The sequence below is a fragment of the uncultured Bifidobacterium sp. genome (assembly GCF_949292005.1).
In the GTDB taxonomy this organism is placed as follows: Bacteria; Actinomycetota; Actinomycetes; order Actinomycetales; family Bifidobacteriaceae; genus Bifidobacterium.
Window position 1 is genome coordinate 1 of record NZ_CASEXV010000025.1, and the last position, 57,671, is coordinate 57,671.

Annotated in this window: 45 protein-coding genes, 1 tRNA gene and 1 pseudogene (1 of these 47 running past the window's edge); 36 read left to right on the forward strand and 11 right to left on the reverse strand. The window is 60.8% G+C overall.

Going from position 1 to position 57,671, the window contains the following annotated elements:
* Positions 1–85: 85 nt before the first annotated feature.
* On the reverse strand, positions 86–1,762 hold the full coding sequence (gene ettA, locus Q1X90_RS01030; RefSeq protein WP_300765805.1) for an energy-dependent translational throttle protein EttA: 1,677 nt from the start codon (positions 1,760–1,762) through the stop codon (positions 86–88).
* A gap of 119 nt (positions 1,763–1,881) precedes the next feature.
* Complete coding sequence (locus Q1X90_RS01035; protein ID WP_300765806.1) at positions 1,882–2,412, reverse strand: glutathione peroxidase; 531 nt, start codon at positions 2,410–2,412, stop codon at positions 1,882–1,884.
* Positions 2,413–2,812: 400 nt separating this feature from the next.
* On the opposite strand from Q1X90_RS01035, the gene Q1X90_RS01040 reads away from it, so the two are divergent.
* Together Q1X90_RS01040 and Q1X90_RS01045 are read left to right on the forward strand one after the other, a co-directional pair.
* A complete protein-coding gene (locus tag Q1X90_RS01040; protein ID WP_300765890.1) occupies positions 2,813–3,649 on the forward strand; it encodes a sulfite exporter TauE/SafE family protein in 837 nt (278 codons plus the stop codon).
* 162 nt (positions 3,650–3,811) lie between these two features.
* Positions 3,812–5,587, forward strand: coding sequence for a DEAD/DEAH box helicase (locus Q1X90_RS01045; RefSeq protein WP_366944445.1), 1,776 nt, complete (start codon positions 3,812–3,814; stop codon positions 5,585–5,587).
* On the opposite strand, the gene msrB is transcribed toward Q1X90_RS01045, so the two are convergent.
* Positions 5,578–6,561, reverse strand: a complete 984-nt coding sequence (gene msrB / locus Q1X90_RS01050) for a peptide-methionine (R)-S-oxide reductase MsrB (RefSeq protein WP_300765807.1) — start codon at positions 6,559–6,561, stop codon at positions 5,578–5,580. The genes Q1X90_RS01045 and msrB overlap by 10 nt on opposite strands.
* Positions 6,562–6,664: 103 nt before the next feature.
* On the opposite strand from msrB, the gene Q1X90_RS01055 reads away from it, so the two are divergent.
* Together Q1X90_RS01055 and Q1X90_RS01060 are read left to right on the forward strand one after the other, a co-directional pair.
* On the forward strand, positions 6,665–10,369 hold the full coding sequence (locus tag Q1X90_RS01055) for a DEAD/DEAH box helicase (RefSeq protein ID WP_300765808.1): 3,705 nt from the start codon (positions 6,665–6,667) through the stop codon (positions 10,367–10,369).
* A gap of 934 nt (positions 10,370–11,303) precedes the next feature.
* Complete coding sequence (locus tag Q1X90_RS01060; protein ID WP_300765809.1) at positions 11,304–11,876, forward strand: GNAT family N-acetyltransferase; 573 nt, start codon at positions 11,304–11,306, stop codon at positions 11,874–11,876.
* 216 nt (positions 11,877–12,092) lie between these two features.
* Here Q1X90_RS01060 and Q1X90_RS01065 read toward each other — a convergent pair whose 3' ends face one another.
* The gene (locus Q1X90_RS01065; protein ID WP_300765810.1) at positions 12,093–12,563 is read right to left on the reverse strand and encodes a hypothetical protein; all 471 of its coding nucleotides are present in this window, start codon (positions 12,561–12,563) and stop codon (positions 12,093–12,095) included.
* A gap of 429 nt (positions 12,564–12,992) precedes the next feature.
* Here Q1X90_RS01065 and Q1X90_RS01070 point away from each other — a divergent pair, with 429 nt between their 5' ends.
* From Q1X90_RS01070 to Q1X90_RS01085, 4 genes are all read left to right on the forward strand, one after another.
* A complete protein-coding gene (locus Q1X90_RS01070) occupies positions 12,993–13,517 on the forward strand; it encodes a hypothetical protein (protein WP_300765811.1) in 525 nt (174 codons plus the stop codon).
* Between the two features lie 243 nt (positions 13,518–13,760).
* Positions 13,761–14,639 carry a serine hydrolase gene (locus Q1X90_RS01075; RefSeq protein ID WP_300765812.1) on the forward strand — a complete coding sequence of 293 codons (879 nt, stop codon included), beginning with the start codon at positions 13,761–13,763 and terminating at the stop codon, positions 14,637–14,639.
* 146 nt (positions 14,640–14,785) lie between these two features.
* A complete protein-coding gene (locus Q1X90_RS01080; RefSeq protein ID WP_300765813.1) occupies positions 14,786–15,391 on the forward strand; it encodes an NAD(P)H-dependent oxidoreductase in 606 nt (201 codons plus the stop codon).
* Positions 15,392–15,553: 162 nt separating this feature from the next.
* Positions 15,554–16,684 carry a DUF1524 domain-containing protein gene (locus Q1X90_RS01085; RefSeq protein WP_300765814.1) on the forward strand — a complete coding sequence of 377 codons (1,131 nt, stop codon included), beginning with the start codon at positions 15,554–15,556 and terminating at the stop codon, positions 16,682–16,684.
* A gap of 3 nt (positions 16,685–16,687) precedes the next feature.
* On the opposite strand, the gene Q1X90_RS01090 is transcribed toward Q1X90_RS01085, so the two are convergent.
* Entirely contained in the window at positions 16,688–18,832 is a 2,145-nt protein-coding gene (locus Q1X90_RS01090) for a glycosyltransferase family 39 protein (RefSeq protein ID WP_300765815.1), read from the reverse strand.
* Positions 18,829–19,785, reverse strand: a complete 957-nt coding sequence (locus tag Q1X90_RS01095) for a glycosyltransferase (protein WP_300765816.1) — start codon at positions 19,783–19,785, stop codon at positions 18,829–18,831. Before Q1X90_RS01095 ends, Q1X90_RS01090 begins: the two co-directional genes overlap by 4 nt.
* Before the next feature lie 265 nt (positions 19,786–20,050).
* Here Q1X90_RS01095 and Q1X90_RS01100 point away from each other — a divergent pair, with 265 nt between their 5' ends.
* Entirely contained in the window at positions 20,051–20,476 is a 426-nt protein-coding gene (locus Q1X90_RS01100) for a VOC family protein (protein ID WP_300765817.1), read from the forward strand.
* 72 nt (positions 20,477–20,548) lie between these two features.
* On the opposite strand, the gene Q1X90_RS01105 is transcribed toward Q1X90_RS01100, so the two are convergent.
* Positions 20,549–21,289, reverse strand: coding sequence for an MgtC/SapB family protein (locus Q1X90_RS01105; RefSeq protein ID WP_300765818.1), 741 nt, complete (start codon positions 21,287–21,289; stop codon positions 20,549–20,551).
* Positions 21,290–21,459: 170 nt separating this feature from the next.
* Between Q1X90_RS01105 and Q1X90_RS01110 the strand changes: the two genes are divergently transcribed.
* The 6 genes from Q1X90_RS01110 to Q1X90_RS01135 all read left to right on the forward strand — a co-directional run bounded on the left by Q1X90_RS01110 (position 21,460) and on the right by Q1X90_RS01135 (position 28,136).
* On the forward strand, positions 21,460–22,737 hold the full coding sequence (locus Q1X90_RS01110) for an extracellular solute-binding protein (RefSeq protein ID WP_300765819.1): 1,278 nt from the start codon (positions 21,460–21,462) through the stop codon (positions 22,735–22,737).
* A complete protein-coding gene (locus Q1X90_RS01115; RefSeq protein WP_300765820.1) occupies positions 22,734–24,347 on the forward strand; it encodes an ABC transporter permease subunit in 1,614 nt (537 codons plus the stop codon). Before Q1X90_RS01110 ends, Q1X90_RS01115 begins: the two co-directional genes overlap by 4 nt.
* Entirely contained in the window at positions 24,344–25,264 is a 921-nt protein-coding gene (locus Q1X90_RS01120; RefSeq protein WP_300765821.1) for a sugar ABC transporter permease, read from the forward strand. The genes Q1X90_RS01115 and Q1X90_RS01120 overlap by 4 nt, the downstream gene beginning before the upstream one ends.
* Before the next feature lie 70 nt (positions 25,265–25,334).
* Positions 25,335–26,180 (forward strand): phosphatase, encoded by an 846-nt coding sequence (locus Q1X90_RS01125; RefSeq protein WP_300765822.1) that lies wholly within the window; start codon positions 25,335–25,337, stop codon positions 26,178–26,180.
* Between the two features lie 49 nt (positions 26,181–26,229).
* Positions 26,230–27,075 carry a substrate-binding domain-containing protein gene (locus tag Q1X90_RS01130; RefSeq protein ID WP_300765823.1) on the forward strand — a complete coding sequence of 282 codons (846 nt, stop codon included), beginning with the start codon at positions 26,230–26,232 and terminating at the stop codon, positions 27,073–27,075.
* Complete coding sequence (locus Q1X90_RS01135; RefSeq protein WP_300765824.1) at positions 27,072–28,136, forward strand: LacI family DNA-binding transcriptional regulator; 1,065 nt, start codon at positions 27,072–27,074, stop codon at positions 28,134–28,136. Before Q1X90_RS01130 ends, Q1X90_RS01135 begins: the two co-directional genes overlap by 4 nt.
* 7 nt (positions 28,137–28,143) lie before the next feature.
* On the opposite strand, the gene Q1X90_RS01140 is transcribed toward Q1X90_RS01135, so the two are convergent.
* Positions 28,144–29,340: a hypothetical protein gene (locus Q1X90_RS01140; RefSeq protein WP_300765825.1), complete on the reverse strand. Its 1,197-nt coding sequence runs from the start codon at positions 29,338–29,340 to the stop codon at positions 28,144–28,146.
* A gap of 63 nt (positions 29,341–29,403) precedes the next feature.
* On the opposite strand from Q1X90_RS01140, the gene Q1X90_RS01145 reads away from it, so the two are divergent.
* The 4 genes from Q1X90_RS01145 to Q1X90_RS01160 all read left to right on the forward strand — a co-directional run bounded on the left by Q1X90_RS01145 (position 29,404) and on the right by Q1X90_RS01160 (position 35,294).
* Positions 29,404–29,937, forward strand: a complete 534-nt coding sequence (locus tag Q1X90_RS01145; protein ID WP_300765826.1) for an NAD(P)H-dependent oxidoreductase — start codon at positions 29,404–29,406, stop codon at positions 29,935–29,937.
* Positions 29,938–30,236: 299 nt separating this feature from the next.
* The gene (gene spxB, locus Q1X90_RS01150; RefSeq protein ID WP_300765827.1) at positions 30,237–31,979 is read left to right on the forward strand and encodes a pyruvate oxidase; all 1,743 of its coding nucleotides are present in this window, start codon (positions 30,237–30,239) and stop codon (positions 31,977–31,979) included.
* A gap of 359 nt (positions 31,980–32,338) precedes the next feature.
* On the forward strand, positions 32,339–33,745 hold the full coding sequence (locus Q1X90_RS01155; RefSeq protein WP_300765828.1) for an MFS transporter: 1,407 nt from the start codon (positions 32,339–32,341) through the stop codon (positions 33,743–33,745).
* 283 nt (positions 33,746–34,028) lie between these two features.
* On the forward strand, positions 34,029–35,294 hold the full coding sequence (locus Q1X90_RS01160; RefSeq protein WP_300765829.1) for a CE1758 family FMN-dependent luciferase-like monooxygenase: 1,266 nt from the start codon (positions 34,029–34,031) through the stop codon (positions 35,292–35,294).
* Between the two features lie 169 nt (positions 35,295–35,463).
* Here the strand turns inward: Q1X90_RS01160 and Q1X90_RS01165 are convergent, their stop codons facing one another.
* Positions 35,464–36,954, reverse strand: a complete 1,491-nt coding sequence (locus Q1X90_RS01165) for an FGGY family carbohydrate kinase (RefSeq protein ID WP_300765830.1) — start codon at positions 36,952–36,954, stop codon at positions 35,464–35,466.
* Positions 36,955–37,254: 300 nt separating this feature from the next.
* Here Q1X90_RS01165 and Q1X90_RS01170 point away from each other — a divergent pair, with 300 nt between their 5' ends.
* The 6 genes from Q1X90_RS01170 (at position 37,255) to prmC (ending at position 42,130) form a co-directional block, all read left to right on the forward strand.
* Positions 37,255–38,484 carry an ROK family protein gene (locus Q1X90_RS01170; protein ID WP_300765831.1) on the forward strand — a complete coding sequence of 410 codons (1,230 nt, stop codon included), beginning with the start codon at positions 37,255–37,257 and terminating at the stop codon, positions 38,482–38,484.
* Positions 38,485–38,635: 151 nt separating this feature from the next.
* Complete coding sequence (locus Q1X90_RS01175) at positions 38,636–39,370, forward strand: ECF transporter S component (RefSeq protein ID WP_300765832.1); 735 nt, start codon at positions 38,636–38,638, stop codon at positions 39,368–39,370.
* A 101-nt stretch (positions 39,371–39,471) separates the two neighbouring features.
* Positions 39,472–39,545 (forward strand) — tRNA-Ile (locus tag Q1X90_RS01180).
* A gap of 208 nt (positions 39,546–39,753) precedes the next feature.
* Complete coding sequence (gene rpmE / locus Q1X90_RS01185; RefSeq protein WP_026647570.1) at positions 39,754–39,966, forward strand: 50S ribosomal protein L31; 213 nt, start codon at positions 39,754–39,756, stop codon at positions 39,964–39,966.
* A gap of 156 nt (positions 39,967–40,122) precedes the next feature.
* Positions 40,123–41,211, forward strand: coding sequence for a peptide chain release factor 1 (gene prfA / locus Q1X90_RS01190; protein WP_300765833.1), 1,089 nt, complete (start codon positions 40,123–40,125; stop codon positions 41,209–41,211).
* Between the two features lie 10 nt (positions 41,212–41,221).
* On the forward strand, positions 41,222–42,130 hold the full coding sequence (gene prmC, locus Q1X90_RS01195; protein WP_300765834.1) for a peptide chain release factor N(5)-glutamine methyltransferase: 909 nt from the start codon (positions 41,222–41,224) through the stop codon (positions 42,128–42,130).
* Between the two features lie 28 nt (positions 42,131–42,158).
* Here prmC and Q1X90_RS01200 read toward each other — a convergent pair whose 3' ends face one another.
* Positions 42,159–42,824, reverse strand: a complete 666-nt coding sequence (locus Q1X90_RS01200; protein ID WP_300765835.1) for a sugar O-acetyltransferase — start codon at positions 42,822–42,824, stop codon at positions 42,159–42,161.
* A 129-nt stretch (positions 42,825–42,953) separates the two neighbouring features.
* On the opposite strand from Q1X90_RS01200, the gene Q1X90_RS01205 reads away from it, so the two are divergent.
* The 8 genes from Q1X90_RS01205 (at position 42,954) to Q1X90_RS01240 (ending at position 52,477) form a co-directional block, all read left to right on the forward strand.
* Positions 42,954–43,613 (forward strand): L-threonylcarbamoyladenylate synthase, encoded by a 660-nt coding sequence (locus Q1X90_RS01205; protein WP_300765836.1) that lies wholly within the window; start codon positions 42,954–42,956, stop codon positions 43,611–43,613.
* Entirely contained in the window at positions 43,610–44,869 is a 1,260-nt protein-coding gene (locus Q1X90_RS01210) for an MraY family glycosyltransferase (protein ID WP_300765837.1), read from the forward strand. Before Q1X90_RS01205 ends, Q1X90_RS01210 begins: the two co-directional genes overlap by 4 nt.
* Before the next feature lie 48 nt (positions 44,870–44,917).
* A complete protein-coding gene (guaB, locus tag Q1X90_RS01215; RefSeq protein WP_300765838.1) occupies positions 44,918–46,465 on the forward strand; it encodes an IMP dehydrogenase in 1,548 nt (515 codons plus the stop codon).
* Between the two features lie 94 nt (positions 46,466–46,559).
* A complete protein-coding gene (gene orn, locus Q1X90_RS01220) occupies positions 46,560–47,267 on the forward strand; it encodes an oligoribonuclease (RefSeq protein WP_300765839.1) in 708 nt (235 codons plus the stop codon).
* Positions 47,268–47,361: 94 nt separating this feature from the next.
* Positions 47,362–48,252, forward strand: coding sequence for a Cof-type HAD-IIB family hydrolase (locus Q1X90_RS01225; protein WP_300765840.1), 891 nt, complete (start codon positions 47,362–47,364; stop codon positions 48,250–48,252).
* Positions 48,249–49,646 (forward strand): PIF1 family DEAD/DEAH box helicase, encoded by a 1,398-nt coding sequence (locus Q1X90_RS01230; RefSeq protein WP_300765841.1) that lies wholly within the window; start codon positions 48,249–48,251, stop codon positions 49,644–49,646. Before Q1X90_RS01225 ends, Q1X90_RS01230 begins: the two co-directional genes overlap by 4 nt.
* A 114-nt stretch (positions 49,647–49,760) precedes the next feature.
* The gene (locus Q1X90_RS01235) at positions 49,761–51,575 is read left to right on the forward strand and encodes a proline--tRNA ligase (RefSeq protein ID WP_300765842.1); all 1,815 of its coding nucleotides are present in this window, start codon (positions 49,761–49,763) and stop codon (positions 51,573–51,575) included.
* Between the two features lie 371 nt (positions 51,576–51,946).
* Positions 51,947–52,477, forward strand: coding sequence for a single-stranded DNA-binding protein (locus Q1X90_RS01240; RefSeq protein WP_300765843.1), 531 nt, complete (start codon positions 51,947–51,949; stop codon positions 52,475–52,477).
* Positions 52,478–52,525: 48 nt separating this feature from the next.
* On the opposite strand, the gene Q1X90_RS01245 is transcribed toward Q1X90_RS01240, so the two are convergent.
* Positions 52,526–54,595, reverse strand: a complete 2,070-nt coding sequence (locus Q1X90_RS01245; protein ID WP_300765844.1) for a M13-type metalloendopeptidase — start codon at positions 54,593–54,595, stop codon at positions 52,526–52,528.
* Positions 54,596–54,912: 317 nt separating this feature from the next.
* Between Q1X90_RS01245 and Q1X90_RS01250 the strand changes: the two are divergent.
* The 3 genes and pseudogenes from Q1X90_RS01250 to Q1X90_RS01260 form a co-directional block, all read left to right on the forward strand.
* Positions 54,913–55,479 (forward strand): annotated as a pseudogene (locus Q1X90_RS01250) (DUF308 domain-containing protein); the annotation flags it as partial.
* A 54-nt stretch (positions 55,480–55,533) separates the two neighbouring features.
* A complete protein-coding gene (map, locus tag Q1X90_RS01255; protein WP_300765846.1) occupies positions 55,534–56,313 on the forward strand; it encodes a type I methionyl aminopeptidase in 780 nt (259 codons plus the stop codon).
* Between the two features lie 87 nt (positions 56,314–56,400).
* A protein-coding gene (locus Q1X90_RS01260) for a citrate synthase (protein WP_300765847.1) crosses the window boundary here: on the forward strand, positions 56,401–57,671 show its 5' portion. The gene runs 25 nt beyond the window's last position; 1,271 of the gene's 1,296 nt are visible here — the first part of the coding sequence; it begins with the start codon at positions 56,401–56,403; its stop codon lies beyond the right edge, outside the window.

Consider the following 57,671-nt stretch of genomic DNA (forward strand, 5'->3'; position numbering starts at 1 on the left):
ATTGGAATTATTGTAACGACGGCCATCGAACCATGACTGGACGGTGGCCGTCGGCGGGTTTTCGAATATGACGTGCGGCGATAGGTCAGCGCGTCAGCTTACGGTGCAGGCGATGGGGGCGCGCGGCCTCCTCGCCCAGTCGAGCCACTTTGTTCTCCTGATAGGCCTGGAAATTGCCCTCGAACCAGTACCAGTGCGCGGGATGCTCGTCATCCCCCTCCCATGCGAGGATGTGGGTGGCAATGCGGTCGAGGAACCAGCGGTCGTGGGAGATTACCACGGCGCATCCGGGAAACTCAAGAAGGGCGTTCTCCAAAGACTCCAGCGTTTCGACATCGAGGTCGTTCGTGGGCTCGTCCAGAAGCAGAAGGTTGCCTCCCTGCTTAAGCGTCAGAGCCAGATTGAGCCGATTGCGCTCGCCGCCGGACAGAACCCCTGTCATCTTCTGCTGATCCGATCCCTTAAATCCGAAGCTGGCGACATAGGCCCGCGTGGGCACCTCGACGCCGCCGACCTCCATGAAGTCGAGTCCATCCGACACGGCCTCCCAGAGGTTCTTGGTGGGATCCAGTCCCTCGCGGTTCTGGTCGACGTAGGAGATCTTGACGGTGTCGCCAATGGTCAGCTTGCCGGATGTCAGCGGCTCGAGTCCCACGATGGTCTTGAACAACGTGGACTTTCCCACACCGTTGGGACCGATCACGCCGACGATGCCGTTGCGGGGAAGGGTGAACGACAGATCGTCGATGAGCACCCGGTCGCCGAACGCCTTGTGGATGTGCTCCGCCTCCAGAACCTGGGAGCCCAGACGTGGCCCCGGCGGGATCTGAATCTCCGAGAAGTCGAGCTTCTTGGTGTTGCGGGCCTCGTTCTCCATCTGGTCGTAGCGTTCCAGACGCGCCTTATTCTTCGCCTGACGTGCTTTGGGGGAGCTGCGCACCCAGTCGAGCTCGTTTTTCAGGCGCTTGGCGAGCTTGACGTCCTTTGCGCCCTGTATCTCCATACGCTTGGCCTTGGTCTCCAGATAAGTGGAGTAGTTGCCCTTGTACGGATACAGGTGGCCACGGTCGACCTCGCAGATCCATTCCGCCACGTTGTCCATGAAGTAACGGTCGTGTGTGACGGCGATGACCGCGCCCTTGTATTGATGGAGGAACTGCTCGAGCCAGAGGATCGATTCGGCGTCCAGATGGTTCGTGGGCTCGTCGAGCAAAAGAAGATCGGGGGCTTCCAGTAGTAGACGGCACAAAGCCACGCGTCGCCGCTCGCCTCCGGAGCACACCGACACGGGGGTGTCCGGATCGGGGCACTGGAGCGCGTCCATCGCCTGCTCAAGCTGTGAGTCGATATCCCAGCCGTTGGCGGCGTCGATTTCGGTTTGGAGGGTTCCCATCTCATCCATCAGAGCGTCGTAGTCGGCGTCGGGATTCGCCATCTCCTCGCCGATTTTGTTGAAACGCTCCACTTTGGCCGACAACTCGCCGAACGCCATGCGTATGTTCTCGCCGACGGTTTTGTCGTCGTCAAGCGGAGGCTCCTGCTGGAGAATGCCCACGCTGTATCCGGGGGTGAGATCAGCCTCGCCGTTGGACACGGTGTCGAGTCCGGCCATGATGCGAAGAAGCGTGGACTTTCCCATGCCGTTGGGCCCCACCACGCCGATCTTCGCTCCAGGCAGGAAGCTCAGGGTCACGTCGTCGAGAATCACCCGATCGCCGTAGGCCTTGCGAGCCTTGATCATTTGGAAGATGAATTCAGCCACAGTCTTTCCGTCCTTCGGGAATGCGGTTGGTCACGTATCGTGTCCCATTATCCCCTATGGGTCTACATGGCCTCCGATTGTCTGCCATGTGGACGCGGGGATCTCGGGCCGCACCCTGCTCACAGCAGCGCCGCGATGGCACCCTCCATCTCCTCCGGGGTGGTCCGTGATCCGAAACGAGCGGCGACATGCCCGGTTCTGTCGATCAAGAACTTGGTGAAGTTCCAGGTGATTCGTCCGGTCGCGCCCCTCTGACTTTTCAGCCAGACATAGAGGGGATCGGCATCCTTTCCGTTCACTTTGATCTTCGCGAACTGGGGGAACGCCGTGTTGTAGTGGAGCGTGCAGAAGGAGTGGATGTCCTCGGCGCTGCCGGGGGCCTGCCCGGCGAACTGGTTGCAGGGGAAGTCGAGTATCGTGAAGCCGCGGTCCCGGTACCGCTCATACAGCGTCTCGAGTCCTTCGTACTGGGGGGTGAATCCGCATCCTGTCGCGGTGTTGACCACGAGAAGAACTTGGCCCCGCCATTGGTCCAGCTGCCGCTCCCCGCCGTCACGTCCTCGGACGACAAGGTCGTATATGTCCGTCGGATCCGATGGCCTTCCGCTCGTGTCCCCGATGGTCCGCTTTCCGTTGCCTTCACCGTTCATGTCATGTCCCTTCGCTGTTCACTGTGTCTTCCGGCTCGGCGCGTGTTTTCCGGCTCGGCGGGTTCTTTTCACGCCATGCTGGCCCGCGCTGCCGCATGCCCGCGTTGTTGCCGTTGCCTGCACTATGTCTCAGCCGTGGCTTATGCGCCGTGCGCGGAAAACACGTGGACCGCACGACTCCAACCCGCTGATCCGTAGTCGGCTGCCATGCGCAAGACCTCAACCGTGGGTTGGGATGCCCATCAGGGGAGCCATATCGATGACGGGACCGATGGCGGGGTGTATCCTCCGAAGTTGTTAGTCGAATGGACATGCCGGATGTTCCGGCTCTGGCCAGCCGCGGCCGGTGGTGTGCCGATGGGCGCTGGAGGGTGGTTCCGCAGTGGTGGGAATGTCGGGGATGACGCTTCTCCTGGTGCTCATGGCTGGTATCGGCGCGGGTTTCCTCGGTTATGCCGTTGGCGCATCCTCGTTGGTTTCGTATCCGGCGATGCTGGCGTTGAGCATCCCCCCGGTGCTCGCGAACGCGACCAATACGGTTGGCGTGATCGGAACGGGGATCGGTGGGGTTCTGGGGGCGCGCACCGAGCTTCGCGGGCAGCGATCGAGGGTCATCGTCTATGTTCTTATCGGGGCTGTTGGAGGCGTCGTGGGGTCGCTTCTTCTGCTTGGATTCGATCCGGAGGTTTTCGAGTACGCGGTCCCTCCGTTGATATTTCTGAGCGCGGTCATCATTGGGCTCAATCCGAGGGGGAGAAGCCAGTCAAGGCAGGCTGCGCGTGACGCACGGAAGCAGTTGGAGGGCTTGCGTCGGGACGGTTTTCCGGTATCCGACGGGGGAGAGGATGGCGTCGAAGGAGCGCTGCCGCTGTCCTCCGATTCATGGTGGGTGTGGTTGGCCATCGGGTGCGTGGCCATCTACAGCGGTTATTTCGGAGCGGGGGCCGGAACCCTTGTCCTCGCCGTTCTTGACGCGGGGCATGTGGGTTCCTTCCATAAGATCAACGCTCTGAAAACCGTGATCGGCGCTGGGGCCAACGTCACCGCCACCATGGTGTTCCTCGTTCGGGGCACCGTCGACTGGCCTGCTGCCATTGTCCTGGGAATTGGATGCTTCATCGGCAGCTACATCGCGCCTTCCATAACCCGCCGTGTCCCCGCGCGTGTCATGAGGGCGGCGGCGGTTGTCGGAGCCGTCGCGCTGGCGGCGGACCTCGCGATTCGCACCTACTGGTGACGTGACTGATATTTCCTCATCCACGCGCGGCGCCACGCCGGTGTCTCCGTCGCCGGGAATATCCTGAATGCCGCGTGGACGACTTTTCTGATACACTTGATTATTTGTTCACAGGCCAGCGCATTCGGCGCCATGGTCTGACATGTAATGTGAAAGGCTATCGTGCCGAATCTTTCTTATGATTCCCAGTCATCTTCCCATGCCGACGATGACGCTCAACCCGTCTCGTTCGCCGAACTCGGCGTTCCCAATCCGCTCGTGGCCGCGCTGGCCGACGACGGCAAAACAACCGCGTTCCCCATTCAGGCCGACACGCTTCCCGATTCCCTTGAGGGGAGGGACCTTCTTGGCCGAGGCCGCACTGGCTCGGGGAAGACACTGGCGTTCGCCATCCCCATGATCGCTCGATTGGGCGAGGGGGACCAGGGTGAATCCGCGATGGTGGAAGCCAGGAGGATCCATGGGGACTCCCGCGGCGGACGATCGCGCGCGTCATTGCCCCATCCTCGCGGTCTGGTTCTTGAGCCGACGCGTGAGTTGGCCAATCAGGTCGACGAGGTCATACGATCCCTGGCTCAGGTGTATGGCATGCACACGGCCACCGTCTACGGCGGCGTGAACCAGAGCCGGCAGGTCCGGGAGCTTCGAGCCGGAGCCGACATCGTCGTGGCGTGCCCGGGACGTTTGGAGGATCTTCTCCGTCAGGGGCTTCTCAGTCTCGAGTCGGTGGAGATCACCGTTCTGGATGAGGCCGATGAGATGGCGGACATGGGCTTCCTTCCCGCCGTCGAGCGCCTTCTGGCTCAGGTGGATCCCGAAGGCCAGCGCATGCTGTTCTCCGCGACGCTCGATCATGGTGTCGATCAGGTTGTGCGCAAGTTCCTGCATGACGCGAAGGTGCATGCAGTGGACTCGGCGGACGCGCAGGTGGACACCATGACGCATCATGTCTTCGCCGTGTCGCAGGGCAACAAGCATGAGGTCATCAGGCAGCTGGCGTCCGGATCGGGACGTCGGATCCTCTTCACCCGGACCAAATACCAGGCGAAGAACATGGCGCACAAACTGGTTCAGGCGGGCATTCCCGCGGTGGACCTTCAAGGGAATCTGTCCCAGAACCAGCGTGACCGACATCTCGCTGCCTTTACGGGAGGCGAGGTGCGTGTGCTGGTCGCCACCGATGTCGCGGCGCGTGGCATTGACGTGAGCGACGTGGAGCTTGTGGTGCAGACGGAGCCTCCGGAGGATCCCAAATCATTCCTTCATCGTTCGGGCCGCACGGCGCGTGCCGGTGAGTCGGGGGATGTGGTGACGCTTGTGCTTCCCCAGCAGCAGCGTGACGCCCGTCAGATGCTCCGTCGCGCCGGAATCCATGTGAACCCTGTGACGGTTACGCCCGGTTGCAAGGAGATTGAGGATCTCGTGGGCGATCCCGCCCCCATAGTCGAGGATTGGGAGCTCGCCGCCGCGCCTTCGGGACGCGGTTCGGGCCGGGGCCGTCGTGGCGGCGAGCAGCGCTCGCACCGTGGTCCGCGCAATCCGCGTGGTGGCTCCCGCTACTCCAGGGATGCCGGTGACGCCCGCGGAGGGCGTGGGGGACATGGCCGTGATCGCGATCGAGAGGATTTCCGCCGGGACGATGACGACCGTCGTGGTGGACGCAGTGAATCTGGGGACCGTCGCCACGATGGGGGCTCTTATCGTGGCGACGGTCGTCGACAGCGTGACGACCGCAGACAGCGTGACGATCGTAGGCAACGGGATGGTGAGGGGCGCGACGGTGCCCGCGGATATGGTCGTGGCAGAGGATCACGAGATGGCGGATCGGATCAGGATCGCCGGGGTGGCAGCCGTCGCTCCGGATCGTCCCGTCGTTCCGAGGGCTCCGGATCCACTCATGGAGGGCGTCGTTCGGGGGGATATCGCGGTCAGCGGTGATCTAGCAGGGCGATGTAGTCGGCGTAGCCCTGCTGTTCCATCTCCTCAAGCGGAATGAATCTCAACGAGGCCGAGTTCATGCAGTAGCGCAATCCGCCTTGGTCTTCCGGTCCGTCGTCGAAGACATGGCCAAGGTGGATTCCGCTGGCGGCCGCGCGCACTTCGATGCGTGGTCGCCCGGGAAGCGTCGTGTCGCGGTGCTCCGTCAACAGCGAGGAATCGATGGGACGCGTGAATGCAGGCCAGCCGCATCCGGAATCGTATTTGCTCGTTGACAGGAACAAGGGGGTCCCTCTTAGGACATCCACATAGATTCCCGGGGAGAACTCATGATCGTATACGTTGGTGAATGGATGTTCGGTGGCAGCGAGCTGTGTCACCGCGAACCGTTCGGGATCCAGCGCCCACGCTTTTTCCACCCATTTCTGGCGTTCGCGAACCTGGGACAATGCGACGGCGGGGATGTGGCAGTATCCTCCGGGATTCTTGTCCAAATAGTCCTGATGGTAGTCCTCCGCGGGAAAGAAATCGTGGAGAGGTTCCACGACGACCGCAGGCTCTCGTCCGGAGAGCACCCGCACCCGTGTCAGCACGTCTACGTAGACGTCCTGTTGGTCGTGGTTGGTGAAAAGCATCGCGCTGCGATACTGACGGCCCACATCATTGCCCTGCCGGTCGATGCTGAACGGATTGATAGCTTCGACCATCAGCAAAGCCAAAGTTCGAAGAGACACCCGGTCGGGATCGAAATCCACCCGGACGGTTTCGACGGCGTCCGTGGATCCCGAACAGACCTGCTCATAGCTGGGAGAATCGACTCGGGACTGCGCGTATCCGACCGTGGTCGTGGTGACGCCATCGATACGGTTGATATAGGCCTCGAATCCCCAGAAGCATCCTCCCGCGAGATATGCGGTTTGCCTGTGGGTCTCGTGCTGGTTGCGCTGGGAGTGCGAATGCTGGTTCGTGGTCATGGCCACAGTATGTCATCGGAGTGGGCGTGCACCCAAGGGTATTCGCTTGTGGGCGAGCGCGTAGACGCAGGCGCGTATCCTTGGTCTGCGCGGAAAGGGCGGTGTGAGGTTGTCTGATATGGGCGAGGGATGGCGAACCGAGCAGGTGGGGTCGCGTGGATGGAGGCGGGCCTCCCCCATGCGTGGCCCGGTCTCCACATACGGCGTCACCCGGGGTGATGAGCTTGGTGGCGTCCATGCGGTTGTACCGGATGCCGATCTTCGGCGCGTAGCGGGACAGGCATATCTGCGCAGCATTGAGATATTGGTGGCGCATAGACTTCATGACCTCTCACGTGGCCATGACGACGAGGGCCATCTGGCGCTGCACGCGCGGGTAAGCGTCGCAGAGGGCTTTTCCGATGATTACAGTGTCGAGGTCGACATCGACGAGGGTGCCGGGTCGATTGCGTCCTCGCGTTGCACGTGTCCGTCTGCGGCGCGCAACCATGGGATGTGCAAGCATGTAGTTGCCCTTGTCCGCACATACAATGACGATCCCGACTCGTTCGTTCGCCTCGGGGCCAGAGTCCCCTCATCCGCGTACCCGTCCAACTCCGCTGGCAACGGAGCCGCTGACACGGCAGGTGTCGCCGGTTCGGCGGACATCGACACATCGACGGCGTTGCGTCGTTTCCTGTCCGATGAAACCCGGCGTGAACGGCGGGAGATGCATGAGCGTCAGGTTCGGCTGCTTCGTGCTGTGGGAGCCATGTCGCATGACCAGTCGGATCCGGCTTCCGGCGGCTCCGGTCACGCCCCCGACTTCCGAGAGGAGGGCGGTATCTCCCTTCGGCCGCGGCTGGGTCGTGGGCAGGGCGGCTGGTCGGTTCGCCTTATCGTGTCCTCAAGCGATGGCGCCTCGTATGTTGTGAAGGATGTGACCGCGTTTCTGTCGGCGGTGAGGAACGGCGAGCGGGTGGAGTATGGGAGGCATCTGGCCTTCTTCCATGAGTCCCGCATGTTCGACGAGATGTCCCGCGGGCTCATCGACATCATCGACCGTGCGCAGTCCATACGCGAGGCGATGTCGGGAGGATACGGCGTTCGGCAGTGGCGCTCCACCCAGGCGGGCCGTGGGGCCATCCTCCTCACCGACGAGGAGACCTGCGAGATTCTCGACCTATACACGGATGCCGACGTGACCGTGGATTATGTCCCCCAGGGAGGAGGGGCGTCCGACTATGTGCATGTGCATGTCGTTGATGGTGATCCGGACATGGGCATTGTTATCGCGCCGGTTTCCGGATCAGGCGCGGACGCGTCCGCGGACGCCGTCGGGTACTCCATAACGCATCAGCGCTGCATCGATGACATCGTGATGAGTCGTCGGCGTGGATTCGCCATAATCCGTGATGCGGGGTACGCCCCGGATCCCACGGCGCGTTCCATGGAGATCCACCGAAGCAGCAAGGAATTCCTGACGCGTCGGGAGCTCATCGACGTGTTATGCGACCCTTTCGACTCCACGGCCATGATGGTCGGGAACGCGGATGTGGAGCAATTCTCACGTGTCGTCCTGCCCCAGCTGCGGCCTCGTGGCGGGACCGGCGCCATCGTGGCGACCATACCCGAGGAGCTTGTCAGCCGTCGGCGTGAGCCATGCGTCATAGAAATCTATCTTGATCGCGACCACGACGGTGTGACGTGCGACCTGCAGGCGAGATATGGGACTCGGCGTTTCGCGGTGTTCGACGGAGTGAAGCCGGATGATCCCGTCGAGCGCGACATGGCGACCGAGCGTCTGGCAGTGGAGGCCGTTCGGCAGTATTTTCCTCGTCCTGATGGTCCCGTGGCCAGAATTCCTGACGAGGATGATGACGCCATTCACGAGCTTGTGACCCAGGGTGTCGTTCTGCTCAGGCGTGTCGGAACCGTCTTCTGCACATCCGCGTTCGACGGTTTGACGGTCTCGGCTCATGTGTCCATACGCTACGGCCTGTCGTTGTCCTCCGGCCTTGTGGAGATATCGCCGATCGCGGATGATGTCGATCCGGCCGATGTCCCCGATCTCCTGGCCGCGCTGCGTCGCAAGCGTCGGTTCCACAGGCTGCGCAATGGGTCTTTCGTGAATCTCGGGGACGTCGACGCGCGTTCCATCGAGCGCGTGGCGGCCGATCTCGATATCGACCGGTCGGACTTCGAGAACGGGTCGGTCGACGTTCCGCTTTTCGAGGGTTTCTATCTTGCGGCCAACTGCGACGAGTCCGACCAATCCCAGGATTTCCGAGATGCGATCCGTCCATTGACTGCGATCGACCCCGGCAGGTATATGATTCCCCGGTCATTCTCGGGAAGTCTCAGACCCTATCAGCTGGAGGGTTTCCGATGGCTCAATGCGTTGTGGGACAAAGGATTTGGTGGTGTTCTGGCCGATGAGATGGGACTGGGGAAAACCGTCCAGCTTCTTGCGCTTCTCATCGCGCGTACGCCACCGTCCTGCGGTGCCGGAGCCGAATCCTCCCCATCTCCTCAGCCGGGGCGTCGCTCGATGGCGCCTCATCTCATCGTGTGTCCCGCGTCGCTTGTCTACAACTGGACCGCTGAATGCGCTCGTTTCACGCCGGGTCTTCGCGCGGTGGCAGTCGCCGGGAGCAAGGCGTCGAGGCGCGCCATACTGTCGTCCGTAGCGGGCGGGGCGGGGGAGTATGACGTGTTGGTCACCTCGTACGATCTGCTTCGACGCGACATCAACGACTATCACGGCATTGAGTTCTCGAGCATGACGCTTGACGAGGCGCAGGCAATAAAAAATCACACCACCAAAGCGGCCAGAGCGGTGCGGTTCATCAACGCGAGGCACCGCTTCGCGCTCACGGGGACCCCGATTGAGAATAGACTGGCCGAGCTGTGGAGTCTTTTCGATGTCCTTAATCCGGGAATGCTTGGCAGATACGCGCATTTCCGTGAGGTCTTCGATCTGCCGATCATCAGCGGGGACGAGGACGCCCAGCGGCGTCTGCAAAATCTGGTGGAGCCTTTCATTCTCCGACGGCGCAAGTCCGAGGTTCTGAGCGATCTCCCGGACAAGATCGACAATGTCATCACCGTTCGTCTCGAAGGTGCCCAACGACGTCTGTACGCGGCGTTGGAGCAGCGGCTGCGCGCGACCATCATCAGGGACGACGCCGCCTTCACCCAAGAGGGACGTGTTCGGATTCTGGCGCAGCTCACCAGACTGCGTCAGGCATGCTGCGATCCCCGTCTGGTGGATGATTCAGCCGCCGTCGTTGGACAAGGCGATTGCGCGAAGTTGGACGCGATAACGGATCTGGTCTCATCGTGCCGCGATGAGGGGCGCAAGATGCTGGTGTTCTCGCAGTTCACCAGCTTCTTGGACCTTATCGGGGAACGGCTCAATCAGCTGCGTGTGTCGTACGACGTGATAACGGGGGCCACGGCTAAAAAAAGGCGACTGGATCTGGTCAACGCCTTCAACGAGGACGACACCCCGGTTTTCCTCATCTCTCTTAAGGCGGGCAACACAGGCTTGAACCTCACGGGTGCGAGTGTTGTGGTGCACGCCGATCCCTGGTGGAACTCCGCCGCCCAGGAACAGGCCAACGACAGGGCGCATCGCATTGGTCAGACGCATGATGTCGATGTCTACCGTCTGGTGACGCAGGACACCATCGAGGAGAGGATTATCCGTTTGCAGGAGGCGAAATCGGATCTGGCCTCGAGATTCGTGGATGATGCCTCGTCGCGGACTTCCGGATCTCTGTCGTCGTTGACAAGGGAGAGCCTGTTGACCATGCTGGGTGCCTAGACCGGGGTATTGGGTATTGGGTATTGGGTATTGGGCATTGTGTGGTTTTGGCGCGTGGCGCTTCGGTCTGATCCGACATGGCCGGATTTGCCGCGCTTGGCGTGACGTTTGGCGTGACGCGTTCCCATCGCGGATTTTCCGTGCTCGAATCGGCATTGCTGGAGCCCGGTCCACCCGGCGTGTCTGGTCTGGTGATGTTGTTTGGTCCGCTGATGTAGTTTGTCTTATCGGAGCTAGCATCCCGCTCGATCTGCTGGGTGTTTTTGAAGCTTCGTCCTCAAAACTGAAGTAATACTAGATAATCTAATGTTCGATAATCTATTTTTATGACCGCATATTCGACGAGAACGGTTGAATCATCCCCGCTGTCGTCTGCAGCTCTCCATATTATTCATGGTCGCACCAGTGTTGGGCGCCGCCGGGTGTGAAGGAGTGCCCATAGTCGACTCGTTGGGCGCTTTTTGCGTTCGTTGGGCGCCTCATTCGGAGATCATCCATGTGGGACCGCACGATTCTGCGGTTCCTACAGAAGGTTCTGGGATAAACCCGCCCAACGAACGACAAACCCGCCCAATGAGTGTCAAGAGGGGTGGCAGTGTCGAGAGGGGTGGCAGTCTCATGAGTGGGTATCGGGTTGAGGTGGTGGTTGAGTCGAGATGGGGTGGTGGTTGAGTCGAGATGGGGTTGTGGCAGAAGGGCTGACCGGGTTGGTATGAGGCGATTGGGTTGGTGTGGGGATCGGACTCGGTCGTAGGCAGATGCGTGAAGTCGGCGCGGTCTCTGGCTGGACTGGTGTCTGATCGCTGCTTCAGTTGCGTGGGCGCTTTATGTGCTTTGTGTGCCCCGCCTGCTCTGGTTCTGAAAACTAGACCGGCCCTAGACCGGCTCTAGACCGGCTCTAGACCGGCCCTAGACCGGCTCTAGACTGGGTCACATGGTCATTCTTCAAACAGAGCGTCTGATCCTCCGGCCGTGGCGTGTTGACGACGCGCGGGATGCCCGATTCCTCTATCGTTACGCATCGGATCCCGATGTGGGTCCTCATGCGGGATGGCCTGCGCACACAAGCGTCGAGGAGAGCGCCGATGTGATTCGTGATGTGTTGTCGGACGAGCAGAACTTCGCCATCACTTTTCGCGGTGCGTGGGAGGGGAAATCCCCTGACGCGCCCATAGGGTCCATTGGTTTGAAGATTGTTCCCGACGATCCTGGCTCCAGAGAGATCGGGTATTGGATAGGGCGTCCGTTCTGGGGCAGGGGATTGACTCCTGAGGCGGCCGGCGAGCTCATCAGATACGGGTTCGAGGAGCTTGGTCTTGACGCGGTGTATGGCATGCATGATGTGTCGAACCTACAGTCGTCGCGGGTGATGGAGAAACTGGGACTGACTGAGCTTCGTGTGATGCGGGAGGTTCCTCGTCCGTTGCTGGGCGATGGCTTTCGACGTGATGAGGTGCTTCGTCGTCTGACCCGGTCGCAGTGGCATAAGCGCCGATTCGACCAGTGATGGTCTGTTTCCCCAGTAATGGCCCAGTTCTGAGGTCCCTCAAAGAGATGGTCCGCGGGTCTGTTCGGTTTTCGCCGTCCGTGCCGCGCAAGTGTCGGTCTTCGTCGACGGATCTTGCCGTGGGCGATGCGGACCATCCTGGATTGAGTTGACATGGCGTTGTTATGCTATTGATATTGCCGTGGGCGATGCGGACCATCCCCTGCCGGAGGTCTGTCAGTCCTTCTTCGATGACGTTGTGATGACGTCGTACATGTCGGCCACAAGACTTTTCATTCGACTGTCGAGGTCGCGCAGATTGCTTCGGCGCATGCTTCCTCTCATAGTGGTTCCGGCGAGTTGGGCGGCCGTTCGGATTGACGCGAGTGCCTCTCGCCAAGAGTCAAGACGTCCGCTTGCTTCAAATTCCTCGCGGTGCGTCTGAATGAGCGAGTCGACCGCGTCGAGTCGTTTGACAACGGTCGGTGTCGGCATGGTCGCTCGGGGAAGTGAGGCGATAAGGGTTTTCGCCTGTGACATGACGGTTTTCCCGAGACCGTTGAGTCGTTCCGGAACGTGTTCGTCCTTAAGGTAGGCCGCAGCCTTGGTCCAGTTATCGGGGTCGATCAGAATGCCGACCAGAAGCGCTCCCAGAGTCGATCCGGTGAGTGTGGTAAGAACTCGCTTTTTTCGTGTCTTTCCGGCCATGATGGCCTCCTGTCTGTCTGAGGACGTTTCTGGTGGGGTTGTCTGGTGCGAATCGGCCCTGTGAATCAATAATAAACTAAAGTAGCTTTCGCTTTTCGTGAAAGAGGGTATGGGCCGTGTGTGGACGTCGGAAGCCGTGCGACGTTATAGGCCCATAAAGGAAATATGGAAATCGAAAAGAAGCGATATCTAAAGGGAGGACAATCCATGAGGATATAAAAATGGCCCGTTATCGCATGATCATCTGCTTTTACGCATGGTTCATGCGCGGTATTTCCATTCGTTACCGGAGCGGTTTATCACGGGATCAACGGCGGTTGCGGAGAGAAGAAAAAGAGATAGCGGCTTCGGCTTCGGCTTCGTCGTTGAGGTGTTGTCCATGATGTTTGTCGCTGGAACGGTCGAGCAATCGACGTGGAATGGGGGCGGATGATGATGGATACGAGTATTGGAAGCATTGGACGGGTGGACTCGGTCGATACGCATGGGGGCCATCCCGGAGAAGATGATGATCAGAGATACGACGCGTTGCAGAACAGGCTTATCAGTGGCGTCACGCGTTATATGCCGTCGATTCGAGAGGACTGCTTGCGCTCGTTGATGGCGGGCTCGGCCTTCCGTGACTTTGACAGGAAGGAGACGACACGGATCTCGTCCTCGCTGGAGGCGGTGGTCTCGTTGAACGACTTGTGGGATTGGCTTTGCGACGTCAACGCGGTAAGGGATATGGACGTTCCCCGTATTAGGACCTATTGGTTTCTTGTGGGGTACGTGCGTGAGGGAGGAAGGGCCATCGAACGCCACGTGGACGAATTCCAGGGAGTGCTTCTCGACATCCATGAGGTGGCGCTGGTCGGGTCCGGAGAATGGCGGGTGGACGAGTGGGGGAAGATCCGTGCCGTCGCGGCGCGTCCCACCACGGGGGCCGGGTCCGGTTCATGGCGGCGTTGGTAGGTTTTCAGAAATATCACATCCGCGTCACAACCATGTCTCAGGTGCTCTTCTGAATCTCCCCAGAGCTCACGATTGTTCGTGCGCTATCCTTATGCACGTCATATAGCGCATAGCCCACCCCTGATCGGGTGCGGAAAGGGGATGGCGGGAGTGGTACGAGGCCATCATTCGCGACCTGAGCACATGCAGTTGGATGACAACACGCAAGCGCGGGTCCGGAATCGTCGTAGAAATCGATGGTTGGTGGCGATTCCCGCCGCGGTCCTCGCCGTTCTATGGATCGTCGCCATCGCGCCGCGTGCGAGAGGTGTGCTCGAGGGAATGGCCGCTGGTGACTCCGATTCCACGGCGTCATACGATGCGTCCTCATCGAAGTTCTCGGAGTCCCCCATCGTCGATGGCCCGATTGCCAAGTCGGCGTCAACCGTGCCGTCCGTGGACAAGACCACGACGAATCTAACGACGAAACTCACGTCGTCGCTGAACTCCATCTTCACGGGGGCGACCTATGCGGTCAATGTGGTGGACATGTCCACAGGTGGAACGGTGGTGGGAGTCAACGTGAACACCCAGTACACCTCCGCAAGCACATACAAGCTGTATGTGGCCTATTCGATGATTTCCGCCGTGGAAAGCGGTGAGAAGACGTGGAACTCCGAACTGGATGGGCAGACGCTACGATCCTGCTTCGCCACGATGATCGTCAACTCCGACAATGACTGCCCCACCGCGTGGCTCAATGAGAAGGGCTTCGCCACCGTCAATCAACAGATTCACGACGCCGGATTCACCCAGACGACCATCGCCCACGAGAACATGCTGACGGACGCCGCCGATCTTGCCAAGTACCTGACGCGTCTGTACCAGGGAAGCTTCATGGATTCCGATTCACGGTCGATGCTTCTGGGCTATATGAAGACGCAGGTGTACCGGTCGGGAATCCCGGCGGGCATTGGCGACAACGGCACGGTTGCGGATAAGGTCGGTTTCCTGGATGACCTTCTGCATGACGCGTCAATCATCTACACGGCCAAGGGCGATTACGTCATGGTCATTCTCACCAACGAATCGTCATGGGCGTCGATAGCCCAGGCGGCGTCGACGATCTACGCGGCGCTGTGAGGGCCCGTCGTCGGTGCCGTGCTTCGTGAATTTCGCGGCGTCCAGTGCGCTGTGCGCGGCGGCGATCCACGCCCCGTTCTGCCACGCCCGGTTCTGCCATGTGACGTATGGCGTTGGAAAGTTCGTGGGTGACCTACGATGGGCGTATGACCAACGTTCTTGTCATCACCAGCAATCCTGATCCCGGATCCCTCACCGATACGGCAGGGGACGTTTTCGCGCAGGGCGCGCGCTCGGCCGGTGCCGATGTCGACGTGCTTGATCTCTATGACGCCGGTTTCAATCCGGTGTACACGCTTGCCGACCGTCGTCATTATCTGGGGCGCGGTCCTGTTCCGCGTGATGTGGCATCCATTCAGGACCGGCTTGAGAAGGCCGATGTCATCGCCATCATCTTTCCCGTCTACTGGTACACGATGCCCGCCATGGTCAAAGGGTTGTTCGATCGTGTGATTTGCCGGGGCTTCGCCTACAACCCCTCCGGGGAGCCGGGTGCGCTCGCCGGGAAGGCCATGCGGATCGTGATGCTCACCGGAGGCTCGCAGGGATGGTATGAGTCCGATGGGATCGGCGAGGCCCTCGACAATCAGATCGTGCATCAGACGCTCAAAAAGTACTGTGGTGTGACGGATGCGCGGATCGTCTACATCGACAATCTTGTCTCCGGTGATGATGACCCCGAGCGGCGGGAGGGCGTTTCGGAGCAGCTTGAGCGTCTTCGGGTGATGGGGGAGTCGCTCGCCGGGCGATAGATTCTCCGGGTGGCTTGTTTTGCGGTAGTCGCCTGTTTAAAGAGGATTGTTATGGGTGAATATGCGGATTGAGAATAGCAGGAGTCTAGGGGATATTAGGGAATCGAACCCGGGATTCTTGAGCAGCGGAAACGGGGAGAGATGCTCGGGGGAAGAATTGGCATGATCAGGGATACTGCTGCGCAGCCACGCACTTCGTCGGTAGACGGCGGTCGCCGCGGTAGGGTGCTGAGGTTGGTTCTGTCAATAATCATGGCGGCGTCGATGGTGGCGTCTCTGGGGGCCTGCGGATCGGTGACATCACAGTCCGCCGCTTCGGGGGCGACGAATTCATCGTCAACGTCGTCGTCCGCTTCCGGTTCCTCCACATCCTCGTCGGTCTCGCCGTCATCGGGATCGGCGTCGGCGACCTCATCGGCGGCATCTGCGTCCACATCCTCATCCTCCTTGTCGGGCCCTTTGGCCACCACGGTTCTTGCGATGCTGTCCATCAAGGGACGCGCTGCGAAAACCGGATACTCGCGTCAGCGATTCGGTACGGCCTGGGCCGATGTCGACCGCAACGGATGTGATACCCGCAACGACATCCTCACCCGCGATCTCACGAACAAGACGTACAAGCAGGGAACAAACAACTGTGTCGTGGCGACGGGAGTGCTCAACGACTCGTATACCGGCAAACGCATCAGCTTCGTGCGGGGACAAAAGACATCCACGGCCGTCCAGATCGACCATGTGGTGGCGTTGTCGGACGCATGGCAGAAAGGTGCCCAGAAACTCAGCTCCACCACGCGCGAGCAGCTCGCCAACGATCCCTACAATCTGCTTGCCATCGACGGGTCGGCCAACGAGCAGAAAAGCGACGGAGATGCCGCCACATGGCTTCCGTCCAACAAATCGTTCCGATGCCAGTACGTGGCGAGGCAGATCGGCGTCAAACATAAATACGGATTATGGGTGACCCAGGCCGAGCATGATGCGATGGTCGGCATTCTCTCCGGATGCCCCACCCAGACGGTGCCTACGGGAGGAGGGGTTTCGGGATCCGCGTCATCGGGCTCGTTGTCCATGTCCTCGTCCACGTCGGCAAGCTCGTCCACCCGAACCACGACCCAGGCGACTCCGAAGGCCACTGCCACAGCAACTGCATCCGCAACCGCCACAGCATCCGCATCCGCATCCTACCGGAACTGCGCGGCGGTTCGCGCGGCCGGGAAGGCGCCGTTGAAGAGCACGGATCCCGGTTATAGCCGCAAACTCGACAGGGACGGGGATGGTGTGGCCTGCGAGTAGGCGCTACTTTCTCGACGTCAGGTTGTAGATGGTGACCCCGTCAACCGTGGTGGATGTGAAATTCTCCTCCACCCAGGTGGCTATTCGCGACGCGGTGTCCGATCCGCCCTGCTGGGTGCCGCCTATGCTTCCGGCGATATAGAAGTGAATCATGCCTTTGCTCACGTACTTCTTGAATTGCGCCACTGTGGGGTAGGGGTCGCTCCCGTTGAATCCGCCGATGGCCATGATCGCCCGGCCCGAGGCGAGCTGGTATTTCGCCGCGGTCTGCGATCCCGTCGTGGCAGCCGCCCAACGGTAGGAGCTTGAGGTGGATTCCAGCATCGACGTGATCGTCACGCTTGTCGATTCGCTTCCCAGAAGGCTGCTCACGCTTCCCGACATTCCTCCCGACGCGCTTCCCGACGAGTCGCCGCCGGTGGTCGTGCCGGGCTGCCCGCCTTGGCTGAATCCGCCCTGACCGCCGAATCCCCCCTGTCCTCCGCCGAAGCTTCCGCCCCCGCCACCGGGGCCGCCTCCCGTGCCGGCGGTGGTCGAGGTCCCCGATGATGTCACCGTGGGGCCGGCGAGGACGATCGATCCGGTGTGGGATGCGGACATCGTGTAGCCCGTCCAGGCGGCCGGCCCCGCAAGCAACGCGACGATGCACAGAATCGAGCCCACTGCCATTACCCGATCAGCGAGCCGTTGTCCCAGCGATGATGCTCCCCAGGACGCCATCGCAAGAGTCGCGGCTCCTGCGAATCCGATGATGCGCACCGTCCACGGCAGCCAGGGAAGCCATAACGACCGCGCGATAAGACTTCCCGACCAGAGGGAGGACGCGATCATCAGCAGCGGCGCGGTGACCATCGCCCAGATATGATGCCTCGACACCCACAGGGCCGCGCACGCTACGGCCGCCAGAATCGCGACCGCCGGGGCGAGCGCCACCGTGTAGTACTGGTGGAATATTCCCGCCATGAAGCTGAAAACGACCCAAGTGACTACCAGCCATCCGCCGACCACCACTATTCCCGCCCGACGCGGGTCGGTGCGGGACGCGCGTCCCACCACGACCAGTCCCACCACGATTCCGGCGAAGGCCAGGGGTGCGAGCCATGCGATCTGCGTGCCATACTCGCCGTCGAAAAGACGGGTCCATCCGGTGGATCCCCACGTGCCTCCGGAGTTGCCTCCGCCTCCGACCACCGATCCCTCCTCGTTGCCGGTAAGGCGACCGAATCCGTTGTAGCCGAAGGTGAGCTCGATGAAGGAGTTGTTCTGGGATCCGCCGATGTACGGGCGATCCGACGAGGGGACGAGGACCGTGAGCAGCACCCACCAGCCGGCGGACACAACCATCGACGCCATGGCGGCCAGGCCATCCCCCAGTCGCCTGACCAACCGGGTCGGGGAGGCCATGAGGAAGGCGACCGCGAATCCCGGCAGCACGAGCAGCACCTGAAGCTGCTTGGTGAGGAAGCCGAAACCGATAAGCGCACCCGCCAGCACCATCCAGGCGGTACGTCGTCTGTTGCCGGCCCGTGTCACCCGGTATTCGAGGGACCGCAGCATGGCGTAGGAGCTTGCGGTCATGAGCAGGACGAGAAGCGCGTCGGGGTTGTTGAACCGGAACATCAGAGCGGCTACCGGAGTGAGGATAAAAGCCGTCCCCGCCCCGATTCCCGTGGCGTTTCCCCAGTGTCTGCGCACTGTGGCGTAGATCAGCCAGGTGGTGGCTATTCCCATCAGGGCCTGTGGCAGCAGAATGGATAGTGAGCTCAAGCCGAGAAGACGGACGGACAGCGCCATGATCCAGATGGACGCGGGTGGCTTGTCCACGGTGATGGCGTTCCCGGGGTCGAGCGATCCGAAGAGGAACGCCGTCCAATCCATCGATCCTGCCTGCGCTGCGGCCGAATAGAACTCATTCGCGTACCCCGAAGCGGTGAGGTTGATTAGAAAAACGCAGGCGGATGCCACAAGAAGCAGCGCGAGCGCGACGAAATCCCCTCGCGCGCGGCGGGGCATGCGATACAGCAGGTTCGTGCCGGAAGTCTGAGATCTGCGCATAAGCGGAAGTCGCGTGCCACGTATGCGCTCGCGTGATAGTGGATGCGCGAGGGGACACGCCGCGGATCCGCCCACGCTGTCTGGTGTGCTCATCGTGGTGTTCCCTCCGTCGCCTCCGTCGTTCCAGGTGTTTGTGGTGTCTCAGGTGTTTGGAGCGCCCCAGGTGTCCGGGATGCGGTGCCGTCGACAAGGATAAGCGAACCGGGAAGTGTATGCTGTCCGCGCTCGTCCCACGACAGGTCGGATCCAGCGGGGGTGCCCGACGTCGTGACGGACTGTTCCGGGCGTTCACGTCTGAGACGACGCATCCCTGTGAGGTCCTTGGCCACGGTGTCGGGGATGTCCACCGTGGTGCCGGCGTCCTCCACCCAATGCACGGGAATCTCCAGCAGACGCATGCCCATCCATTGCGCCTTCATCAGCAGTTCGGTGTCGAAGAACCATTCGTCGTCCTCAACGTACGGAAGAAGCGCGTGGGCGGCCTCTCGGGTCATCGCCTTGAAGCCGCATTGCGCGTCGCGGAAGCGGGCGTCCAGATAGGATCGGAGCATCTGGTTGTATGTGCGTGAGATGGTCTCGCGGGTCCACGAGCGTGTGACCGAGGCGCGGGGGTCGAGGCGGCATCCGCAGGTCAGGTCGGCGTCTCCCAGGAGAAGGGGAAGCACCAGCTGCCCTGTGTGCCGGATGTCGGTGGAGAGGTCCGCGTCCATATACGCGACGACCCTGGCCCGTGAGGACATCCACGAGACCTTCAGTGCGAACCCGCGTCCTTTGCGGTCGATGTGCAGGGCCCGGATATTGTGGGGCCATCGGTCATGCAACGTGCGGGCTATGGCCCAGGTCGCGTCGGTGCTGGCATTGCCGGCGATGACCACGTTCCAAGTGAATGGACTTGTGTCATCGCGTGTCTCATAGAGATGACCGCACAGCGCGAGGACGGAGCGTTCGAGGGCATCCTGCTCGTTGTAGACCGGAATGACGATGTCGACGTCCACCCTCTGTGGATCCCCCAGTCTGGTGATTGCGGAAGACATATGGGATGACAAATGGTTCGGACCATCCTCCTTGTCGTGAGGGGGGTCCGGGGTTGAGGGCAACGGGGTTGAGGGCAATGCGGCCCGGCGCGGAGCCGTGCGGCATCGGTCGTCATTCGTGGTTCCCATCATATGGGACAGCACACGCCATCCAGCTGATATGGAGCTTATTCGACGGTCATGGCGATATGGGAATGGGAGGAGAAATAGCTGGACGGTTTCTGAACACTGTCTGACCGAGAGAATCGGGTGCCGTGGCTCGACTAGCGTGGATGGCATGATCGATCACATCACGCTCCGGGTGCGGGAGGTGGGCCGCTCCGCCCGTTTCTATCGTCAGGCCCTCTCTCCGTTGGGATACGTCGTCAAGGTCCGTCACGGGGAGACCATCGGTTTCGGTGTCGAGGACGGCACGCCGCGATCCGACTTCTACGTCTCTCCCATGCGGGACGCGCCCACTGGTGAGTCCACGGACGTCCCGGAGAGCGTCTGCGGCTCCGTGACCACCCATATTGCGTTCCGTGCGAGGAATGCCGATGAAGTGGGCGCCTTCCATCGTGCAGCTCTTGCCGCCGAGGGGATCGACAACGGCGCCCCGGGGCCACGCTCCTATCATCCCGGCTACTATGCCGCTTTCGTGATCGACCCTGACGGCAACAACATCGAAGCCGTTGTTGACTGGTCGTGGAGGTGCGACTCGTAGGTCAGACTGGTCGGATGGTGCTATTTCCACAGGGCCTTTTGGGATCTCCTGAGCGGGGTGAAGGAGATTCGTTCAGTCGTTGTCTCTTACCCCGACCACGGATGTCACTCCACCCAATGAGGTGATGTCCTCGATGAGCTCGTCGAATCCCCTCCCGCGCACTTCAAGATCGACTGAGACCATCCTTCCTCCAGAGGCAAGCTGATTGGAGGGTTTTCCGTCCGAGGCGGAGCCGTCTGATTCGCCTCTTGTCGAGAAACCTTCGACGGCAAATCCATGCCGTGCGCACGTGGTCAATATTGAGCGAAGGACTCCATGACCATCCTGGTAATCCACGTGAACTGAGTCTCCGCCGCCCAAAAGCGGTCCGAACTGTCGTCCCAGTAGCGGGAATGCGATGACGACGAAGAAATACATACCTGTGCATACGGCTGCTTGAATAAGCAGACCAGCGCCGCACGATGATCCAACCGCTGCTGTGAGCCAGATCGAGGCGGCGGTGGTTAGGCCCCGTATCCGGGATCGTTGCATGAACACCACGCCGGCACCGATGAATCCGATTCCTGACACGATTTGCGCTGCCAGACGTGAGGGGTCAAGTTCGATGAGATTGGTGGAAAGGACATCGGCGAAGCCGAATTTACTGAGTATGACGAACAATGCCGATCCCAATCCCACCAGGGCATGGGTCCGTGTTCCTGCGTCCTTGTGACGTGCCTGTCTCTCGGCTCCGATGGCTGTGGACATCAGAAGCGCGACGAGCAGGCAGAGGGCCTGTCCCCACAGGGTGGTCGACCACTGCATGGTGTTCATGCTTTTCCTCCTTTGGATTTTCGATTTCTTCGTAGTGAATGTAATTATTTGCAATTATTTACAATACGCTCTATCATCATAGGGACGCATGACAGGGAACGGCCAATATCGGCGGTTCCATCGATGCCATGCGAGGCACGAAGGGCGTGCCTGAGAGGAAAGGACGCGCAATGAGGCGCTTGACATTGACAATGTGCTCAGCGGTTGTCGCGGTGACGCTGGCGGTGTCCGGATGTGGTGGGGGAAATCAATCGGCCTCCACTTCGGCGACGGGGTCCACGGGGTCCAGCAGTTCGGGATCGGTTACCAGAGCTGATGCTGATTTGGTCATCTGGGCTGATCAGAAGCGAGCGGACGCACTGAAGGACATAGCAAAACAATTTGGCAAGGAGAATGGAATCACGGTTGCCGTCCAGGCGGTTGCCACCAATCTTGACACGAACTTCATTACGGCCGATGCGGCTGGGAACGGGCCCGACATCGTTGTTCAGGGTGACGACAAGGTTTCCTCATTCGTGCAAAACGGTTCGATCAAGCCAGTACAGCTCTCCGAATCGCAGAAGAATAAGTTCGTCGCCAACTATCTCAAGGCGGTGACGTACCAGAATCAGACATGGGCGGTGCCATATGCCGCCGAAGGTCTGGTTCTCATCCGCAACACCAAGCTTGCAAAGGATGCTCCCAAAACCTTTGATGAACTCGTCTCTTCGGGGGAATCGCTTGTGAAAGCCGGAAAGGCGGATAAAGCGTTGGCGCTTCAGGTGGGCGACACGGGAGACGCCTTCCATATGCAGCCTTTGTTCTCGTCGTTCGGAGGGTATCTGTTTGGTGAGAAATCCGACGGATCCGTCGACACCTCCGATATCGGACTGGACAAAGCGGGAGCCATCGCCTTCGCCAAGGAAATCAGCAAACTTGGAGAGAAGGGCAGCAAGGTGCTGACCAGATCCATCGACTCAAGCAATTCCATCAACCTGTTCTCCCAAGGACGTGTTCCTTATCTGATCAGTGGTTCATGGGCTCTCTCGGATATCAAGAAGGCTGGTATCAGCTACGAGCTGACCACAATTCCGGGATTCTCTGGGCAGCAGGCCGCTCGTCCGTTCCTGTCCGTTCAGGCTTTCTACGTGGCCGCGCACGGCAAAAACACTTCACTCGCAGAGGAGTTTGTGGACAATGTAGTTCCCGAATCGCAGACCCAGAAAACCCTTTATGACGCGGAGCCTCGTCCCCCGGCATTGAAGTCCCTGCTCGCGACGGAAAGCGCCAAGAATGACGACACCGCTGTTCTTGCGAAGTCCGCGGCCACCGCGGTGCCCAGACCAAAGATCAACGGGTTGGTTTGGAGCGATCCGCTCGGCAAAGCGGAGGCGGCGATCGTCGGAGGGGCCGATCCGGTCTCGACCATGAAGGCGGCCGCCAAAACAGTGGAGGAATCGCTGAAATGACATTGCGCCAATCCGCGCGCGCGGATGGTCCGTCTTCGGAGCCTAAGCTGGCCCTAGGGCGGACCACCTCCGTTCCGGCGCTTGTTGCCAAGATCATCTTTCTGGGACTCATGCTGGGGCTAGCTGTCGCCACCGTTCCTGCCCTCATTTCCATGAGGAGCTGGATGATGTTGTCCATTCTCATCGTCACTGTCGCCGCGGCATTCGCCATATACACGACCCGACGTTGCGTGCCGGCGAAGTACCTCTTTCCGGGAACCTTCTTCCTAGTCCTGTTTCTTCTTGTACCGGTTTTGTACACAATCCAGATTTCCACCACCAATTTCGGAGACGGAACGAGAAATTCGAAGTCGGACGCGGTTTCCTCCATCGTCGCGGCTTCCGTCGTGCGTGACGATTCGCGGCCCACATACACGATGAGCGTGGCGGTGCCGGAAGGGTCGCGGGCGGACGATTATGTGCTTCTTCTCGTGGATAGATCGTCGGAGGCGACGTACAAGGGAACTTCCGATGGATTGTCCGCTCTCGCATCCTCGCAGGTCACCATGGAGAAGGGGAGGATCACAGCCGCCGAAGGGTACCGCATACTCACGGTCCAGCAGGTGAACAGTGCTGGTGATGCGATTACGGGCATGAGTGTTCCAGTCGACTCAGTTAAAGGTGTGGCCATCTATCCGTCGGGCATCAGCTCGGCATATACGGGGACGGAGAACCTCGTCTATGATTCGGCGGCTGACACCATAACGGACAGGTCCACGCGTAATGCATACTCGCCGAAAATGGTTAACGGGCGATATCTTTTCGTGGATTCACAAGGAAAGGCCGTTTCGCAGCAGTCGTGGCTTTCGTCGGTCGGATTCGCGAATTACACGACCCTCTTCGTCAATCCGTCCATCAGGGGGCAGCTGCTAACGACATCCCTGTGGACGCTCTTCTTCGCGGTGTTCTCCGTAGCGGGGACCTTTCTTGCCGGGCTGCTCATCGCGTTGCTCTTCGACGAGCCGAGGATGATGGGACGTAAGGTCTATCGGTCGCTTATGGTAATTCCCTACGCGGTGCCGACTTTCATAGGTTTCCTCATCTGGTCCACATTCTTCAATAAGGATTTCGGTCTCGTCAATCAGATCACTGGTCTTCATCTGGATTGGTTTGGGAACGCTTCGTTGGCGAAAATCGCCGTGTGCACGGCTAACCTGTGGGCAGGCATACCATACATGTTCCTGATTTCCACGGGGGCCCTGCAATCCCTTCCCAAGGACGTAGTCGAGGCTGCCCGAGTTGATGGTGCAGGGCCGTTGAGATTGTTCTTCCAGATCAAAATGCCGTTGCTTCTCGTCTCCGTCGCCCCGTTGTTGGTGTCCTCCTTTGCCTTCAATTTCAACAACTACAACGCCATCGCACTGATGACCAAGGGTGGTCCTTTCTCCAGTGATGGCAGCTTGTTCGGAGGCACGGACATTCTCATATCGGGAATCTATCGTCTGGCCTTCGGAGGCAGCGGCGCTCGGTTCGGTCTGGCTGCCGCCGTGTCCGTCCTGCTGTTTCTTGTCACGGCTCTGATGGCGATCATTCAGTTCGGGTACACAAGGAAGCTCGAGGAGGTCATATGATGCGGCGTGATGAATCCAGCGCGCGGCAACATCGTCTGCGTGTGCGTAATGGCAGGGAGGTTCCCAGAGGCGCGTCGTGGTGGCGGCAGATTGGATGGAGGCATGTCGTCGGCGTGATCGTGCTGATGTTCATGCTTTTCCCGGTGTTGTACGTCGTCTCCGCTTCCGTCAACCCGTTGGGGTCTGTGTCCGGAGGGTCGCTTATACCGAAATCGTTTACCATCGAGTTCTACCGAACAATGGTGGATGGCTCGCAATACCCGTTTATGCGTTGGTATGGCAACACGCTGGTGGTTGCGCTCATTGTGGCGACGTGTGAGGTCATCTTCTCGACGATGGCGGCGTTCTCCTTCTCCAGACTCCGGTTCCGAGGTCGCAGGTGTGGATTGCTGTCGGTTTTGCTCATCCAGATGTTCCCGCAGTTTTTGTCAGCTGTAGCGTTGTTCACTATGATGTCGCAGTTGGGGCGGGTGCTTCCACAGTTCGGTCTGAACACATTGGCGGGATACGGGCTTGTGCTCATGGGAGGGACCATGGGCAACGTGTGGCTGATGAAAGGGTTCTTCGATTCGATCCCCCATGAGATCGATGAGGCGGCGGAGATCGACGGAGCCGGCCATGTCACGATTTTCGTCAAGGTCCTTCTTCCTCTCGTTACGCCGATTCTGGCTGTCAATTTCCTCCTCACGTTCATCCATGTGATTGGGGAGTATATGTTGGCCGCAATTTTCCTTACCGACGATAAGGTCAAAACTCTTGCCGTCGGCCTCTACGGGATCATCGAAGGTGACCAAAGCGGGAATCTTGGGCTCTTCTGCGCTGGTTCGATACTGCTGTGCATTCCGGTTGTGCTTCTTTTCCTCTATTTGCAGAAGTACATCACCTCGGGGATGACGGCGGGCGCGGTGAAGTCATAACGGGAATCGGTACGCGCAGGGGTTCTGGGAGGAGTCCGGAACTTCATAACGGTGTGGAAAAGGATATACGGTGGAATACAACGACAAGCAGATGACGATGTCCGTGGACGATCTACGCAAGGATCTCGTCGACCGTAGGATCGCAGGTCGGGTGCCGACCGATAGATCCAGCAACATCAATAATTTACGGGCGCTTGCCCGTCGTGACTCCCATTACATGTTCGGAGTGGATATCCATGACGAATGGGATGAGGCGGCGTTGCTGGGCCTTATGCATCAAAGGGTGGGCATAAGCGACGACCCGAATTTCGATGAAGGACAGGACATCATAGATCCCGACCTGACGGTCAGTGCTCTGGAACGTTATGCTCAAACGATTCGCGACTCCGTCTCCCGGGGGGAGACGTTCCTGTTTGCCACTGGGCATCCTTCCTGTCTTGCTTGGATTTATGCCCCCATCGCGCGAGCGGTGCGGGTGCAGGGGTGTCCTGTGATCTCCCTCGGATCGATCACGGGATCCGACAATCCCGTCACCGGAACGACGTTGACCGTCGACGCACCCGAACCCGGCGAGGTAAGACAGGTCGAGGGGGTGATGATGCGTTATCGGAATGGGAACCTGATGCATACCCACGAGCCGAATTTCATGGAAGAGGTCATTGGCCGTCTCGATGCCACGGGGACGCACCCCGGACTGGTGGTTGCCGACCATGGTTGGGCCGGAGCGTCGGGAAGACGTGGATACCGAACGGTCGGAATCGCTGATTGCAACGATCCAGCCCTCTTTGTGGCCGAGGCTCAGGGTGAGGTTGAGGTATGCGTTCCGATGGACGATGGGATGCCTCCTTCCCAACTTCAGGGAATCGTGAGTTTTGTCCTTTGCCGGTCGGGCTTGACGGATCCGGCCGGCGCGTGACTTCGGTACTTGGCTTTGTGAGGCATAATGGCATAAGAGTTGTGGAGATATGCCCGTAAGGCAGGGCATGCCCAAAGGAGGGGACGTGAACGTCGATGTGGCGGTGTCTGACGTCTATGAGCCGGTCTCTCTTGCGCTCCTTCATCGAATACTTGCAGAGCCTCTGATACGGGGGTTGAGTCCTTCGGTTTCCGTATGGTCGCCAGGTCGGGATTTGCCGGTCGCAGAGGATCCTGACGATGGGGCGGCCGTGGTCATCTCAGGAGGTGTGGATCGACCTCCGTCGTCCTGTGGCACTTCGGCCATGTTGACGGTTCATGTCCCTGATCTCAGATGTCGTGTCGTTCTCGTGGCCGACGATCGCGATGCCTACGAAGCGTGCGTGATACACCTTGACGAATTGGGACATAGGCGGATTGTTTTTCTTTCCGGTGATTCCCAACTCTTTGGGAACAGGGGGAGGAGACGCGACTTTCGGGAGGCTTTGGTCCGACGCCGAGCGGATTCCGCCGCCATGTTCCTCGATGTTGACCATACTCCGGACGCAGCTGCCAACGCTCTTCGAACCCTTCAAGGACATGGTGCGACTGCCGTGGTCTGCTCGACGGATATGCTCGCTTCCGCCGTCATCCACGAGGCTTCTCGTATGGGGCTGAAAGTTCCCGAGGAACTGTCCGTCGTCGGGTATGGGGACTCCATTGAAGCCGCTTTGCAGTCTCCCGAGCTCACAACCATCCGGATGCCTTTTGCGAGGGTGAGCAGGGCCGTGGCTCAGATCCTGTATGAGTATTCGGTTTCGGGGTCGGTGGATGTGGGACGTCTGTCCTTTCGCTCGGAGTTCATTATCAGGCAATCAACGGGTCCTTGCCCGGAGAATGTTGGTGAAATTTTATGACGCGGCCAGCGAACGGCAGTGGGAAATCCGGGATTCTCACGTCGCATGGGAGACGGCGGGTTACCCTTGCGGATCTGGCAGCGAAAACGGGTCTGAGTTCGGCGACCATCTCACGCGTTCTCAACGGCAAGAGCGTGGTCGCATCTGACACGAGGAGGACCGTGCTCAATGCGCTCGACGAATTGGGATACCGCCGACCCCCCTCCGCCCAGCCGCATTCAGATGGCTTGGTCGGAGTGGTTCTTCCCGATCTCGACAACCCTGTCTATCCCCAGTATTTGGAATCTATCGAGATAGCCCTAAGCAGACACGGATATGGATCTCTTCTCTGCTCCCAGAGATTCTCTGGGAGCAGTGAAAGCGCCATGATTTCCAGGTTGATTGATTATGGTGTCGTTGCTGCCATCTTCATCGACGGCCTTCATGGGGATACGACATCGGACAAATCTCCATATGTGCGCCTGCATAATTCAGGAGCGAGGTTGGTGCTTATCAACGGATTTTCTTCCCAGATACCGGGGGTGTTCATTTCTCTGGACAACGTCTCGGCGATGAAGTCAGTTGTGGCCCATCTGTCGGATTTGGGACATGAGGACATCGGACTTGTCGTCGGGCCGATGCGATATCTTGACGCGGAACGTAAGAAGGTGGCTTTTCTTGATGTGATGAAAGGGCATGGTCTCGGCACGCATGCCCGGTGTGTATCGTCTCTCTCGAGCGTCGAGGGTGGGCAGGCGGCCGCCATCGCGCTTATCGATCAAGGGTGCACGGCCATAGTGTGTTCCAGCGCATCATTCGCTCTTGGGGCGCTTCTGGCTTCGCATTCTCGCGGTTTGCGGGTGCCTGAGGATTTGTCGATAGTGGGTTTCGACGATTTTGCGGCAGCGCCGTACCTTGACCCCGCTTTGACGACGATTAGACAGCCGATCATCCCTATGAGCTCCGCGGCTGTATCGGCGATTGCCGATAGTGGTTTCGCGGAGGATGCGGCTTCCGCGGAGCTGATGTTCCAATCCTCGCTGATTGTGAGGCGCTCCACGGCTGCACGTTCATCAGGTTGAGTTATCGCTACGCGTGGGTTTCGCCCACAGGAGTAGGGAACCCTCGATAGCGGCGCGCGAACTCCCGCGTCATCCACGGGTCGGGAATCCATTCGAATGGTTCGGCCGAGGACGACGCATCCACACGGCAGCGGCGGATGGCGTCCGCGAACGCGTTCATGCCCTTCGGACCAAAGGGGTAGGGCGTTGTGCACCATACCGGGTCGATCTCAAGAACAACGGGTTCCGGGGAGCCGCCGCGGAAGGCCAGGAGAAGGCTGACGGGCGGAGGAGACGTTGCCGTATCCACGCCCGATCCCTGCGACCCGCGCAGTGAAGTTCCTATCGGGGTTTGTGACGGTGGGGGCCTCAATATGGCCCGTAGCGTGGCCCCGATCGTCGACGCCGTCGCCATAACGGCCGCCCGGTGCGAAGCTTCGAACCGGGCTCCGTCGAACACGGTGATGATGTCCGCGCCGCCGGCCCGGCGATGGACGCATGTGCCGCAGCAGGCGAGGACCGCGGCGTCGGCCGGATCAACGATGGCGCACCACTCTTCGACCAAGCCCTCCACGTTTTCGGAGATCTCGATCAGCGATTCGCCTGGAGACTCGGACAGAGCGGTGCGAAGATCGGTGGCCGTCCTTCTCGCGGCGCGGAATCCACCAACGCGCCCCGACGCCACGCGGGACCAGGGTCGTTGTTCCAGATCGTCGGGGAAAGTCCACGACGGTGATGGCGACCCCGTGAACGCCTGACCGGAGAGGATGTCACGGGCGTGGGCGACCACGATATGATGCCGTGTCAGAGAATAGGGAAGTCGGGCCATGACGTCCGCCGGAGGGGCCTTCACACGCGGCCGTGGCAGGCCGGCGCGCCTGCGCCAGTCCCCAAGCGCGATCAGCGACCCGGGGGATGACCACAAACCGTCTCCATCGGTCAGGTCGATGACGGGAGACAGTCCGTCGTGCGCGCTGATATGCCATGAATCATCCCGTCCCGGATGGTTCCGACCCCCACTGCCGCGTTCGAGGCCGTGTCTGAACTCCTCCACCACCCATGATGGTGGTCCGATGACGTGCAGTCGCTTGATCGCGGAAGAGTGCGAAAACGATTCCCGAACGGGCATTTCCTTCTGTCCTCCCAGAGCACAATCGGTGGACCGCGTCGTCGCCGTTTTAGCATGGACGATGTCGGTCGAGGGGACGCCGGCGGGAATCCGCATCAGAGCGTCATGAGACCAACCCTATACAACCATGTCAGCCACAGTCATGTAAAAGAGGATGTTATGACCACAATCGCGGTATTCGTCGGATCTCTGCGCAAGGAATCCGTCAACAATGCGCTCGCCAAGAACATCGAGCGTCTGGCTCCCGAAGGTGTCGAGTTCCGTTACGCGGACCTCGACCTTCCGTTGTACAACCAGGACCTTGACGGAGACCTCCCCTCGAAGGTCGTGGAGCTCAAAAGGCTTGTCGAGGAGTCCGACGGCGTTCTGTTCGTCACTCCCGAATACAACAGAAGCTTCTCCGGAGTCATCAAGAACGCGATCGACTGGGCGTCCCGTCCGTGGGGCAAGAGTTCGTTCGCGGGCAAGCCCGCTGGACTTGTTGGCGCTTCGATCGGGGCGCTGGGCGCTAGCCAGGCTCAGGGACAGCTTCGCAACGTCCTTTTGTTCCTTGGCATGAAGGTTCTGGGACAGCCGGAGGTCTATTTCAATGCCACCGCCGGTCTTGACGCCGATGGAAAGGCGAACGAGAGCTCGGAGGACTTCCTCAAGGCATACGCGCAGGCTTTCGTCGAGCATGTCCGCACCGCGTGACGTCGTTGTTTGTCATCTAATGGTGATGTCCGTCGCCGGATGACGTGACGGATCCGTGCTGCGGCCGGGGCGTCGGAAATCCATAATCATGGGTTTCCGGCGCCCCATGTCGTTTCGGCGCCGCGTCCCTTGATGCGGAGCCGTCTATGGCCGGCTGCGTCGCGACGTATGGATTGTGTGTGATGTTGGCCACAGGCCTTGGGGATTTACGCTGGTGGCCGTAATGCCGAGCCCTATTGTGCTTGTAGTACGTGCCGCGGGAAAGCGCGCATGTCACCGACGGATACAAGGAGGTATTCATGGCACAGATGATCAACGCTGGAGATGCTGTCCTCAGGGTTCTGGAGGAATGGGGCGTCCCACGCATCTACGGGCTTCCCGGAGGCTCGTTCGATTCGATGATGAACGCCATCCACAACGAACGCGAGCGCATCGACTTCATTCAGGTTCGTCATGAGGAGGCCGGCGCCATCGCGGCCTCGGCCGAGGCCAAGCTCACCGGACGCATCGGAGTGTGCTTCGGATCCTCCGGCCCGGGGGCGGTCCATCTTCTCAATGGCCTGTATGACGCGCGTGAGGACCATGTTCCCGTCTTGGCGCTTGTCGGGCAGGTTCCGTTGGAGTTCATGAACATCGATTTCTTCCAGGCCATGGATGAGGAGCCCATCTTCGCCGACGTGGCCGTGTTCAACCGCACTGCCACCAACGCCCAGGGGCTTCCCGCCCTTATCGACGAGGCGGTGAGGCAGGCCTACAAACATTCCGGTGTCGCGGTCGTCACAATTCCCAAGGATTTGGCGTGGACTCCGATCGAGATGCGTGATGTGGCCACGGCGCGCAACTTCCGCAAGCCTTTGCCGGTGCGCCCGCACCCCGATCTGGTTCATGAGGCGGTGTCGCTGATCCATGACGCCAAGGCGCCTCTTCTGTGGTTCGGCCGAGGTGCGTCCACGGCGCATGACGAGTTGGTTGAGATGTCACGCAAATTCAAGATGCCGATGGTGTCGACGCATCCCAGCAAGGGTGTGGTCGAGGATGTCGATCCGGCGTTCCTTGGTTCGTCCGGGCGCGTTGCCACGAAGCCGGCCACGGAGGCGGGATTCGCGGCGGATCTCATCGTGTGGGTGGGCAATGACAACCCCTTCGCGTCCAAAATCGTTGGTCCCGGCGCCAGAATCATCCAGATCGACAACGATCCCGATAAGCTGGGCAAGCGTCTTCAGTCGCAGATGGCCGTCGCCATACTCGCCGACGCGAAGATCACCTTGCGTGAGATGATCGACGCGGGCGAGGAGCTGCCGGAGACGCCGTTCTACCGCGCATGCCTCGCGAACAAGCGCAACTGGGAGGATTGGATCGCGTCGTTCAACGAGGACCCGCGCGTTCCTCTGCGTCCGGAGCCGATATTCCACATCATGAACGAGCAGACCGATCCCCATGACATCATCATGATCGACGTGGGGAACGTGAACATCAATTTCGCTCGATTGGCCCATCTGATCCCAACAAACAAGTGGTCCACCTCCGGCAAGCACGCGACGATGGGGTATGCGGTTCCGGCGTCGATCGCGGCGAAGCTGGAGTATCCGGAGTCCACCGTGTATTCACTGAGTGGTGATGGGGGCTTCGCGATGATGAGCGAGGAGATCCTCGCACAGGTCAAGTATGGCCTCCCCGTCATCAACGTGGTTTTCACGAATCGCACGCTGGGCTTCATCGAGGCCGAACAGCGCGACGACTCCCATCAGCCGCTGTCGGGAGTGGATCTGATCGACACCGACTGGGCGAAGGTCGGTGAGGGATACGGGGCCTTGGGATTCACGGTGCGCACACTTGACGATGCGCGCGAGGCTTTCGCCGCCGCCAAGGCCGCGGACCGTCCGTCGGTTATCGACGTCAAGCTCACAGGGGACATGCCTTTCACGACGATGTACATGCATCTGTCGGAGCATGACGATCCCCAATTGGTCAGGGAGTTCACGGAGAAGTACGAGGCCCAGCCGTTGAAGGCGCTTGACTACTGGCTGGAACAGGAGTCCTGATCTGCTGGTCGCTGGGCGCGTCTTAGGGGTTGGGCGTGTCCGGCGGCCGGATTCGTGTGTCTGCTCGCGGTCCTGCCGCCATGGCCGAGTTCGGCATGACCGCATGGGCATGACTGTGACATGCCTCACATTACGGTACGTGGGGTTTTTCATGGTGGAAATCTCTGGACTGCGGCGTGTGTCGTGTCGTATCATTGCCGGGCGACACGTCCCATAAGGACATCCGTCGCGTCGACTGTGGCCCTCGTCATCCCATCAGGGTGGCGACGTGGACGCCGACAGTCGGCGTGGGCTTATTCGAGGCCCCGCATCATGGGTGTCCTTTGCAGTGAAGGAAAAAAGAGAGAGGTATCAGGACAGTGTCCTCAGTATCACAGCCGCAGGCGTCCGGCGACGCCGCGGCGGGCAATAAACCGCTTAATTCCCCGGCCGAGGTGATCGGCGCGAGTCTTGTGGGAACAACCGTCGAGTTCTATGACTTCTATGTGTACGCGACGGCCGCGGTTCTGGTCTTTCCAAAGTTGTTCTTCCCCTCCGTCAACCACACCGCGGCGCTTCTGGCGTCGTTCGGTGTGTTCGGAGCGGCCATGGTCGCTCGGCCCGTGGGCGCGATCTTCTATGGGCACATGGGTGACAAGAAGGGGCGCAAGGCGACTCTGGTGGCCTGCCTGCTCACCATGGGCATCGCCACCTTCTGCGTGGGGATCCTTCCCACCTACGCCCAAGTGGGGATTTTCGCCCCCGCGTTGCTGCTCATCCTGCGACTGACCCAAGGGTTCGCTCTCGGTGGCGAGTGGTCGGGAGCCGCTCTTGTGGCCACGGAGAACGCGCCTGCGAGCAAAAGGGCCCTGTATGGGACCTTCCCTCAGCTGGGAGCTCCCATCGGGTTCATCATCGCCAACGGACTGTTCCTCATCATCAACTACTCGCTGCCGCATCCCGATGGCTCCGCGATGCAGTCGGACGCTTTCCTGTCGTGGGGATGGCGCATCCCGTTCCTGTTCAGCGCGGTCATGGTGGCCATCGGACTGTGGGTGCGCTCCAAGCTCGCCGAGTCCGAGACGTTCAAGCAGGCCGAGAAGCGCGGCGTGATCGTGAAAGTGCCGTTGTTCGACACCCTGCGTCATCATTTCAAGGCTGTGGTGCTGGGAACCTTCGCCATGTTGGCGACCTATGTGCTTTTCTACCTCATGACGACCTTCAGCCTGACCTACGGAACGGCATCCTCGTCGGCATCGCCTGCGGGACTGGGGATTGCGTACACCGATTTCGTGCTCATGCAGATCATCGGGGTCGTGTTCTTCGGCCTGTTCACTCTGCTGTCAGGGCCTTTGGCCGATGTGTTGGGAAGACGCAAGCTCCTCATCTGGGTGACGGCCATCATCATCGTTTTCGCGCTGATGTTCCCCATCTTCCTGGATGACAAGAGCGGAACCTCGTTCTCCGGCGCGCTTGTGGAGGCGTTCCTTATTCTGGGATTCACCCTGATGGGCTTCACCTTCGGACCGATGGGTGCACTGCTTCCCGAGATGTTCCCCACGAATGTGCGTTACACGGGCTCGGCCATCGCCTACAACGTGAGCTCGATCCTCGGCGCGGCGCTCGCCCCGATCATCGCCACGGCCCTGTGGAGTTCCGCGGGTGGAAGCACCTGGATGGTCGGCGTGTATCTCGCGGCCGCGTCCGTTCTGACCCTGATCGCGCTTCTGCTGACCCACGAGACGAAGGATATCGACTACAACGGCGATCTGGGCATCGCCGACTGACGGTGGGAGTTGACGGTCCTAGTAGTCCGTCTGATGTCGTGTTCGAACCCCGGTACGTCTCTGATGTGAGACGCGCCGGGGTTCGTCGTCTCGTTTGCGTGTCTAGTGGTCCCCGTCTGATAATCCCTGCTTCCGAGGGCTTCCCGAGATGATATATGTCGAAAAGAGGTATGCCTACGGCGAATACGTAGCTGAAGCACGGACCCGCGATGATAGATTGAGGCCATCATCAAGCGGGTAAACCGCATGCCACAGCCGTAGAACGGCATCTAAGGAGATCGTCATGGCCAGTGCCGAGGAACAGATCGCGGCGATAATCGACGCCAACAAAAGCATGCCGCCGGTGGCACGTCCCGGAGACATGGAATTCGGAATCATGAGCGTCTCGGATGTGACGAGAGATCCCGTCAGCGGAGAAACCCCCAGCGAGGGCCAACGGTTGATCGACTCCCTCAACGAGGCAGTCCACGCCGAGGAGGCGGGATTCGACGTATACGCGATGGGCGAGCACCACAACCCGCCCTTCTGGTCGTCATCGCCGACCACCTTCCTCGCGGCGGTGGCGGCGCGGACGACCCGGCTGACGGTGTCGACGTCGACGACGCTGATCACCACCAACGATCCCGTTCGTCTCGCCGAGGAGTACGCCGTTCTGCAGCATATCGCCCAAGGCCGCGTCGATCTGATGCTGGGGCGGGGAAACACCGCACCGGTCTATCCGTGGTTTGGCAAGGATATCCGTGAGGGGCTTCCGTTGGCCTTGGAGAACTACAATCTGCTGCACCGTCTGTGGCATGAGGACGTCGTCGACTGGAAGGGTCAATACAGAACTCCCCTCCAGGGATTCACCTCGATTCCACGACCTCTGGACGACGTGCCGCCCTTCGTCTGGCATGGGTCGATCCGTACGCCGGAGATCGCCGAGCAGGCGGCCTTCTACGGCAATGGATTCTTCGCCAACGGCATCTTCTGGCCCGAGGACCATTTCCGCAGGCTTGTGGCCCTGTACAGGGAGCGTTTCGAGCACTGGGGACACGGCACGCGCCAGCAGGCCGTTGTCGGGGTCGCGGCCCAGGTTTATGTGCGGCCCAACTCCCAGAATGCCGTGCGTGAGTTCCGTCCCTATTTCGACGAATCACCGGTGTACAAGGGCGGCCCCTCGTTGGAGACGATGATGAGCGAGACTCCTCTCCTCGTCGGGTCCCCGCAGCAGATCATCGACAGAGTGCTCCGGCAGCATGAGATATATGGCGACTACGCGCGCCAGATGTTCTTCGTCGATCATGCCGGGCTGCCCGCATCGGCGGTGCTCGAGCAGATGGACATCCTGGGCTCGGAGGTCCTTCCCGTGTTGCGCAGGGAGTTCGCGGCGCTGCGTTCGCCCGACGCCGTGAGAACGCCGACCCATGCCGACATGGTGAAGGCCCGATACGGGGACTCGCGACCCCGCCAGCCGAAGCCGAACCCGAACCGTGGGGACAACGTCACCGGCACCAGCCCCTACACGGATAGCGACCCTGACGTGGATGTGAGTCTTCCGGATCTGTGACGGGCGCTGTGTCGTGCGGGTTCGCGGAACGGCGGAGCTGCTGAAAGGCGAAGTGGTGTCATGGATGACGTCGGGGGAGATGCGCGAATGGATGGTGTGGACGGTATGAACGGTGTCGCTGGAAAGAACGATGCCGTCGTGGTGGCCGTGTGGGTCGTTGCGTCTGCGGTCATCCCCGACGGCGAGCATATGCCTCGTACACCTGGGGAGCGGGCTCGCCGGTGAGAACGTCGTCGATGCGTATGTCCCAACGGGGCGGGAGATCCTCGCCCGACAACGTCCAAGCGGCCTGGCGGGCGGCCCCAATGGCCACGTACTCGTCCGTCGCGGGCAGAAGCACGTCATGCTCCAGGATGCCGGGCGCAAGCGACCGCACGGCCTGGGAGCGCGCTCCGCCTCCGATCAGCAGAACCCTTCGGATGTCCACGCCCAGACCGCGAACCAACTCAAGACAGTCGCGTTGTGAGCACAGCATGCCTTCAACGAATGCGCGGGCGACGTTCGATGGTGTGGAATTGCCCAGTGTCAGTCCATGCAGGGTCGCTGTGGCGTCAGGTCGATTCGGAGTGCGCTCGCCCTCGAAATAGGGTATGAGCGTGATGCCGCTGGCTCCTGGTTCGGCGGCGAGGGCGAGCTCGGAGAACCTGTCGTAGTCGACATCCAGAATGTGGCATCCCGCATCGGTGATACGAGACCCATTGATGGTGCAGGCCAGGGGGAGCCAGTGTCCGGTGCAGTCGGCGAAACCGGTGACCGCTGCCGTCATGTCATAGGCGGGGGAGGGAGAGATCGCCGCGGCGACTCCGGAGGTGCCCAATGAGATGGACACGTCGCCCACGGTCATCGGCAATCCCAAAGAGGCCATCGCGTTGTCTCCGCCCCCGGGCGCGATGACGCATCCGCCGGGGACGTCCCTGCCTGCCACCGAGGGGTCGGCGATCCCCGCGGTCTCATGGGGGCCGAGCGCGTGTGGGAGGACGAGGTCGTCCCTGCCGAAGGCGAGTGACAGGAGATCGCGTCTGTAGAGATTATTGGACGAATCGAAATATCCCGTTCCGGACGCGTCCGACCTATCCGTCACCAAGGCGTCCAGCGCTGCCGCGCCTTGGCTTACCGGCCCATGCCCCGCGATCCGCCACGAAAGCCAGTCGTGAGGAAGGCATACCGCCGCGGCCCGCGCCGCATTGCCAGGCTCGTGCTGCGCGACCCAGGTGAGTTTGGTGATGGTCAGAGATGCGACGGGTGAGGAACCCACGGCGTGGACCCACCGCTGGCGGCCGCGCATCACGGGATCGTTGCTGAGACCGTCCTCGTCGTCGGCCCGGGGCTCCCTGCCCAGATCCGACACAAGCTGCTCCGCCTCGAGTGCGGAGCGTGTGTCGTTCCAGAGGAGAGCATCCCTCACGGGGATTCCTGCGCGATCGAGGAGCACCATGCCATGTTGCTGTCCGCCTACGGACAGCGCGGCCACGTCATCAAGGCCTCCCGCCATGTCGGCGGCCTCGCGGAACGCGTTCCACCATCGTTCCGGATCTATGCTGGTTCCGTCGGGGTGCTTGGCATGTCCGAACCTCACGACCGCACCGGTCATGGCGTCCGTGACGCGAACCTTGCAGGACTGTGTGGATGTGTCGATTCCAGCGACGAGGATTCTTGACATTGACATCTCCTTGATTCATGTCCTCTGCGAGAGAAGCCTTCGAACGTCCAAGTGATCGACCCTCTTTGGCTAGGTGGATACTGATGCCAGTATAGTTAAATCTATGAACTATGCAGTTTCGGCCTTTCGGCCATGTCGCAATGACGACCACACGCATCGCGGATACGAGACGGCGTCATATGCCTGCCGCACGATGGATTATGGTTGGACTGCGCGGATCGGGGGTTGTGTCCCGCGGGCGTGCGGGGGAACGGGGAATCTGCGGTCACATTGTTTGACGGGGAAAACGGAGCGTGTCGCATGACGAAGTTAAGAAGCATCAACCAGGACGACCTGCGTAACCATAATCTTTCCGTGGTGATGGACACACTCCTCAGGTCGACGTCCTTTCTCAGCCGTGCCGAGCTTGCCAAGGCCACTGGATTGACGAAGGCAACGATGTCGCTTCTCGTTCCATTGCTGATCGACGGAGGAGTCGTCAAGGAGGGGGAGCCGTCGTCGCTTCCCTCCAATGGGAGGCCCAGCACCCCCCTGATGTTGGCGGGGGGAAGACTCTGCGGCATCGGCATGCAGGTCAACACCGACGGGTTCGGATGCATGGCTCTTGACATCAACGGCGACAAGGTGGGCGAGGAATGGGAGTCCCAGCCCATGTCCTCGGTCGACCCGGGGGACATATTTTCCAGGCTCGATTCGATGCTTGCGTCGCTGCAGGGCACGCTTGACGACAGGGGATACCAGGTGACCGGTTCGGGACTTGCCCTTCCGGGGCTCGTAACGGATGATGGCCGTCTGATGGCCGCGAGGAATTTGGGGTGGGAGAGGTTGGACCTGGATGAGTTCCCGGTGGTGAGGCGGCTTTCCCCCAAGGCGGGCAATGAGGCGAACTTCGCGGCGTTGGCGCAGATTCCGGGTTACGCGACGCGGCGGACGAGCGGGGGCATCGTGGGCCCCACGGATTCCTTCATCTACATATCCACCGATGTCGGCATCGGCGGAGCTCTGGTCCGTGACGGTCATGTCGTCTACGGAGACCATGGATTCGCTGGGGAGCTGGGCCATGTATCCGTCGACATTGACGGTCCTTTGTGCCACTGTGGCAGGCATGGATGCCTCGAGACGTATGCGGGAAGAAAAGCGCTTGTGAAGTCCGCGGGAATCGCGTCGGGGGACCAGTCGGCGAGGATCGAGGCGGTGGACGAGCTGATCAAACGGTGGAACGCAGGTGACGAGGCCTCCATGACCACGGTGGACATGGCTGTTGAGGCGATGGCCTCCGTTGTCGCATCCGCGGTTAACATTTTGGATGTGGATACGGTCGTTCTCGGCGGAATATGGGAGAAGTTCGGGGGAGGGCTGGCCCGGCGCATCGAGGACAGATCGCGGACGCAGGTTCTGGGATATCCGGAATCCCAGGTTCACGTCCTTCTTCCCGACAGGACCATGCGTCCCGCATTATGGGGCGCAGCCGAGATCGGATTAAGGGCTTTCATCGACAACCCATTGGAGTACCTCACGGCAAGGAGCTAATGCCTCCTGCCGCGCAATGGGCCACGCAGGGTTGATGGACGCTGATACAGTGGCGCGTGGCGTCTCCGCCCGTGGACCGCGCAGGTCAAGGGGCGTCGTTGGGGGGCATCCCCATCATCGCTGTGCGCGGCCACTTGGCGTAAGGAGCGCTATGTTCAAGCATGCCCTTATGAAGGCATCCGCCGATCGTCCACAACTTTCCCCATCCTTTCGGGCCGCGTCCCTGCCCGGTTCCGCAGGATCCAGTCCGGAGCGGGTTCCCGAGCCCAATGCTCCGCGATCGGTCTCCGGCGCCGACCTTCGATGGCGCACCGTCGACATCGCGGTGGCCGCCGCGCTCGGAGTGGCGTGTGGCCTGGTCTTCTGGGGATTCAATTACGTGTATGTGGTCATCGCCCCGATTCTTCGTGACCTTCTTCCTGGCTTCGCCAGCATCCTTCACGCATTGTGGTACTTTTCCGGGCCACTGGCGCTGTTGATCATCCGCAAGCCGGGGGCCGCAGTGTTCGTTAACGTCGTCGGATCGCTCACAGAGATGGTTCTGGGCAACCCCTATCCCGTGTCCTCGGTTATTCTTTCCGCGCTCCTCCAGGGTCTGGCCTCGGAGATTCCCTTCGCTGTGACTCGATACCGCCGTTTCTCGCCCGCCATGTCGGTGGCGTCGGGAGCGTTGACGGCTTTCGAATATGGGGTGTATCTCATCGTCACGATGTATCAGGGGAGGTCGATGGCTTATATGACCATCCATATGATCAGCGAGATGGTTGGCGGAATCCTGATCGCCGGAGTGATGGGCTGGTGGCTGTATGTGGCCATCGCGCGCACCGGGGCGCTGTACCGTTTCGCGTCGGGGCGTGAGGTGTCGGGCGACGTGGACCAGTCCTGATTGCGCCGGTTGCTTCCGTGTCGTGCTGGTATGGGGTGTTGCTAGAGGGGTGTTGCTAGACTAGTGCCGTTGTCGATTGGCGGTGCCATCCGTCGCGGCATGGGGCCCTAGCTCAGTCGGTTAGAGCAGCGGACTCATAATCCGTCGGTCCAGGGTTCAAGCCCCTGGGGCCCCACTCAGAAACCCTTGGAATCATTGAGGTTCCAAGGGTTGCTTCTTTTCCTGTGGGACATGGTCGGACATGCCGGGCGTGTAATGGGTTTATCCCCATGGCTCACCGTCCACGCGGAGTCCACGGACGTGTCTACAATTGCCAAGGTTCCGGTTCACGCCTGCCACAGGGGCAAGGCGACCCGGGTCCCCCGAACCCCGAGGAGTATCCAATGAAGCAGGGCATCCATCCCGATTATCATGCCGTGCAGGTCACATGCTCATGCGGCAACACCTTCGTGACGCGTTCCACCGCGCAGGGTGACCACATGACCGTCGACGTGTGCGCCAAGTGCCACCCCTTCTACACCGGCAAGCAGAAGATTCTTGACACCGGTGGCCGTGTCGCTCGTTTCGAGCGTCGCTACGGCAAGAAGAGCAAGTAGCTTTCTCGACGCCAGTCCCATGCCTCCGGCCATTCATCGCCGTGCGGGGACTGGCGTCATCGTATGTGGACCAGTGTTATGGACCGGTGACGTCGTCGGACATGCTTCGTCGACGTATGTTTGGCGGACGTGTGTCCGCGTGGAAGGGATGTGAGGATGGCGGAAGCGGATTTTCCGGCGGCGCTTACGGCGGTCGAGGAGTATGAGGCTCTGGAGGCGCGCATGAGCCAGCCTGACATCGCGTCGGACCCGAACGCGATGCGCAAATTGGGTAGACGCCATGCGGAGTTGGGATCCATCGTCTCCGCCTATCGTCGCTATCGGGCGTTGGAGGATGACTGCGAGGCGGCCCGGGAGATGGCATCCGAGGACGAGGATTTCGCCCAGGAGGCGCGTGACCTCGAGCCTCAGGTGGAGGCGGCCCGGGAGAAGCTGCGGACGGCGCTTATCCCGCGTGATCCGGATGACGCGCGTGACGTCATCATGGAGATCAAGGCCGGAACGGGAGGCGAGGAGGCCGCCCTCTTCGCCGGCGACCTCCTGCGGATGTACGGACGGTACGCGGAGAAGCGCGGCTGGTCGGTCAGCGTGCAAAGCGAGAACAGAACCGAACTGGGCGGGGTCAAGGACATCCAGGTCGCCATCAGAGCCAAGGGGTCGCCGACACCGCAGGAAGGCGTGTGGGCCAGCCTCAAATACGAAGGCGGCGTCCATCGCGTCCAACGCATACCGGTGACCGAGTCGCAGGGCCGCATCCAGACCTCGGCCGCCGGAGTAATCGTCTTCCCCGAAGCGGATGACGATGATGATGAGATCACCATAGATCCCAAGGACCTCAAAATCGACATCTTCATGAGCTCCGGACCTGGTGGACAGTCGGTGAACACGACGTATTCCGCCGTGCGCATGACGCATATCCCTACGGGAATAGTTGTGAGCATGCAGGATGAGAAGTCCCAGATCCAGAATCGCGCGGCGGCGCTGAGGGTGCTCAAATCCCGCCTGCTCGCGATGAAACATGAGGAGGAGGCGGCCCAGGCCGCGGATATGAGGCATTCCCAGGTCCGTTCGCTGGACAGATCCGAACGGATCCGCACATACAACTTCCCCGAGAACAGAATCGTCGACCATCGCACGAACTACAAGGCATACAACCTCGATCAGGTTCTTGACGGCGACCTGCAGGCCGTCATCGACAGCGACATCCAGGCGGACGAGGCCGAGCGCCTCTCCTCCCAGAAATAGCGGCGACGGCATGGCCATCGACGTCGACGGGCTGGTTCGCCGAGGCTCCGCCATCTTGAAAGAGGCGGGGGTCGACTCGCCGGACCATGACGCGTCCGTTCTTCTGGCGCATTCGTGTGGTCTTGGGAAGGGTGATGTGGATCGTGCGCGGCTTATCGGCGAGACGGTCGATTCCCTCGTGGACTCCCCGCGGGACGCTCTTTGTGCGTATCGTGCCTTGATCGAAAGGCGGGCCGCCCGTGAGCCGTTGCAGACGATCATTGGATACACGCGATTTCGCGGGTTGACCGTCCGCGTGGGCCCGGGAGTGTTCATTCCACGCCCAGAGACCGAGCTTGTGGTGCAGGAGGCCATCGACTGGCTCGTGGATCGACGTATCGAATCGCCGCGGGTCGTCGACCTATGCGCGGGCAGCGGCGCGATAGGGCTGTCAATGGTTTCGGAGGTGGCGAACGCCCAGGTGTGGGCGGTCGAACTGTCCACGGAGGCATTGGCGTGGGCCACAAGGAACAGTACACAACTCATCGGGGCAAGACCCGATATCGCAGGGGCCTATCATCTTGTCGCCGCGGACGCGACGGCGTCGTCCACCTTGAGGGAGCTGGACGGGACTGTCGACGTGGTGGTCACGAATCCCCCCTACGTTCCCGACGGCCGCGTCCCCGAGCAGCCCGAGGTCAGAGACCATGATCCGAGTATGGCCCTGTATGGACGATCCCGCGATGGCACCGCAGTGCCCAGGCTTATCATCGAACGGTCATGCTCGCTTCTGCGGCCGGGAGGTCTTCTCGTGATGGAGCACGACATCACGCAAGGCGGTCTTCTCGCCGCCCATGCCGAGGCGCATGGGTTTGGGCACGTTCGCACGATGCCGGATTGGACGCATCGGCCACGTGCGCTCGTGGCCGTAAAGGGATAGACGTAAAAGGGCCAACGTCATTGAAGAACTAGGCGTAATTCTGGAAGCACGCGGCATCATGGTTGTCGATGGACCTTGACACCCGGGCGGGATTCCCCACGGCCACGCTGTTGTCGGGAATGTTGCGAGTCACGACGGCCCCGGCCCCGATCACGCAGCCCGCGCCGATCGTCACCCCGCCCAGTATCGTCGCGCAACCGCCTATCCAGCAATGTGGCCCGATCGTGATCGGAAGCGCGTACTCATAGTTGTGCAGGTGACCGTCCGGCGATGTCCGGGCATCACGGTCCTGCCACCTCATAGGATGCATGGCGGTGAGGATGCTCGTGTTCGGGCCGATCATGACATCGTCGCCGATCGTCACCTCCGCGCAGTCGAGAATGGTGAGATTGTAGTTCGCGTACACGCGTTCGCCCAGTGACGTGTTGACGCCGTAATCCACATGGAGCGGGCCGGTGATGTCAAGGTCCGCGCCGTGCCCGGGAAAAAGAGATGAGAGTATATCCCCGCGCTCGCGGGCGCGGATCCGTGGTGTGGAGTTCAGCCGCTCGCATAGGTCGGCCGCCCTCGCGCGCATGTCGCATAGCCGTGGATCGGAGGAATCGTACAGGTGTCCCGACGTCATCAGGGATAGGTTGTCGCAGGCCGTCCCGTCCGGTTCGTAGGGGGATATGGCTGATGTGGTGTATGACATTCCGGGAGGACTTCCTGTGTAATGTGGTGGATGTGATTGCCGCGCAAGTCGTGGTGCAATGGTCCAATGAGGGGTTGACGAGGCGACGATGAGACGAGCGGCGACGAAAGCGCGCGGTCAGGAGGATCGATGAGCACGGTGTTGACCATTGACGACGTTTCCCTGCGCGCGGCTAGGGAGATCGTGGATCGGGGGGGCGTCATCGTGGTTCCGACCGACACGGTCTATGGAATAGCCTGCGATCCCTTCAACGAGGAGGCCGTCGAACGCATTTATGAGGTGAAAAGACGACCGCGTTCCAAGGCCCTTCAGATTCTCGTTCCTTCAGTGGAATCGTTGGAATCCTTGGGACTTGTCCTTCCTCCCGCTCTCAGGCGGTTGTCCGCGGCCCTTCTTCCCGGCCCATTCTCGCCCATCGCAGTGGCCGATGAGGGATGTTCGCTCGTCACCGTGCGCCATGAGGCTGATGGATCTTTTTCTCAAGCCATTCGCGTCCCCGATTCGGACGTCTCCCGCTCCGTCCTGATGGAGATCGGAGCCCTGGCTGCGTCAAGCGCCAACCGGTCGGGCGGCCGCAGCCCGCAAAGCGTTGAGGAGGCGGTGGATGCCCTAGGTGACGACGTCGATCTCTATCTCGACGGCGGCCCCACGTCCAGCCATGTCGCCAGCACGGTGGTGGCGGCCGATTCCGGATCCTCCAGCGGAGTGTCCGTCATTCGCGAAGGCGTGATACCTGCGGCGGAGATCCTGAGGATTCTGCATGCCGACGGCGGAGGCCTCGTCGCGTGAGGGTCTACATCTTCCTAGCGGCCATCGCCGGGGCGTTCACATGGATGTCCACTCCGTTGATCAGGCATCTTGCGATACGGCTTGGAGCGGTCGGTGAGGTTCGGGCGAGGGACGTCCATACGGTTCCCACGCCCCGCATGGGTGGGGTGGCCATGCTTCTGGGCTTCGCCGCCGCGATGCTTGTCGCCAGGGGTGTGCCATTCACGAGAGGGCTTCTCAGTGATGGCCATCAGGCGTGGGTTGTGGTCGCGGGGGCTGTGCTGATCTGTCTTCTTGGCGTCGCCGATGATCTGTGGGACCTTGATTGGATGCTCAAGCTCGCCGGCCAGCTGCTCATATCCGTTTTCGTCTCCTGGGGAGGCCTTCAGATCATCTCGCTTCCTTTGGGATCATTGGTCACGGCCTCTCCGAGCCTGTCCATGGCAATAACGGCGTTTCTGATCGTGGCGTCCATCAACGCCGTCAACTTCGTCGATGGGCTTGATGGCCTCGCGGCCGGAATCGTGGCGATAGGAGGTGTGGCGTTCGGCGGATACTCGTATATCCTGTCACGTTCCTCGCCCAGCTACGCGTCGCTGGCGACCCTCATCGACGTCGCCATGGTGGGGGTCTGTGTGGGATTCCTTCTGCATAATTGGCATCCCGCCAAGCTGTTCATGGGCGATTCGGGGTCCATGCTTCTTGGATATCTCATCACCTGCGCGTCGATTATCCTCACGGGCCACATCGATCCCGCCTCGGTGCACAGTAGCATCTATTTGCCGGTTTTCATGCCGGTGCTTCTGCCGATTCTCGTCCTTTTCCTCCCCGTGCTGGACATGTGTCTGGCGATAGTGCGCCGCTTGAGCAAAGGCCAGTCGCCCATGCATCCCGACCGCATGCATCTTCACCACAGAATGCTGCGCATCGGCCACTCCGTGCAGGGGGCGGTTCTCATCCTGTGGGGGTGGGCCGCTCTCATAGCCTTCGGGTCCATCACGATTCTTGTCATACCGGCGATTCAGGTTCTTGTGGGGATGCTGGTGGCGGCCGCGGCGCTCGCAGTGGCGACCATGCTGCCATATCTGCGCAGAAGACTTCCCGAGATAAAGGAGGAGAACATCGCGATCAGATCCGCGGGGCGACATTCGTCGGGGCACTGCTCGGCGCAGGAAGAGGGGCCGCTTCCGACCGGTCACGTTGTCCCTTCCCGGCATGACGCTGACGCCGACGGCGATGGCCGTCACGACGATGAAGGAAACGGGGTCGAGCGCTAAGCTCCCAGCCGAGTGTCGCACGTCACCACACGCTCATATAGTGAGCCTATGGCTACAAATCCTAATATTGATGCTCAATCGTCGTATGCTCCGGTGCCCCCAATCTTCGCCAAGCTTGGGCTCGCCTATGACGATGTCCTCCTTCTTCCCAACGAGACGGATGTCATTCCGTCCGAAGTCGACACCACCACGCATCTGACCCGCGAGATAACCATGAAGGTTCCGGCGATCTCCGCTGCCATGGACACCGTCACCGAGTCGGATATGGCGATAGCCATGGCGAGGAATGGCGGCATCGGCGTGCTCCACCGCAATCTGTCCATCGACGACCAGGCCGCGCAGGTCGACATCGTGAAGCGCAGCGAGTCGGGCATGATCACCGATCCATTGACGGTGAACCCCGACGTCAGCCTCACCGATCTCGACAAGCTGTGTGGGCGTTTTCACATCTCGGGGCTGCCCGTCGTCGACAAGGCCAACAGACTGGTCGGAATCATCACGAACCGCGACATGCGCTTCATCGCTTCCGAGGACTACGACCGCCTCAAGGTGTCGGATGTCATGACGAAGGATGGTCTGATCACCGGTCCGTCGGACATCTCCCGTGAGGATGCCCATCGTCTTCTGGCGCGCCACAAGGTCGAGAAGCTTCCTCTGGTCGATGGCGAGGGTCATCTGACCGGACTGATTACGGTCAAGGATTTCGTGAAGACCGAACAGTATCCGGATGCGACGAAGGACGGACAGGGACGTCTGCGCGTGGCGGCCGGCGTCGGATTCCTCGGCGACGCGTGGCAGCGTGCCTCGGCTTTGATGGAGGCGGGCGTGGATGCTCTCGTCGTCGACACGGCGAACGGCGAGGCGCGTCTCGCGTTGGACATGATACGTCGTCTGAAGGCCGATCCCGCGTTCCGTGATGTCCAGATCATCGGGGGCAACGTGGCCACGCGCCAAGGCGCGCAGGCCATGATTGACGCCGGTGTCGACGCGGTTAAGATCGGCGTGGGCCCCGGATCGATCTGCACCACACGCGTTGTCGCGGGGGTGGGAGTGCCCCAGCTCACCGCCGTGTACGACGCTGCGCAGGCATGCAAGGCGGCCGGTGTCCCGTGCATAGCCGATGGCGGAATCCACTATTCGGGTGACATCGCCAAGGCCATCGTTGCGGGAGCGGACTGCGTCATGCTCGGTGGAGCGCTTGCAGGCTGCGAGGAGGCTCCTGGAGAGAAGGTTCTTCTGCGCGGAAAGCAATACAAGCTCTATCGGGGAATGGGGTCGTTGGGGGCCATGGCGCCCCGCGGCAAGAAGTCCTACTCGAAGGACCGTTATTTCCAGGCCGATGTGACCAGCAACGACAAGGTGGTTCCGGAAGGCGTCGAGGGGGAGGTTCCCTACCGTGGCCCGCTCAACGCCGTCCTTTACCAGTTGATCGGTGGCCTGCACCAGTCGATGTTCTATGTGGGTGCGCATACGGTTCCGGAGCTCAAGGAACGCGGCCGCTTCATCAGAATCACCGACGCCGGCCTGCGTGAATCCCATCCGCATGACATCGTCATGACAGCCGAGGCGCCCAACTATTCGGGATTCCACAACTGATACCACTCCTGCTTGTTGTGTGTCTCCGCGTCGCCGACGTCAGGGCGGCGCGGTAGTCTCGTATGTTCGTTGTTGGCGAGGAAAGGCGGCCGTGATGGCTGAGACGAAAGAGGATCCGACATTCACCCCGGAGGAGTCGAGGCTGATATGGATCGATTGCGAGATGACCGGCTTGGACATCTTCCGTGACGAGCTGTGCGAGGTGTCCGTCGTTCCCACGGATTTCAATCTCACGGTTCTCGACAAGGGCATCGATCTGGTGATACGCCCGTCCGATGCCGCGGTGGCCAATATGAACGATTTCGTCCGGAACATGCACACGTCGTCGGGCCTTGTCGCCGAATGGGAGTCCGAAGGGCTCTCCTTGGCGCAGGCCCAGCGTCAGGTGATCGACTATGTGTCGCGTTTCCTCCCACGTGAGGGCAGGGCCCATCTGGCCGGAAACTCGGTGGGATCCGACAAGAAGTTCCTCGACAGATACATGCCCGACCTTATGTCACGCCTGCACTACCGGGTTATCGACGTGAGCACGTTGAAGGAGCTCTCTCGCCGCTGGTATCCGGATGTCTATCGGAACAAGCCCGCGAAGCATGGCGGCCATCGTGCCCTCGCCGACATCATCGAGTCAATCGACGAGCTGCGGTACTACCGCGATATGATGTTCGTCCCCGCTCCCGGTCCCGATGACCAGCGGACTCGTGAGGGGGCCGCGAGGGTTGAATCCACAAGCCTTCTGCGCTCCTATGAGAACGAGGGCAATCCGGTTGAGGATGTCAACCATCCGCAGAAGGCCGATTACTGATCGGCGACGTTCCGCGTGGAGAGCGTGCGGCCGTTCATGAGGATGTCCGTATGAGCCTGACGGGCATGGATCATACGATGGAGAGGCGGTGGCCATGGCCCGAGATTGGACCTCGATACCTTGGGGTGGAGCCGATCTGAAACTTGTCGTCGCCGACATGGACGGCACACTTCTTGATGTCGATGGACGGGTTCCCGAGTCTTTCTGGTCCGTTCTCGACCTTATGCGCCGGCGGGGCGTGTGTTTCGTCCCCGCCAGCGGGCGGCAGTATGCGACGTTGCGCGCCATGTTCGGGGCTCATAATCCCGGAGGGTCGTACATAGCCGAGAACGGGAACCTCGTCGTCGCGGACGGCTCCGTTGTGTCGGTGACCGGGATGGATCGAGAGGATGTCCGCCACATGGTCGATGCCGGCGAGGAGGCGTGCCGCTCGGGACGCCGGGACATCGCGGTGGTTCTGTGCTGTCCTGATTGCGCCTATGTGTCCCGCGACGATCCGAAGGTCATCGAGGAGGCGTCGAAATACTATGCGAATCTTCGGGTGGTCCGCGACCTCGCCTCCGTGCGGGAGACGGTGATCAAGGTAGCGGTGGTGGATTTCGCCAACGCTCAGGATACCGCTGATCAGGTTTTCGCGGGATTCCGCGGCAGCCATCAGGTTGTGGTCTCAGGCTTGCATTGGGTCGACATCATGGATCACGAAACCGACAAGCGGCGGGGAGTGCTGGCATTGCGTCAGGCGCTCGGAGTCGCTGCCTCGCAGACCGCGGTGTTTGGCGATTACCTCAATGATCTGGAGATGCTCTCCGCGGGCGAGTGGTCGTTCGCAATGGCCAACGCGCATAGGGACTTGCTTATCAAAGCGCGGTTCGTGGCGCCATCGAATGCCGATAATGGCGTGGTTCGGGTTCTACGACGCCTTCTCGGCATTTCCTCGGAAGGCGCCGGTGCGCCCGTAGATCCTGAGAGGGAGGCGGGGGAGTGAGACAATCCGAGGCTTTGCGCATTCTTCACGAGGGATGCTCCGTTTTTCTCACCGGCGCTCCGGGCTCGGGGAAAACCTATGTCCTCAACAGATTCGTGGCCGCCGCGAGGGAATCCGGCGCGCATGTGGCCGTCACCGCGTCGACGGGCATCGCCGCCACCCATATCAATGGCCGCACCATCCACTCATGGAGCGGGGTCGGCGTGTCCACCGTTTTGACGGATTCGCTGTTGCGAACGATCCGCTCCCGTCGGCGTCGGAAGATTCAGGAGGCGGACGTGCTCGTCATCGACGAGGTGTCGATGATGCAGGCATGGCTTTTCGATATGGTCGACCGCGTGTGCCGGTCCCTGCGGAACAGGCCTGAACCCTTTGGTGGGCTGCAGGTCGTGCTTTCCGGCGATTTCTTCCAGCTTCCTCCCGTCTCCCGCGCCACGGCTCGGGGGGCCGAGGCCATGTCGAATGCCGCGAGGGCGTCGTATGATGCGAGGGGCAGGGACCCGGACGGATTCATCACGCAATCCCGCGTCTGGGACGAGCTGTCTCCCGTGGTGTGCTATCTGGACGAGCAGCATCGACAGGATGACGGGCGTCTTCTGGGCGTTCTCACCGACATCCGCGGAGGTCTCGTCGATGACGGCGATCGTGACGCTTTGGCGGGCAGAGTGGGGGTGTCTCCCGAGGATGACGCCCCGACGGTCCATCTGTTCCCCATGAACAGACAGGCCGACTCTCTCAATGCGACGAGATTGGCCATGATCGACTCCGCGGAACGCGGTTTCGACTCGCAGAAAACCGGCCCCGCCGATCTTGTCCGCCAGCTATCGCGCAACATGCTCGCCCCTGAGCATCTTTCGCTGAAGAAGGGTGCCGCGGTTATGGCCCTGCGCAATGACGCCGATGGACAGTACGTCAATGGATCCATTGGCACGGTTCGCGGCTTCGCCTCGACGAACGACGGAGGATGGCCGGTCGTCCATTTCGACAACGGCAACGTCTGCACCATGAAGCCCGCCTCGTGGGAGATGATGGACGGCGACAGTGTTCTCGCATCGGTCAAGCAGGTTCCCCTGCGTTGCGCTTGGGCCATCACGATCCATAAATCCCAGGGCATGACATTGGACACGGCCGTTATGGATTTGCGCAGGTCCTTCGCGCCGGGCATGGGGTATGTCGCGCTGTCGAGGGTCGAATCCATGGATGGTCTGTTCCTTGAGGGGATATCGGAAAGAGCCTTCGCGGTGTCGCCGGCCGCAGTCGATCTTGATGGGGATCTCCGTGCCCGGTCGGAGGATGCCGTCGCCGCCTTGAATGAGGGGAATCTGCGAAGCTTCATGGGGTCGTCCGGAGCGGTTGAGGATCAGGACGAGTTCATGCAAAGCGAGCTGTTCTAGGATTTTCCGTTCGCCTTCCGTCTGGCTGCCATTCTGCGCTCGTCCGCGTGAGGTTGTGCCATCCCCAGCGCCGTCGTCCCGCGCGTTGTCCCCTCGCGCGCATAATTTGGACGCATGACTTCCACAGCACTTCGCATGTCCACCTTGTTTTTGCGCACGCTTCGCGAGGACCCCGCGGACGCCGACGTCGATTCGGCCCGCCTTCTAGAAAGGGCGGGCTACATCCGCAAGACGGCCCCCGGCATCTGGACGTGGCTTCCCCTGGGTCTGCGCGTTTTGAACCGGATACAGGGCATCGTCCGCGATGAGATCAACGGCATCGGAGGTCAGGAGGTCCATTTTCCCGCGCTTCTGCCACGTGAGCCCTATGAGGCCACCCATCGCTGGGAGGAGTATGGGGAGAACCTCTTCCGTCTTAAGGACAGGCATCAGGCCGATTATCTTCTGGCACCCACGCATGAGGAGATGTTCACGCTTCTCGTCAAGGACATGTACTCGTCCTACAAGGATCTTCCTGTCACTCTTTACCAGATCCAGACCAAGTACCGTGATGAGTTCCGCCCCAGAGCGGGCCTGATCAGGGGACGCGAGTTCATCATGAAGGACGCCTACTCCTTCGACATCGACGAGGAGGGGCTGCGCAAGGCATATGAGAACGAGCGGGCCGCCTATGAGCGCATTTTCCGCAGGCTTGGCGTGGAGTATGTGATCGTCCATGCGATGTCCGGGCCTATGGGTGGTTCGGCCTCGGAGGAGTTCCTGGCCCCCCTGGCCATCGGCGAGGACACCTTCGCTCAATCGCCATCGGGCAAGGCGTGGAACGTCGAGGCGCTGACCACCCCCAGGGTGGCTGATATCGATTATTCGGGCACTCCGGCGATTGAGCCGTTGCCCACGCCCGATAGCGAGACCATCGAGACGTTGGTGGATCGCGCGAACGCGGCTCATCCGCGTGATGACGGGCGTCCTTGGAAGGCCGGCGATGTCCTGAAGAACCTCGTCATCGCAGTGAAGCACCCTGAGGATGACAAGCATGATCGTCCTTGGCGGGAGCTCGTGGCCGTCGCGGTGCCTGGGGACCGCCAGGTCGATCTCAAGCGGCTGGAGGCCCAGTTCGCACCCAACGAGATCGAGGAGGCGAACCAGGGCGATCTGGCCGCTCATCCGGAACTGGTGAAAGGTTACATAGGGCCGGGGGTCCTTGGACCGCAGGCCCGCGAGAAGTCCATCTCCGACCCCGTGCGTTATTTCATGGACGCGCATGTGGCTCGTGGATCCGAATGGCTTACGGGCGGAGACCGTCAGGGGCTTCACGTCGCCCATGCCGTCTATGGCCGCGACTTCGACGTCGACGGGGTTGTTGAGGCGGTTCAGGTCCGTCAGGGCGATATGAGCCCGGATGGTTCAGGGCCGTTGAGCTTCCAGCGCGGTGTTGAGATAGGACAGGTCTTCCAGTTGGGGCTGAAGTACTCCAATGCGTTGGGACTGAAGGTGTTGGATTCGAATGGCAAGGCAGTCCCCGTGTGGATGGGATGCTATGGCATCGGCGTGTCCCGCGTTTTGGCGTGCATCGCCGAATCTCATCATGACGACAAGGGTTTGGCATGGCCGGTGGCCGTGGCTCCGGCGCAGGTGCATGTGATCGCGACCGGCAAGGACAGCGTGGCATTTGACGCGGCCGAGCGTTTGGTCGGGGAGCTTGAGGCGCGGGGCGTCGAGGTGTTGTTTGACGACCGGCGCAAGGTGTCTCCCGGAGTGAAGTTCAAGGACGCCGAGTTGATCGGCGTTCCCGTTGTGGCGGTCGCTGGCCGCGACACGGTGTCCAACGGCACGATCGAGGTGCGTGACCGTACCGGCGAGAGATCCGTCGCGGTTCCCGCCGACTCCGCCGCGGACAAAATCGTGGAACGGGTGCGGGAGCTTCTCTGACACCGATTCGAGGCGTGTGCGCGTATCTGGCGGTGCTCGTGTCCGATTGCTACGGCTGTGATGGTCCGTTCCCTTGATGGGGGACGGACCATTCGTTGTTGCGTTTGGGGCTGGTCTGGTTTGATGTCTTGTCCTGTCTGATGGCGGCCGCCATGCCTTCGACCACAACTCCTTCGAGGGAGCCCCTCCATGATCGGCGTCGGTCGAGAATGGTGCCACCGCGTTGGCCGTGATTCTCGACCGGAGCTTGGTGGAAGCCCCCTTCGATGTGTCCGCACGGACTGCGCGGACCACTCGGATTGGCGTTCCCTATTGGAACAGAAGCGAAACCATGGGGAACTCATTGTTGCCGCGCGTCGGAAGGAGACATCATGCCGCAGCAGGGAATTGCAGTCATCACCGGTTTCGTCGGTTCGGATCCCGGTTCGTTCGGACGGGAGGGAGGGCCCGCCGCGTGCTCATTCCGTCTGGGGTGCACCAGACGATTCTTTGATGCGCAGCAGCGGCAATGGAGGGATCATCCCACGGTATGGATCACAGTGAAATCTTTCCGTCAACTGGCGGTTAACGTGATGACGAGTGTGAGGAAGGGCGATCCTGTGATCGTCACTGGGTCGCTTGCCCAGGACGAGTGGACCAAGGACGGCATCAATCGCACGTCGATCGTCATGCATGCTTCGTGTGTGGGGCATGATCTGTCTCGAGGAACCAGCACTTTCGTCAAATCGCCTCTTCCCGCTCAGACGGAGGACGGCCTGGGAGGCGAGGAATTTGAGGAGGATGAGCGGGAAGATGGTGATGGCGACGAACATGTCCATGAGAATGCAACGAGGGGCGACGAATCCTCGGATTCCTCCGAAGATGCGACAGGCGATGCCGCCGCGGCTCATCGCGCACGATGACGGCCATGTCTCCAACAATGGGAGGGTCGTCAGAACGCCGGTCTTGTCCTACCAGATGGTCACCCGCGAATCGGGATCCATCCACATCCCATCCTCTGGACGCACGCCGAAGGCCTCGTGGAAGAGATCCACATTGCGGACGATTCCATTGGTCCGGAATTCGGCAGGCGAATGAGGATCGATCTGCAGATACTGTTCGGCAAGCTCGTCGCGCTGTTTTGTGCGCCAAATCGAGGCATAGCTCAGGAAGAAACGCTGAATCCCCGTGAATCCGTCCAATATGGGTGCGGTTTCCAGCAGATCGCGTATGCCATTCGCCGACTCGTCGTGGGGAAGTGAGGACGAGTCGGCGAGGGCGAATGCGTATGCCTTGAGTGATATGGACACGCCGCACAGGTCACCGATGTTCTCTCCGATTGTCAAGGATCCATTCACGTGTGGGGCGTGGTCCGGATTCTGAGCGTACTTTTCGGTTAGTTGTTCGGGAACATACGAATCGTATTGGGCGATCAGGGATTTCGTGAGCTTGTCGAAGCGGACTCTGTCCTCGTCGGTCCACCAATTGCTGAGGCGGCCGTGACCGTCGTACTGGCTTCCCTGATCGTCGAAGCCGTGTCCGATCTCATGTCCGATCACAGTGCCGATGCCTCCATAGTTGGCGGCATCATCGACGTTTGGATCGAAGAAGGGAGGCTGAAGTATGGCCGCGGGGAAGACGATGACGTTCATGGTCGGCTCGTAGTAGGCGTTCACCGTCTGCGGGTTCATGAGCCACTCGTCACGGTCAACGGCGTGCCCCGCCTTGGACAGCTGATACCCCGATTCGTAGAGGGAAGCCGCGCGCATATTCGGTACAAGGCCCGCGTCGGAATGGATATCCAAGGCGGAGTAGTCGCGCCAATGCGAGGTGCATCCGATCTTGGGGACGAATGCCGCGAGCTTGTCGAGCGCCTTCGCCTTCGTGCCCTCGCCCAGCCAGTCGCTGGATCGGATCGATGCGCGGTAGGCCTCAATGAGGTTGGATACCAGCGCCTCCATCCTTTCGCGCGACTCCTGTGGGAAATGCCGTGACGCGTATTCGCGCCCGACATCCTCGCCGCATACGCTGTTGACGAGGGAAACCCCGCGTTTCCAACGGGCGCGCTGCTCCGGAGCCCCAGACAGGGTTCTTCCGAAGAAATCGAAGTTGGTCGAATCGAATTCCGATGACAGCATGGGGGCCCATCCCATGATGGTATGGACGCGGGCCCAGAGAATCAGCTCATCAAGAGTGCTGTCCCGCCAAAAACGGCCCAATCCGGAGATGAAGCTGGGCTCATGGACGATCGTGCGGGACAACGCGGAGAGAATATCCACCGGCAGAAGCGAGGATGCCCGAGTGGAGTCGTACGACCTCTGCCACGCGCGGGCCCATCGTTCGATGTTCCAACCGGCCAGCGAGGATTCAAGATCGGCGAAGTCGGTGGGATTATATGTTTTCTGCGAATCGCGAGTCTCGACGTTGTTCCAGTGGTAAGCGGCGAGACGCGTCTCCACGCGAAGGAATAGATCGGCCTGCGAATCCGCATCGTCGTAACCCGCGTGCCGGAGCTGGTCGGACACCATTCGCGCGTAGGACTGGCGTATCGGCTCGTATCTTTTTTCGCGGTAGTACGCCTCATCGGGGAGTCCCAGACCACCCTGCTCGATGTGGACGATGTTCACGTCCGGGTCTCCCGGGTCGCCGTACACGCCGATGTCGAGAAGGTCGGGTCCTCCCTGGGCGGACAGCGATCCCAAAGTCTCAGTGAGGGAATCTTTTTCGGAGCACGAGTCGATGGCGTCAAGATCGGGGCGAATCGGTGACGCTCCGGCCTCCTCAACCGAATCGGTGTCGCAGAAGGAGCGATACAGGGCCTGCGATTTGGGGGCCGTGCTGTCGTCGTCCTCCAGAATGTCCCGGATGTCGTTCTCCGCCTGCTCTGCGAGACGGTCGAAGGATCCATAACGGGAACGGTCGTCGGGCAGCCGATAGGTGTCAATCCATGGACCATTGACATAGCGGAACAAATCGTCACGTGGTGTGGTAACCGCCGAAAAGGAGGAGGGATCCACGCCGGAGAGCTCAGATGTCGTCATGTTTTCACACTATCCACATCCGTGATTGAAGACAAACGGGACAGCGCGGCACGCGGAGCCGTCATCTGGGTGGATGACCGGATAGTGGGATGGGGGATTGGAGTGCGCGTGGATCCCTTCCGCGGGTATTCGCGGACCTTTTCACTCGGCTACCATTGAAGCGGCATGTGCACAAAGCTTTGGCCGCGCCGAACGTGGTCGCCATGGACGACCACGACGGTGGGGACGGCTGGAATCAACGCAGGAGAACGATTATGACATCGACACCACAGAACGGCACGCCCGGAAACGGCGGATGGAACGAGGGTCCGGCGTCGAATCCCTTCCGGCTTGTCGAGGAGATGCTTCCGCAGAAGGCCAAAAGCGCAGTGCGGACCAGGTACGGGATTCTGGGCGTGGCCGCCGTTCTTCTTGGCGGTGCACTTCTTTTCTGGCCAGGGCGGACGCTGTCGGTCGCCGCGATTCTGATTGGAATCTATTTCATCGTGTCGGGTGTGATCCGAATCGTGAGCGCACTGGTGGAGCTGGGGCTCCCCGCGGGATGGAGGGTTCTTGACATTCTGGTCGGCGTTCTTCTCTCCGTGGGCGGCGTGATCATGCTCAAGAACACCACGTTGTCCGCGACGACTCTCGCGGTGCTGGTGACTATGACGGTCGGCATCGGATGGATCATGGAGGGAGTCATCGCGCTGACGGAGTCCTGGAAGGTTCCGAATTCGGGATGGGCGGTCGCCTATGCGGTTCTGTCCATCATTGCTGGCGTGGTGGTCCTCGTGTTCCCGCTGTCGGCCACGGCCATGATGATCATCTTCGCAGCGGTCGCCCTTCTTGTGACCGGAGTGGTGGCGGTCGTCCGAGCGTTCAGTTTCGGCAGGTCCCGCTGACCATCCCGCGGACGGCGCATCGTTCTTGTTCGTGTGGGGAACTAGGGTGAAGACATGATTGAGTTGAAGACGCCATCGGAAATCGAGGCGATGAAGCCGGCGGGAAGGTTCGTGGGGTCCATTCTCACGGAGCTGCGCAAGCGCACAACCGTCGGCACCAACCTCCTGGAGATTGATGATTATGTCAAAGAGAGGGTTCTGAGTCGCAAAGGCGCGGAATCCTGCTACGTGGACTACGCTCCCGATTTCGGAACGGGACCGTTCGCCCACTACATCTGCACATCGGTTAACGATGCCGTTCTTCATGGCGTTCCCTACGACTACAACCTCAAGGACGGCGACCTCGTCAGCCTCGATCTGGCGCTCAGCGTCGATGGTTGGGTGGGTGATTCGGCGATCAGTTTCGTCGTCGGGCGGGACAAGAATCCCGAGGATCTGCGTCTTATCGCGTGCACGGAGAAGGCCCTTGAGGCAGGCATCGCGCAGGCGCGGCCGGGCAACCGCCTGGGCGACGTCTCCGCCGCCATCGGCGATGTGGCGCGGTCGGATGGGTACACGGTCAATGTGGAGTTCGGCGGGCACGGCGTGGGGCACGTTATGCATGGCGATCCGCATGTGGCCAACGACGGGCGGGCCGGCCACGGATACCGTCTTCGTCCGGGTCTGGTCATCGCCATTGAGCCTTGGTTCATGGCGACGACCGACGAGATCTATCAGGATCCGAAGGATGGATGGACGTTGCGCTCCTCGGATGGATCCCGGGGCGCGCACACCGAGCACACCATCGCCATCACCGAGGATGGTCCGGTCATCCTCACTGCGCGGGACGAGTAAGTGACCACGGATCGATGCGCCATGCGGCCTGGGGCCTACGCCCCGGGCCGCATGGGTATGTATCGCCATTGAGAGGAGGACGCGCTGATGAGTTCGGCGGAGTTCGATGTCGATGACAATAAATTCACGCTTCCAGTCGTCAAGGCGACGGAAGGACCCGATGGCATCGTCGTGTCCAAGTTGCGCAACGATGGATGGGTGACGCTGGACCCGGGATTTTTGACCACCGCGCAGTGCGAATCCAAGATCACGTTCATCGATGGAAGCAAATCCGTTCTGCGGTATCGCGGGTATCCGATCGAGCAGCTGTGCGAGAAGTCGGACTTCCTGGAGGTCGCGTGGCTTCTGCGGCATGGCGAGCTTCCTACGCAGGAGCAGTACGACCGCTTCTGCTCGGACATCAACCATCGGACGATGGTGGGCGAGGATTTCCGCACGTTTATGGGTTCCTTCCCCCGGACGGCCCATCCCATGAGCATGCTGGCCTCGGCGGTCAACGCCTTGGCGACGTTCTATCCGGACACTACTGACGTCTCGGACTCGGACCAGCTCGACGAGGCGGCCACCATCATCATGGCCAAGGTGCGGACCATCGTGAGCTACATATTCCGCCGCCGGCGTGATGAGCCCATGCTGTTTCCCGACTATTCGCGGGGCTATGTGGACGATTTCCTCCGCATGTGCTTCGCGGTGCCGTATGAGCCCTTCGAATCCGATCCATTGTATGTGCATGCCCTCGGACGGTTGCTGATCATCCATGCCGACCATGAGCAGAACTGCTCGACGTCGGTTGTGAGGATAGCGGGAAGCGCGCACGCCAACCTGTACTCCGCGATCGCCGCGGGAATCAACGCACTGTCCGGACCGTTGCACGGCGGAGCCAACGAGGCAGTGCTTCGCCAGCTCAAAGCCATCCGAGACTCGGGAAAGACTGTCGAGGAGTTCGTCGAATGGTCCAAGGAGAACGGACGGCGAATCTCCGGACTGGGGCATCGCGTCTATAAGTCCTATGATCCGCGCGCCGCAATCGCCAAGCAATATTTGGAGAAGATCATGGCAAGGTCGGACACCTCTCGTTTGCCTGCCGACGAACGGGCTCTTTTCGATGTCGCGACCGAGCTTGAGCGCATCGCCATGAGCGACGAGTATTTCATCTCCAGACATCTCTATCCGAACGTCGATTTCTACACGGGTCTCATCTATCGCGCCATAGGCTTCGATCCCGCGATGTTCACTACGCTGTTCGCCTTGGGAAGGATTCCGGGGTGGATCGCCCAGTACCGTGAGATGCTTGCGGACCCCAACACCAAGATAGGCCGTCCCCGGCAGGTGTACACGGGCGAGGATGAGAGGCCATA

Coding starts and splice junctions, on each gene's coding strand:
- Q1X90_RS01235 (WP_300765842.1), top strand. CDS start 49,761: ATGACTTCCACAGCACTTCGCATGTCCACCTTGTTTTTGCGCACGCTT.
- Q1X90_RS01085 (WP_300765814.1), top strand. CDS start 15,554: ATGATCAGGGATACTGCTGCGCAGCCACGCACTTCGTCGGTAGACGGC.
- map (WP_300765846.1), top strand. CDS start 55,534: ATGATTGAGTTGAAGACGCCATCGGAAATCGAGGCGATGAAGCCGGCG.
- Q1X90_RS01120 (WP_300765821.1), top strand. CDS start 24,344: ATGATGCGGCGTGATGAATCCAGCGCGCGGCAACATCGTCTGCGTGTG.
- orn (WP_300765839.1), top strand. CDS start 46,560: ATGGCTGAGACGAAAGAGGATCCGACATTCACCCCGGAGGAGTCGAGG.
- prmC (WP_300765834.1), top strand. CDS start 41,222: ATGGCCATCGACGTCGACGGGCTGGTTCGCCGAGGCTCCGCCATCTTG.
- Q1X90_RS01225 (WP_300765840.1), top strand. CDS start 47,362: ATGGCCCGAGATTGGACCTCGATACCTTGGGGTGGAGCCGATCTGAAA.
- Q1X90_RS01200 (WP_300765835.1), bottom strand. CDS start 42,824: ATGTCATACACCACATCAGCCATATCCCCCTACGAACCGGACGGGACG.
- Q1X90_RS01145 (WP_300765826.1), top strand. CDS start 29,404: ATGACCACAATCGCGGTATTCGTCGGATCTCTGCGCAAGGAATCCGTC.
- Q1X90_RS01170 (WP_300765831.1), top strand. CDS start 37,255: ATGACGAAGTTAAGAAGCATCAACCAGGACGACCTGCGTAACCATAAT.
- Q1X90_RS01040 (WP_300765890.1), top strand. CDS start 2,813: ATGACGCTTCTCCTGGTGCTCATGGCTGGTATCGGCGCGGGTTTCCTC.
- Q1X90_RS01205 (WP_300765836.1), top strand. CDS start 42,954: ATGAGCACGGTGTTGACCATTGACGACGTTTCCCTGCGCGCGGCTAGG.
- Q1X90_RS01110 (WP_300765819.1), top strand. CDS start 21,460: ATGAGGCGCTTGACATTGACAATGTGCTCAGCGGTTGTCGCGGTGACG.
- Q1X90_RS01165 (WP_300765830.1), bottom strand. CDS start 36,954: ATGTCAAGAATCCTCGTCGCTGGAATCGACACATCCACACAGTCCTGC.
- Q1X90_RS01100 (WP_300765817.1), top strand. CDS start 20,051: ATGATCGATCACATCACGCTCCGGGTGCGGGAGGTGGGCCGCTCCGCC.
- Q1X90_RS01070 (WP_300765811.1), top strand. CDS start 12,993: ATGATGATGGATACGAGTATTGGAAGCATTGGACGGGTGGACTCGGTC.
- Q1X90_RS01130 (WP_300765823.1), top strand. CDS start 26,230: ATGCCCGTAAGGCAGGGCATGCCCAAAGGAGGGGACGTGAACGTCGAT.
- Q1X90_RS01140 (WP_300765825.1), bottom strand. CDS start 29,340: ATGCGGATTCCCGCCGGCGTCCCCTCGACCGACATCGTCCATGCTAAA.
- prfA (WP_300765833.1), top strand. CDS start 40,123: ATGGCGGAAGCGGATTTTCCGGCGGCGCTTACGGCGGTCGAGGAGTAT.
- Q1X90_RS01175 (WP_300765832.1), top strand. CDS start 38,636: ATGTTCAAGCATGCCCTTATGAAGGCATCCGCCGATCGTCCACAACTT.
- Q1X90_RS01060 (WP_300765809.1), top strand. CDS start 11,304: ATGGTCATTCTTCAAACAGAGCGTCTGATCCTCCGGCCGTGGCGTGTT.
- Q1X90_RS01080 (WP_300765813.1), top strand. CDS start 14,786: ATGACCAACGTTCTTGTCATCACCAGCAATCCTGATCCCGGATCCCTC.
- Q1X90_RS01035 (WP_300765806.1), bottom strand. CDS start 2,412: ATGAACGGTGAAGGCAACGGAAAGCGGACCATCGGGGACACGAGCGGA.
- Q1X90_RS01090 (WP_300765815.1), bottom strand. CDS start 18,832: ATGAGCACACCAGACAGCGTGGGCGGATCCGCGGCGTGTCCCCTCGCG.
- rpmE (WP_026647570.1), top strand. CDS start 39,754: ATGAAGCAGGGCATCCATCCCGATTATCATGCCGTGCAGGTCACATGC.
- Q1X90_RS01135 (WP_300765824.1), top strand. CDS start 27,072: ATGACGCGGCCAGCGAACGGCAGTGGGAAATCCGGGATTCTCACGTCG.
- Q1X90_RS01065 (WP_300765810.1), bottom strand. CDS start 12,563: ATGGCCGGAAAGACACGAAAAAAGCGAGTTCTTACCACACTCACCGGA.
- msrB (WP_300765807.1), bottom strand. CDS start 6,561: ATGACCACGAACCAGCATTCGCACTCCCAGCGCAACCAGCACGAGACC.
- Q1X90_RS01105 (WP_300765818.1), bottom strand. CDS start 21,289: ATGAACACCATGCAGTGGTCGACCACCCTGTGGGGACAGGCCCTCTGC.
- Q1X90_RS01240 (WP_300765843.1), top strand. CDS start 51,947: ATGCCGCAGCAGGGAATTGCAGTCATCACCGGTTTCGTCGGTTCGGAT.
- Q1X90_RS01245 (WP_300765844.1), bottom strand. CDS start 54,595: ATGACGACATCTGAGCTCTCCGGCGTGGATCCCTCCTCCTTTTCGGCG.
- Q1X90_RS01160 (WP_300765829.1), top strand. CDS start 34,029: ATGGCCAGTGCCGAGGAACAGATCGCGGCGATAATCGACGCCAACAAA.
- guaB (WP_300765838.1), top strand. CDS start 44,918: ATGGCTACAAATCCTAATATTGATGCTCAATCGTCGTATGCTCCGGTG.
- Q1X90_RS01115 (WP_300765820.1), top strand. CDS start 22,734: ATGACATTGCGCCAATCCGCGCGCGCGGATGGTCCGTCTTCGGAGCCT.
- spxB (WP_300765827.1), top strand. CDS start 30,237: ATGGCACAGATGATCAACGCTGGAGATGCTGTCCTCAGGGTTCTGGAG.